A 57,671-nucleotide genomic window follows, 5' to 3' on the forward strand; every position below is an offset into this window, starting at 1 on the left:
CGTTATGATTTCCCGTAAAAAATAAGTGAACAAAAACTATCCGATCCCATAAGGGGCGGATAGTTTTTTTGCGTTCTTTTCGATAGCAATACTAAATGCAAAGAAACTATCCTCTTGATGAATAGGCGGATAGTTTCTTTGCATTTATCTCTATTTGATTCTGTTTCGACAAATTTCCGACAAATTCTCCAAGCTTTTTTCTTATGTAAACTACTAGTAAAATCCCGCGCAGAAACTAGGATCACGAAATTTAATGTCCTAGCTAGGTACTAAAATTCACATTTTTAGCTGTTTTTGTACACAATTTATCTATTGGTATTAGACTGGAAGGGAACTATAATTACATCCATAAAGTTCCTTTTGAAAAGCTTAGTAATCTTATCTAAGCTAAATTAATAGAGTGGAGAGGGTAATGACTTATGTCAATGAAAACAAAACTAGTAAAAATTGGAGTATGTTGTGCAATAGTAATCGTTCCAATTTCGCAAACTACTTTGCCGGTTTTTGCAGCAGAACAGACAGGTTTAAAAGCGAGTCAAGATAATGTAAATATCCCAGATGCTGTTTTTAAACAGTATTTAAATAGTCTTCTTGGACAAGCAAGTACAGCGAACATCACAGAAGCACAGATGGATTCCTTAACAAGCATTACGTTAAAGGATATCAATGTTACTGATTTAACAGGTATTGAATATGCCCATAACCTGAAATATCTAACTATCAACAATATTGAAGTAACAAATTTTAGCTCAATAAGTGGTCTCGATAAATTAGAACAATTAAGAATTTTGGGAGATACTATCACCTCAGATGAAATTCCTAATTTAAGCGGACTTACTGATTTAACTTTACTGGATCTTTCGCATAGTGCGCATGATGATTCTATTTTAACTAAAATAAATCAACTACCAAACGTTAAAAGGATTGATCTTAGTTATAATGGTGCAATAACAGACATCATGCCTCTTAAAAATATGCCAGAACTTACGAATTTAAATGTTCAATTTTGTGGTATACATGATTACCGTGGTATAGAAAATTTTCCGAAATTAACTCAATTATACGCATATGGACAAAATATTGGTGCGAAAAAATTAATTAACTCTGAAATCAAAAGTAGTGCTTTAACGTATAATGCGGATAATCAAACAATGTACGTTCCATTTACAATCATGACAGAACGAACTGTTAACTATGATGGTTACACGCCAGATTTTCTGAAGTCTACCTCTAGCAGCAATACCTTCTTTTCGATGAATGAACAAGAAATTAATGGTAGCCGACTAACTATTACAAGCGACGGCTTAACAGTAAGTAATGTTAGCAAAACAGATTTCGATAATCTTGAAAAAATGGAATTTAACGCACGAATTGATTTACCATACGACACATATAATTCACCAGACCAATTTAAAAATGGCGGTACTTACACTATTTCAGGTCCAGTCTATGATCATTATTTTACTGTAGATCACTCTTTGACTATTACAGCTGACAGCGATAAAACTTATGTAGAAAATAAAGCAGTTACAGAAGCAGCGTTTTTAGCAGATATTCATGCGCAATCAGATGATGGTTCGGCAGTTACAAGTGATTTTGCTGATAAAGTAGATTTCACAACACCTGGGACATACACAGTTACTTTACAATCAGAAAATAATGCCGGATTAAAAGCGGATCCAGTACAAGTAAATGTAACAATTAAAGCAACAACAACTATTACGGCAGATAATAGCATTACTTATAAAACCAATACATCGAAGACAGAAGCAGAATTTTTAAAAGATATTCAAGCGAAAACGAATGATGGTACAACGATTACAAGCGATTTTGCAACGATGGTAGATTTTTCTAAACCAGGAAAATATATCGTTACGCTAAACGCTGAAAATGATTTGCAAAAAGGAGCGCCCGTACAAGTGACGGTTATTGTGAAAGACGAAACACCGGTGCCGGATCCAACGCCTACACCTGATCCAACACCAGACCCAGACCCAACACCAAGCCCAACACCAGATCCTACACCAAATCCAGTGGTTGTTACACCAAGCGTCGATAAACCAGTGACACCAATTCCAAGCATCCCGTCGCTAACAGTTGATGAGAAGAAAGCGACAACAACAAGCGTAAAAACAGCAGCAAGTACAAATGCATTACCAAAAACAGGTGATTCCTTGCCTGTAGCAGGAGTGACTGTTGGCGCTTTATTAATTGGATTAAGCTGGATGGTTTCGAGAAGAAAATAAAAAACTATCCGCCCCGGTAAAGGGCGGATAGTTATTTTTTCATTACATTCATTAACATTGCTACATATGCTTGAGCACCAGTTTTAGTTAAATGGACGCCATCAGGAGCGAAGTACTGTGTTTGACCACTCGATTGTGAGTACCAATCAACGACAGTGACATTCGGTCTTGAAGCGGCGTTGGCGATACTCTTGTTAACATCGGATTGCCAACCACGAGGAACGCGTGTATTCACTAAATAAATGGTTGCTTTATCAAATTGCTCTAATAAGCTATCTAATTGATCTGCTGTGAAAGGACCATTCGTACCGAGTTCGAGAATAACCGAGCTACTTTCGGTATTAAATTTCTTATAGCCAGTAGCGGTTGTAATGGCATCTCGTAATTGTCGGCCAACAAGTCCATCAATTGTTACATTTGGAACAGCTTCTTTTAAGTAGGGTTCAATATCAAGCATTACCGAATCGCCAATTGCCACTGTTTGGGTAATTGTTGGTGTTGGAGCGACGGATTTATCTTTATTATCCGGTTCCTGCGTTTCGTCTTGTCCACTTGCTTTTTCTGTACTTGTTTCTGTATCTTTGGATGCTTCTTTTTCTTTTGCTGCTTTATCTTCTGTCTCTTTTTCTGTGTCTTTCTTCGTATCTGTCGTAGAAGTAGTTGTTTTAACGGAAGTCTGTTGTTTTTCAGCGTTTGTATTCACAGAAACGACATTGCTCATGCCAAGCGCGAATACGGCTAAAACAGCAACAAGGCCAGCAAGGCTTAACCATTTACCAACAGGTTTACTTTTCCAGACGAAGTAGTTTTTGTCTTTGAATCCTTTGAAATAGCTGATGAAACCATTTTTTCGGATTGGTGTTTCGATAAAACGAAATGATAATTCAGCAATAATAAATGTGGCAGCAACTTGTAGGATAGCTCGCCAAATATTAGGTTGTGTAAGTTCGACAACAGGTGTCGTTAATGTGATGATTGGATAGTGCCATAAGTAAATACCGTAAGAACGCGTCCCAATCCATCGAAGCGGTTTAAAACTGAAAATTTTGCTTAGATAGGAAGCGGGGTGAGAAATGGTCGCAATCATGATAACACCTAGAATTGCAACGAATAACAAGCCACCGCGGTATAAGAACGGTTGATATTCACTGACAAATGCTGTAAACAAGATAAAACCAAGAATACTAATTGTTCCAGCAATATTTAGAACTGCTTTACTTTTCTTTGGAACGACAGGGCTAAGACGAGTGAAAGGCCAAACGAATGCAAGTGCGCAACCTGCTAGCAAATCAAACGCTCTCGTATCAGTACCATAATAGACGCGGCTTGGATCCGTTCCTGGAACATACAAAATTGTCATCCAAATCGCGGAAAGAAGACCAAGTCCGATAACGATTTTTAAGAGAAGTTTCGGATTTTTGACCCATTTGAGAAAAACGAGTAAAAAAGCGGGCCAAATCATATAAAATTGTTCTTCAATGGCAAGTGACCATAAGTTTTTAAGTGGTGATGGAAGTCCAAATGAATCAAAGTAAGAAACATCGTGGAAAATAAACCACCAGTTACTAACGTAAAAGAATGAAGCAATTGCATCGCCGCGTAAGTTTTTTAAGATTTCCGGATGGAAGAAAACTGCGTAGATGACAACAACGACAATCATTACATAGACAGCAGGAATGAGTCGCCGAAAACGTCTAATCCAAAATTGTTTTAATTGAAGTGATTGTGTTTTTTCCCATTGTGTTAATAAAATGTTCGTAATTAAATAACCAGATAAGACGAAAAATATGTCTACGCCGATGAATCCACCTTTTGCCCAGCTGAAATTCAAATGGTAGGCGATTACAGCAATAACTGCGAGTGCTCGAAGTCCATCAATACTCGGAACATATTTTCTACTGTAGCGAGTAGTCCTTTTCAAAATAACATCTCCTATTTGTGATAAATAAATATGTGTGTAAACCTAGACAGAGATAGTAAAGAGATCTGTTTTTAGCTACATACTATAATACCATACATAAATCAAGAAGTAATTTAAAATGCTGAATTAATTGATAGTTTTTTTAAATTTGAGTATATTTACTTATTTTTGTTATAGTAAACATAAGTAAATAGTTTGGGGGGAAGCATTTTGACAGAAATATTTGCCCATCGTGGCAGTAGTGGAACGCATCCAGAAAATACATTGCCGGCTATAAAGGCGGCGATTTTAGCAGGAGCAGATGGAATTGAACTAGACGTCCATGTGCTTAAAAGTGGCGAATTAATCGTGATGCACGATGAACGTGTTGATAGAACAACAAATGGAACAGGTTTGCTGAAAGATTATACACATTATGAAGTGAAAAAATTGGTCATTGGTAAACGATTTTTCCGGAAGATTCGCGTGCCTACATTGGAAGAAGTGTTTAAGTTGGTCAATGGTACTGGGGTCACGCTTAATATTGAACTGAAAACAGACGTCTTTGAATATGCAGGAATTGAACAAAAAGTATTGAAGCTAGCTGGTAGATTTCCCGCGGTTAAATGTATGTATTCTTCTTTTAATCCGGATACGCTCATTCGTTTAAGAGAATTATCAAGCAAGGTTAAATTAGCGCTAATAACACATGAGAATTTGGACCGGGTATTATCATTACACGAAAAAATTCAACTAGATGCCGTACATCCACCACTCAAGGCAGCGAACAATCCAGTTCTTAGAGAAATCGCTGCACGTTATTGGACGGTTAACAAAGAAGAGGATATAACTCGCTTTTTAGAGCTAGGCGCTAAAGGAATGATGACAGACTTTCCTGAAAAAGCAGTAGCGCTAAGAAATAAGAAATAAAGCTCGTGAGCAAAACGCTTTCATTATAAAACGTTAAAAGCTATAATCATAGTAAGTTAATAAATATTATTGTCTGAGATTCGGAGAGACTGCAAAAGGCGAGCGCAATCGTCTTACTTTGCAGTCTCTTTTTTTGTTTTTAAAACTTAAAGCGTTTCAGTTAGATTGAAAAGTGGAAAAGTAATCAAGAAGGCATAATTCAGATGGTAAACAATTTGAAGGGGGCAAACAAAATGGTACAATTATTTTCAACATTTGACAGAGAAACAATCGAGAGAAATCTACAAGAAGAAAAATTTGATTTAGTTATCGTCGGTGGCGGGATTACAGGAGCAGGAATCGCTTTAGATGCAACTTCCAGAGGTATGAGCGTTGCACTTGTTGAAATGGGTGACTTTGCTAGCGGGACATCAAGTCGTTCTACAAAACTAGTCCACGGTGGTTTGAGATACTTGCAACAATTTGAAATTAAAGAAGTGGCAGATTTAGGAAAAGAGCGTGCCATTGTGTATGAAAATGGTCCACACGTAACGACTCCTGAATGGATGATGCTCCCATTTCATAAAGGTGGAAATATGGGTAAAACGACCGCTTCATTTGGTATTCGTTTATATGATTACTTAGCTGGTGTGAAGAAAAATGAACGCCGCAAAATTTTAAGTGCTAAAGAAACGTTAGCGAAAAATCCTTTCGTCAAAAAAGATGGCTTAAAAGGTTCAGGTTACTATGTTGAGTACCGGACGGATGATGCGCGCCTAACAATCGAAGTAATGAAAAAAGCAGTGGAACTTGGCGCAAATGCGATAAACTACACGAAAGCAGAACACTTCTTATATGATGATAACAAACAAGTAGTTGGCGTAACCGTAACCGACCGTTTATCTGGCAAAGCATACGATATCAAAGGGCACCGCGTTATCAATGCTGCAGGACCTTGGGTAGACAAAGTAAGAAAGTTAGATTATGCCACAAACAATAAACATTTACGCTTAACAAAAGGAATTCATTTAGTTATCGATAAACAAAAATTTCCGATGGAACAGGCCGTATACTTTGATACACCAGATGGTCGTATGGTCTTTGCAATCCCACGTGATAAAAAAGTCTATGTCGGAACTACAGATACTGTATATGATGAAGCAGTAATCAATCCAAAAGCGCTAGAATCCGACCATAATTATGTCATTAAAGCGATAAATTACATGTTCCCAGATGTGCATATCACTGAAAAAGATATCGAATCAAGCTGGGCTGGAGTTCGTCCACTTATCTATGAAGAAGGAAAAGACCCATCCGAAATTTCCCGTAAAGATGAAGTGTGGTTTTCCGAAAGTGGTTTAATTACAATGGCTGGCGGTAAACTAACTGGTTACAGAAAAATGGCCGAGAAATTATTAGATGACGTTTCCAAATCGCTTGCAAAAGAAACTGGTAAAAAATACAAAACAGTCCAAACTAAACATTTACCAATTTCCGGTGGGGATATCGGCGGCTCCGAACATTTAGAAGCATTCCTTTCCAAAAAAGCAAAAGAAGGAAACAATCGTTTTGGTTGGACACTAGAAGAAGGACGCGAAATAGCTAAACGCTTCGGTAGCAATATCGATCAATTATTTACTTACGCGCAAGAACACAAAGACCAACACGAAACCACATTACCAAACAGTTTGTATGCCGAACTTCGCTACTCAATCCAGCACGAAGCAGTAACAACACCTATCGATTTCTTGTTGCGCCGCACAGGATATTTACTATTCGATATGCCGTACTTGCTAGAATGGAAGGATGCTGTTATCGACGAAATGGCCAAACAATTCCACTGGCGCGACGAAGTAAAACAAACTTATATAGAAGAATTAAATATTCAAATTAACGACGCTAGAGAACCAGCTGATTGGCACGATAGATAATAATAATCGAAAAAGAGCGCACATTTTTCAAAGATGTGTGCTTTTTTATGAAAAAAATCATTTTCGCTATTTTCAAGAAACCTTTTTCATGGTACATTGATTACAGACGAAAAGGAGGTTTTTTTTTGAGCAAGATTCCTGTCATCGTCATCGTTGGCCCAACTGCTGTCGGTAAGACAAGTTTAAGTATTGAACTAGCGAAAAAGTTGGACGGGGAAATCATTAGTGGTGACTCTATGCAAGTTTACCAGGGCTTAGATATCGGTACCGCAAAAATCACACCGGAAGAGATGGATGGAATCAATCATTATCTCATTGATGTGACAGATCCTTCTGCGCCATTCACCGCAGCGAAATTCCAATCAGAAACGCGCAAGTGGATAGAGACCATACACCATGCTGGCAAAATGCCGATTATTGTTGGTGGAACTGGCCTTTATATTCAATCCGTTTTTTATGATTATGGTTTTGGGAACTCAAGCGAAGATAAGACTTACCGAGCACAATTAGAACCCTTAGACAAAACGGTTTTATGGCAAATGCTCGAACAACAAGATCCAGAAAGCGCGGCACAAATTCATGGAAACAATAAGCGCCGAGTGATTAGGGCATTAGAAGTGATGCATCTAACAGGAAAACCTTTCTCGGAATATCAAGTTCATAACGAACTAAATGCTACCTATAAACCGCTTTTCCTAGGACTTGATTTAGATAGAGAGCTGCTTTATGAGCGCATTAATCAACGCGTAGATCTCATGTTTGAACAAGGTTTAGTATCAGAAGCAAAAAAACTATATGATCAAAATTTAGTTGATGTTCCAGCGATTCGCGGCATTGGCTACAAAGAGCTATTTCCTTATTTTGAAGGGAATAGTACACTCGAAGAAGCAAAAGAATTGATTCAAAAAAACTCGCGGCATTTCGCGAAAAGGCAGTTAACATGGTTTAGGAATAGAATGGATATCGACTGGATTCCCGCGGGCGTTAAAGAGACTGAAACCGAAGCAATGAATAAAGTCAGAGCCTTTTTATCGGCTAAATAATGCTTTTCTGTTTGGTAGATAGAAATAAAGGGTATTTGAAATTAGCCAACCAATTGCACAATGGAACTTCATTGGGGTTTGGGAAATTTTTTAGTATAAGATAGAGATTGGAGAGGGAAATTATGAAACAAGGTGGACAAGGTTTACAGGACTATTACTTAAATCAATTGCGTAAGGAGAAAATTCTTGCAACCGTATTTTTAACAAACGGCTTTCAATTAAGAGGACGCGTTGTAAGTTTTGACAATTTTACCGTGCTACTAGATGTCGAAGGAAAACAACAACTTGTATTTAAACACGCAATTTCAACTTTCTCCCCGCAAAAGAATGTCGCTTTAAATCCTGATGCGGAATAAGTAACTTACTTAAAAGACAAGGAACTCGCTTTTTTGCGATGTTTCATGTCTTTTTTTTATGCGCAAAATATGCTACGATTAGTCTTGTCTGAAAAAGGGAGAAATGCTTGTGGAACGTGAAAAAATAATACTTGTAGGTGTCATTTTACCAAATAAAACAGAAGAAGCTTTTTGGAATTCTATGAATGAATTGCATAGCTTAGCGAAAACCGCAAATGGCGAAGTGGTCGATGAATTAATTCAAAAATTAGAACGTGTTAATCAAGCGTCATTCATTGGTTCCGGGAAATTGGAAGAGCTTGCTGCGCTAGTAGAAATGCATGAGGCAGATGTCGTTATTTTCAACAGCGAGCTCAGTGCTACGCAAGTGCGTAATATTTCAGGAGCAGTTGAAGCGCGAATTATCGACCGAACCCAATTAATTCTGGATATTTTTGCCATGCGAGCAAAATCCAAAGAAGGAAAGTTGCAAGTCGCCTACGCGCAGTATAAATACCTTTTACCACGGCTTAGCGGACAAGGCGTCTCGCTATCAAAACTCGGTGGAGGTATCGGATCAAGAGGTCCAGGTGAATCAAAATTAGAAATGGATAAGCGCCACATTCGTGAAAAAATGCATGATATAAAAGCGCAACTTACACATGTAGAGCAGCATCGTAAACGAATCATTGAACGCAGAAACACCCAATCGGTTTTTCGTTTTGGTTTAATTGGTTACACGAATGCGGGAAAATCAACCATTTTCAACCGCCTAACTAATGAAACAACTTTACAAGAAGATAAATTATTTGCAACATTGGATCCGACAACACGGAAAATCCGTTTTTCTGGCGGTTTTCAAGCACTTTTAACCGATACAGTAGGTTTTATTCAAGATTTACCAACAACACTCATCGCCGCATTTCGTTCTACTTTAGAAGAAACGGCAAATGTTGATGTATTGATTCATGTGGTCGATGCCTCGAATCCGGATTACTTACAACACGAAACAACTGTTATTTCTCTGCTAGAGGAATTGGAAATGAATCATCTGCCAACATTAGTTGTTTACAATAAAATGGATCAGGCGCCAGCTACTTTTGTGCCGGACCAACCAGAACATTTGCTGATTTCGGCGTTAGATTCATCGGCACCAGAAACAATCAAACAACGAATGATCGAATTAATCGAAAAAAATTGGACGTTCTTTACGCTGGAACTTTCAGAAGAAAAAGGAAAAGAGTTAGCGCAAATCAAACAACAGGCTTGGGTAACAAAACTTGAATATATCGAATCGAAACAATGTTACTATGTAGAGGGATACAAGCCAAGAAAGGAGTCCAGTAATGACTGATATACAAACAATCAGAAAAAAAGTCGAAGCGCAAATTGCTGACTTACAACATGAAACAGATGAAATTGCGGAATTTAATCAAGCGAAAGTATTGGACGCGTTTCAAGAAAATAAAGTAAGCGATTTTCATTTCCATCCATCAACAGGCTATGGTTATGATGATGAAGGTAGAGATACTTTAGAGCGCGTTTATGCAAGCGTGTTTAAAACAGAAGCAGCTCTTGTGCGGCCGCAAATTATTTCAGGAACACACGCGATTTCTACGGTATTATTTGGGATTCTTCGCCCGAAAGACGAATTACTCTATATTACAGGGCAACCATACGATACGTTAGAAGAAATTGTTGGAATGCGAAACCAAGGCCAAGGTTCTTTGAAAGATTTTCATATCGGCTATAATTCCGTACCGTTACAAGCAAATGGAGACGTGGATTTCCCGGCAGTGGCTGCAAAAATGACACCACATACGAAAATGATTGGCATTCAACGTTCCCGTGGTTACGCTAATAGACCTTCCTTTACCATTGAAAAAATAAAAGAAATGATTAGCTTCGTCAAAAATATTAATCCAGAAGTGGTCGTTTTTGTCGACAATTGTTATGGAGAATTTGCGGAATATTTGGAGCCTACTGAAGTTGGCGCTGACATTATCGCGGGTTCTTTAATCAAAAATCCTGGGGGCGGTTTAGCGAAAACGGGTGGTTACATTGCAGGAACAGAAGCATTGGTTGATTTATGCGGTTACCGTTTGACTACTCCGGGGATAGGGAGAGAAGCAGGCGCATCACTTTATAGTTTATTAGAAATGTATCAAGGTTTCTTTTTAGCGCCGCATGTTACTGCCCAAGCAATCAAGGGGGCGCGTTTTACAGCGGCTATGTTGGCAGAATTTGGCGTAGAAGCTGATCCAGTTTGGGATGCACCACGAACAGATTTAATCCAAAGCGTTTCCTTCCATGATAAAGAGAAAATGGTCGCTTTTGCTCAAGCTATCCAAGCAGCTTCCCCGGTAAATGCCCACGTTTTACCAATTGGGGCTTATATGCCAGGCTACGAAGATGACGTGATAATGGCAGCTGGGACATTTATTCAAGGTGCAAGCTTAGAACTAACAGCAGATGGTCCGATTAGAGAGCCTTATCAACTCTATGTACAAGGCGGTTTGACGTACGAACATATCAAAATCGCAGTCACTCGGGCAATCGAAAAAACATTATAAACAAGTAACATTAATATTCAAAAAATAATTTTAAATTTTTTACCGTGCTTTCATTAGTCACGGTTTTTTTATGTCGAAAAGCCTGGTATAGAAGGGATTATTCGTTATGTTAGATTATCTTACATAAATTTGACAAAACATCTGACGTACATTATAATGCAACTATCATCAAAAAAATAATTACATTTTGAGGGGGAATTGTCGTGAGTGAAAAGGAAATCCGGAGATCGATGCCGCTGTTTCCAATTGGGCCTGTGATGAAGCTAACCGATCTCACCGCTAGACAAATTCGCTACTATGAAGACCAAGGATTAATCCATCCGGCACGCAATCAAGGAAATCACCGTTTGTACTCACTTCAAGACATTGATGTTCTGCTAGAGATAAAAGATTATTTGAATGATGGTCTGAATATTGCGGGAATTAAGAAAATGTATCAAATGCAGCAAAAAGAATCCAAAGAACCTTTAACAGATGATGATGTCCGCAAAATACTTAGAAAAGAAATGCAGCAAGCCGGTCGCTTTGTAAAGCAAGATGCGACAGGGAAACAACAATTACCAAGGTTTTAAAAAGACAAGAAGAGGTATTTACTTTATTTAGAAGTTAATATAATTAGATTATTTAGGAGGAATTTAGATTATGGCAAAATATACAAAAGAAGACATTTTCCGCTTTGCAGATGAACAAAATGTAAAATTTATTCGTTTACAGTTCACGGATATTCTAGGAATAATTAAGAATGTGGAAATTCCTGTTAGCCAACTAAAGAAAGCACTAGATAACAAAATCATGTTTGATGGTTCCTCCATTGAAGGCTTTGTACGTATTGAAGAGTCGGATATGTATTTATTCCCAGATTTAGACACTTGGGTAGTATTCCCTTGGACAGCTGAAAAAGGAAAAGTTGCAAGAATGATTTGTGATATTTATAATCCTGATATGACACCTTTTGCAGGAGACCCGCGTGCTAACTTAAAACGTGTACTTAAAGAAATGGAAGAGCTAGGATTCACGGAGTTCAACTTAGGACCAGAGCCAGAATTCTTCCTATTCAAATTAGATGAAAATCGTCGTCCGACACTTGAATTAAATGATAGCGGTGGTTACTTCGATTTAGCACCAACAGATCTAGGCGAAAACTGTCGCCGTGATATCGTGCTTGAATTAGAAGAGATGGGCTTTGAAATCGAAGCATCTCACCATGAAGTAGCACCAGGGCAACACGAAATCGACTTTAAATATGAAGATGCGATTACAGCATGTGATAGCATCCAAACATTTAAATTAGTAGTTAAAACAATCGCTCGTAAACATGGTCTGCATGCGACATTTATGCCAAAACCACTATTTGGTGTGAATGGTTCTGGAATGCATTTCAATATGTCATTATTTAATGAAGACGGCAATGCTTTCTTCGATGAAAATGGCGAACTTGAATTAAGTCAAACAGCTTACCACTTCTTAGCTGGAATGTTAAAACATGCTCGTGGATATACGGCTGTTACAAACCCAACTATCAATTCATTCAAGCGTTTAGTTCCTGGATATGAAGCACCTTGTTACATTGCGTGGTCAGGTAAAAACCGTAGCCCGCTTGTACGTGTTCCAAGCTCCCGCGGACTAAGCACTCGTCTGGAATTACGTAGTGTTGATCCATCTGCTAATCCATATTTAGCAATGGCTGTCTTACTAAAAGCTGGTTTATCTGGAATTAAAGATGAATTAACTCCTCCAGCACCAGTTGACCGTAACATTTACGGCATGAACGAAGAAGAACGTGAAGCGACTGGTATTTATGACCTTCCAGAAAGCTTAGGCCACGCTTTAATCGAACTTGAAAAAGATGAGATTATTAAAGACGGTTTAGGTGAACACATTTTCGAACACTTTATTGAAGCGAAAACAATTGAGTGCGATATGTTCCGTACAGCGGTTCATCCGTGGGAACGCGAACAATATCTTGAAATCTATTAATTGTCAAAAGCTCGTTTCCTCATCGGAGGGAAACGAGCTTTTTTTGTGCGGAATCCAAAATCAAATGTTTGATGTTTGGTTGATTGAGGCATATATTTAAAAATGTGTTAGTAAAAGAAGGGAAAAGGGAAGAAATGCAAATTACTTTAGCTATTTTAGTTTTTGCAGTAACGCTTTTATTTGTTATTTGGCAGCCGAAAAACTTGTCGATTGGCTGGTCAGCTTGTGGTGGAGCGTTACTTGCTTTATTATTTGGCGTAGTTACTTTGCCAGATGTTGCAACGGTCACAGGGATTGTTTGGAATGCTACACTCGCGTTTATTGCTATTATTATTATTTCACTTATTTTGGATGAAATCGGATTTTTCGAGTGGGCTGCCCTGCATATGGCAAGGTTGGCAAATGGAAACGGCTTGTTGATGTTTGTGCTTATATCGATTTTGGGTGCTTTAGTTGCAGCGCTTTTTGCGAATGATGGTGCGGCTTTGATTTTAACACCAATTGTTTTAGCGATGGTGCGGGCGCTGAACTTTGATGAGAGAAAGGTATTTCCATTTATAATTGCTAGTGGATTTATTGCAGATACAACGTCATTGCCGTTAGTAGTTAGTAATTTAGTGAATATTGTTTCGGCCGATTTCTTTGGTATTAGTTTTTCACAGTATGCGCTTATTATGTGGATTCCAACGGTGTTTTCCTTGGTGGCGAGTATTGTTGTTTTATACATATATTTCCGAAAAGCGTTACCTAGAAAATATGATACGAGCGGAATTCGAGAGCCAGCATCTGCGCTTAAAGATAAGAAAATGTTTCGTATTTCATGGGGGATACTTGTTATCCTTGTAGCTGGCTATTTTTTGAGCAGTTTTTTAGGAATTCCAGTATCGTTTATTGCTTTGTTAGTTGCGTTTATCTTTTTATTAGTTGGTGCCAAGAGTCATGCAGTTTCCACCAAATCCATTTTAAAAGGGGCGCCTTGGAATATTGTGTTTTTCTCTGTGGGGATGTATGTGGTGGTGTATGGTTTGCAAAATGCAGGGATTACCAACTTATTAGCAGAAGTTATTTCTTATGTTGCCGATTTCGGATTATTTGCTGGTACTATCGGAATGGGTTTTATCGCCGCGCTACTTTCATCTGTTATGAACAACTTGCCTACCGTGATGATAAACGCGCTTGCTATTGATCACACTTCCTTTACTGGAGTGATGAAAGAAGCGTTAGTGTATGCCAACGTTATTGGATCCGACTTAGGCCCGAAAATAACGCCGATTGGTTCACTTGCGACCTTGCTTTGGCTACATGTGTTAGCTCAGAAAGGCATAAAAATAAGCTGGGGATCCTACTTTAAAATAGGAATTGTAATAACGATTCCAGTATTATTTATTACGCTCGTAGGTCTCTATATTTCATTGTTAATTTGGAACTAAAAAATCCCTGTGCACAACTTGCACAGGGATTTTTATTATGCCTTATAAAGAACGTGTGGTTTAAGCGGATCACCATTTACTAAAGCTGGGTGTTGGAAAGTAGCTATCTTAGTAAAATGGATTTTTTTCATCACTTGTTCTGAAGGCTTATTTAAGGTTGCTGTGAAACTATATATTTCGTCAAATGAGGTGTGTTCGTTCGCATATGCAAGTGCGCCGAGTGCGGCTTCTGTTGCATAGCCTTGATTCCACACGCTGCTCTTTAAACGCCAACCAATTTCGATGCAAGGTGTAAATTCTGCTTCGAACGTAGCCTCATGAAATCCGGTGAATCCAATAAATTCGCCAGTAGTTTTTTCTTCGATTGCAAAAAGGCCGTATCCGAGGGAAGTTAGTTCTTTTTGATTCCTATCTAGCAGTGCATTGCTTTCTTTTGTAGTTAATAGGGCTGGGAAGTATTTCATCACTTCTTCATCTGCGTTCATTTGACTAAAAGGAAGGTAATCACTTGCTACATAATCTCTTGCGATAAGTCGTTCAGTTTCAAAATAAATCAAGCTAACAACCACCTGTTCCTTAGCGGATATCTCGATAAAGTCCGATTACTTTTCCAAGAATCGTCACATTATTTAAAAGGATAGGTTCTAAAGCATCATTCTCGGGTTGTAATCTAAAATGATTTGCTTCTTTATAGAATCGTTTACAGGTTGCTTCGTTTTCGTCCGTCATTGCAACCACGATTTCGCCATTTATTGCGGAACTTTGTTGTCTAACAATTACTTTGTCGCCGTCAAGAATTCCGGCGTTAATCATGCTTTCGCCGTCAATTTCTAACATAAAGACGTTGGTTTCTCCAGCTGCCATGTATTCTGGTAGTGGGAAATATTCATCAATGTTTTCGATGGCTGTGATGGGCATTCCGGCAGTTACTTTCCCGATAATAGGAATATTTACTACATTTGGTGTTTCTGCTTCATCTTCTAAAGATAATATTTCAATTGCACGAGGCTTTGTTGGGTCACGTCTGATTAGGCCTTTACCTTCAAGGCGAGCAAGATGTCCATGAACAGTCGAGCTGGAAGCAAGACCGACAGCTTCACCGATTTCCCGTACGGAAGGTGGATAACCTTTTTCTTTTACTTCTGATTTAATAAATTCATATATATCTTGTTGGCGTTTAGATATTTTCATGGTTTCACCTCATTAAATTAATGGTTATTTTATAATTCAAGTATAGCAAAAGAAAACCCAATATGCAAACAAAGGTTCGTTTTTTATTGACATACACGAACAGTTGTTCTATAATATAGAAAAGCGAACATACATTCTTTTTGGAGGGATTATTAATGACTTTGAAATTAATTTGGGATAAATTTTATGTTTCTATCATATTTGTACTTACTTGCATCGTTCTGGGGATTATTTTAATGTGCACAGTAGTTGGCGGGGGAAAAGATTATTCAGAGGTAAATGTAAATGAAGGCGATTCGTTATGGGCTCTAGCAGACAAGTATGCTGGTAAGAGCGACATGGCCAAAGCAGATTTTGTTTCCTGGGTAGAAAAAGAAAATAATCTTTCGGATGGTCATGTAGAAGCTGGGGATTCTGTTGTAATTCCAGTCCACAAAACAAAGTTGTTAAAGAGTGACAGCACGATTCAATTAGCAAACCAGTAAGGTCGTTTTAGTGACCGTTTATGATACAATAGTAGAAAGTGGCATTTTGCTGCTTTCTTATTTTTATAATTTTGAAGAAAAGGATGAAGTGCTATGCTAGAAAAAGCTAAAATAGATCGTATTAATGAGCTTTCTAAAAAGAAAAAAGCGGGAACTCTTACTGCCGCAGAAAAAGTAGAGCAAGATAAATTACGCAAAGAGTATATCAAATCATTTCGTGCTCACATGAAAGGCACGATTGAGAATACAACAATTATTGACCCTAATGGAAAAGATGTAACGCCGCACAAAGTAAAACAACTCAGAAAAAACAAGAACCAATAATTAGTACCAAATAAACATTTTCGCGCAAATGAACAAAAATACCAATCAATTAAGCAATTTAAAGCAATTATTAGTTGTGTTAATTGTTTTTTAGGCTTATTATTAAAAGTAGTTAAAATTATATTGAAGAGAGGATGTTTCATTTGTTCGATAACACAGATAGTTTAGCAGTCAATACAATTCGTACTTTATCAATGGACGCAATTCAAAAAGCAAATTCTGGTCATCCAGGATTACCGATGGGAGCAGCACCAATGGCTTATGCACTTTGGTCGCGCGTTTTAAAAACAAATCCTAAGAATTCACATTGGTTCAATCGAGACCGTTTTGTACTTTCTGCAGGACATGGTTCGATGCTTTTATATAGTTTATTACATTTAAGTGGATTTAAATTAGAATTAGAAGATCTTAAAAACTTCCGTCAATGGGAAAGTAAAACGCCAGGTCACCCGGAATATCGTTATACGGATGGTGTTGACGCAACTACTGGTCCACTTGGTCAAGGTATTGCGATGGCTGTTGGTATGGCTATGGCAGAAAGACATTTGGAAGCAAAATATAATCAAGATGGTTTCCCGGTGGTAGACCATTATACTTATGCATTATGTGGAGATGGCGACTTAATGGAAGGTGTTGCTTCTGAAGCGGCTTCTTACGCAGGTCACCAACAATTGGGGAGATTAGTCGTTTTATATGATTCCAATGATATTTCTCTAGATGGTGATTTAGACAAATCTTTCTCTGAAAATGTAAAACAACGCTTTGAAGCTTATGGTTGGGAGCATTTATTAGTAAAAGATGGTAATGATACAGCTGAAATTCTAGCTGCAATTGAAAAAGCGAAACAAAATACTTCACAACCAACAATGATCGAAGTGAAAACAGTCATTGGTTTCGGTGCTCCTAATGAAGGTACTAGCAAAGTGCATGGTGCTCCGCTAGGTGATGAAGGCATTTTGGCAGCGAAAAAAGCTTACGGATGGAACTACGAAGAAAAATTCTTTGTTCCAGAAGAAGTTACTGCTCGTTTCAAAGAAACAATTGGCGAACGTGGCGAAAAAGCAGAAGCTGAGTGGAATGAATTATTTGCTTCTTATAAAGCAAAATACCCAGAACTTGCACAACAATTAGAAGATAGCTTAAACCATAAATTACCTGCTGATTGGGATGCCGATTTGCCAGTGTATGATGATTCCAAAGCACTTGCTAGCCGTGCTTCAAGTGGAGAAGTTATCAATGCATTAGCTGGAAAAATTCCAACTATTTTTGGTGGATCAGCTGACCTTGCTGGTTCTAATAATACAACAATCAAGACAGATGGTGAATTTACAAAAGCAACTCCAGGTGAAAGAAATATTTGGTTTGGTGTTCGTGAATTTGCAATGGGTGCAGCGTTAAATGGTATGGCACTTCATGGTGGTCTTCAAGTATACGGTGGAACATTCTTCGTATTCTCTGACTATGTGCGTGCAGCAATTCGTTTATCCGCTATCCAACATTTACCTGTAACATATGTTATGACACATGACAGTATTGCAGTAGGAGAAGATGGCCCGACACATGAGCCAGTCGAACAACTTGCAAGCTTACGTGCAATGCCAGGACTTTCTGTTATCCGTCCGGCTGATGGAAATGAAGTTGTGGAAGCTTGGAAACTAGCGATCACATCTACATCCACACCACACGTACTTGTGCTTACTCGTCAAGGTCTACCAACTTTACCAAATTCTGCTAAATTAACTGCAGAAGGCGTTAAAAAAGGTGCTTATGTTATCTCTCCGGCGAAAGGTGATGTACCAGAAGCAATCATCCTTGCAAGTGGTTCCGAAGTTAACTTAGCTGTGGAAGCGCAAAAAGAACTTCAAGCACAAGGAACAGATGTATCGGTTGTAAGTGTGCCATCATTTGATCTATTTGAACAACAATCTGCGGAGTACAAAGAAAGTGTTCTACCAAATGCTGTTAGAAAACGTGTAGCAGTAGAAATGGGCGCTAGCTTTGGATGGGAACGCTATGTTGGTTTAGATGGAAAAGTTATTGGAATCGACAAATTTGGTGCTTCTGCTCCAGGCGAAACAGTAATTAAGAATTATGGCTTTACTGTAGAAAACGTTGTTAATACAGTAAAATCACTTTAATTAAACAATCAGACCGTTGCTAGTTTTTCTAGCGCGGTCTGTTTTTTTATGCTTTTATAGATTGCGCAGTGGTGCCATTAATGTTATAATTACGAGGTTGTTTGCAGCTTTTATTGATAAATTGATCTAGATGATATGATTTCTTGAAAAGTATTGTCTGTTTAATATAAATCAAGTACAATAAAAGAGGATTTTGTTTCAAGGAGGAGAAAAGAGACTATGTGGATTTACATTCTTGTCGGCATTATTTGTTTACTAGCTGGTCTTGCGGGAGGATTCTTTATTGCAAGACGTTACATGATGAGCTATTTAAAAAACAATCCGCCAATTAACGAACAAATGTTACAAATGATGATGGCGCAAATGGGTCAAAAACCATCACAAAAGAAAATCAATCAAATGATGAGCGCAATGAACAAACAGCAAGAAAAAGAAAAACCAAAAAAAGCTAAGAAATAATCTTTTTAACAAAGTAAAGCCCCTTCTATCCAAGTAGAAGGGGCTTTTTTATTAGTTTTTAGTTGCAGATATAATTAACATCATCGGACGGCGGTATTCATCTTGCATTTCTGGCAAATCTTTTAACTCGGGAGCTGGTTCTGGTTCGATGACGCTGTTAATTTGGAAGCCGTTTTTTAGCAGTGTTTGGATATAGGTGGTGAGGGTGCGATGATATTTTTGGACATCTTCACCTAGAAAATGACTTGTGCGTATCGATTCGGTGAAATAACGGTCGACGGGCCAGTGTAATTTGTTGCCAGCTTCATCTGTATACCAATCTTGGCGACCATCCGCTGTAAATACCGGATGCTCTACAGAGAAAATAAAGGAGCCGCCCGTTTTTAAGTTAGTGTGAACTTTTTGACAGATGTCGTTAAAAGAAGCGACATAATGAAGCGCAAGGGAGCTAAGGATGATATCGTAAGTTTCTGGTTCGATGTCGATATCTTCCATTGCTTTTTGCTCATAATGGACTACGGATGAGGTTGTCTTTTGTTTTGCTTCGGCTAACATTCGTTCGGATAAATCGATGCCAAGAACTTTTTTTGCACCGTGCTCAGCTGCGTAAATGCAGTGCCAACCAAATCCGCAACCTAAATCAAGTACTACTTTTTGATGAAAATCAGGGAGTAGCTTTTTAAATTCATGCCATTCTCCGGCTGCTTTTAGCCCTTCTTTGGAACGGGGCATTTGGCTATATTGTTCGAAAAATTGTTTGTCATCATATTTATTTTCTTTCATGTTTGTTCCTCTTTTCTTAAATTAATCAGATGCTTGGCTGAATTCTTTATCTAAGAAGAGGTGAGCAAGGCCGCTCACTTGTTTTAAGCGTAAGATTTCATTGGCATCCATTCCAATATTTTTCATAATCCAACTATCGGACATGCCGCTATCTGTTAGTTCGCTAACTATATTCGACATTAATTCGACATTATGATATCCGCGTGCTCGATTATGGCGAATAGTCGATGCCATCCGGTTTACGGTATCTTTTTCTAAAATGACAACCGGAAGAAATTCATTTTCCCGTTCGCGTATCCGTTTTGAGGTAGTCATAATTGTGTACCGATGAAACCCGTCTATTATTTCATATTTATCTGTGTTTTCCAAGGGATAGCAGACAATTGGTTGGGTAAAACCGTCTTCCCAAATTGATTTTTCAAGTAGTTTTAATTCGACGGCGGGAACGGTATTGGGATTATAATTATTTGCTTGAAGTTTCGAGTAGTGAATGGGTGTGACACTATATACCGGGCTTTTATAATTCATTTTATCACCTCATAAAATATTATTATATTTCTCTAATGCGTTTTTTCGTTTCTCTAATTCTAATTTTGTTTGACCGAATCCCATATATTTGCAGGTATAATCATTTTTTAAAATGGCGATACACATTCGTTTATATGTAGGGACACTGGCGAATTCTTTGATTTTTAGGTCGTCAGGATATTCTTTAAAACGAACGATTTCCATTGGGTTTGTATAGACGCGATTGCTTTTTGGTGTGCCGAGGAAATCTGCTTGGACATCTAAATTTTTTAATTCTTCCACTGTTTCTACTTTTAAGGCACCACCTTTTTCGGTCCAGTAGGTGATGCTCGTTTTAAATTTTTTTAAATAACGTTCTCTTGTGTAGCTTGGTAGGGTGGTCAGTAGGAATTCTAAATATGATTTCCACGTGTGATTTTCCGGTAGTTTAATTTCTTTCCAAGCCATTGCGGAAGTACCGCCGTATATCGCAGTAAAATTAGCGCCATTTACTCTGCCGACGAGCTTGGACCAAAGATCTGGTTCAATAACGCGATATAGTTTAAGACTTTCTTTTGCGGAATCGTTAAAAGGGCTTGCAACACGCATATCGTGGACGGTTAGGCCGGCTTGGTAAAATAAGTCATAAATTTTATTGTAAGACCAATTGAATTTAGCATTTGCAACCCAAACATCTTCTACATGCCAGTCGTGGATGGGATAGGCATTAAAGATATTTTTGGAGATTTCGGTAGTCCAATTGTATGCTTGATACATGCGCTCTTTTTTATGAATAGCATTATAGCGATTTAGCGATTCTTGCTGACGAATGCCAATTAAAGCGATCGTTTTTTTGGCGTTGTTTTTAGTATGTAGCCATTGAATGATTTTTTTATTAAATTCGTAATCCCAAAGATTTTCAAAATCAAAATCGAATGGGGCGTTATCTTCATTAATCACGTGCGGAAAAGTAGGCATTTCTCTTACCCAAATAGCTTGCTTGGACTTTTCCCATGGTTTCCAGTGATCCGTGAACATCGATACAGCTGATTGTGCTGCGATAGGGAGGCAACACCAAAGTGGTTCGATAATATCTAAATTAGAAGTTAGCATTTCTGTAACAAAATCAGTCGTGGCAGAGTACTGGCCTTCATAATCCAAATGGTAAACATAAACTTTCCTGCGAATATTATTTTTACGCATATAATCAATCAAAAGGTGGAGCATGACCCCGCTATCTTTACCACCTGAAAAGGAGACGATGATATTATCAAACTCGGAAAAAATTACTTCCATTCTTTCTTGGGAAGCATCAAAGACTGTCTTAGAAAGCATCCATTATCACCTCAAAAGAATTTTTTTGTGAGAGCTCTTTTTTGAATTCTTGCAATAGGTTCGTTTTTTTAGAAATATTTGTGTCGATAAGGGAGTCGAGGCCGACGTTTCCGCTTAAATCATGGTAGTAGCAGTCTTGCGTTTGGCCTGTTCGGTAAATACGTCTTTCGGATTGGTCGCGCTGTGAATAATCAAATGTTTTATCGAAGTAAATAATTTGGTTATAAAATTGTAAATTGAGTCCATAAGAAGATTTGGCGAAAGTAGTAATTTTGACATTAGGAAATGCTTTTTGTAAGGCTTCTTCTGAACGTTTATATTTACAAAAAATAATGGTTGTTTCTTCTTTTCCGGCTACTAGAGATTCGGTAATAGTGAACTTTTCAGAGGAGAGGCAATAACAATGTTGCATTACTTGGGACATTTCTAAAAAGTTAATATTTATGGTGTATGCCGCTGCTTTTTGGAGATAATCATCTTTAATTTCGTAATATTGCTTTAAAAACGCTTCATCGATGGAAAAATCATGGCGAATATAATGCCATTTGATTGCTAATTCATGTGAAGAACTAAAAATAAAAGGGGAGATTAATTCATAGAGATAATCTAAATTATGATATTTTTTAATGATGTCCATCGATTGCTGCTTCGTTTGCGTTAGTTGTGTAATTGTTACATATTCACAAAATGTCTTTTTGAACTGCGAAAAACTTAGATTTAATATTTTGGGGGATAAAAATTCTAGTTGAGACCATAAATCTAAAATATTTCGACTGAGTGGAGTTCCATTCATAATTAACTTGTACTTTGCAAAGCGGGAAAGTTTGATGGCTCGCTGTGTTCGAAGCGCATGGATATTTTTAATTTTTAAACTTTCATCCATTATAATGTAGCTATTAGTTGATTTTTTGAGTTTTTCTCGACAATAGAGATATAAACGATCTGAGTTTGAGAGGGATTCGATACCGATAATTTCTTGCGGAAAATCATAACCCCATTTGCGTATTTCGGCTGCGAGGTTCTCTTTGGTTTGGAAGGGGGTAATCCATAAAACATAATCTGGTTTCACATCACTGATTAATTCGCAAGCTACACGCGTTTTCCCACTGCCGGGTCGCATAAATAATGCGCCAACTTTATATTTTTTAAGTTTTTGTAGAGCTTGTTTTTGATTATCTAATAAGGTCATGTTGAATTATCACATCTTTTTCTATTTTTTTAGGGATATGTGTGCGAACTTTAATAATGCTTTCATTTACTTTTTTTGTTTGGAAAAATTGCATTATCGCTTCGCTTTCTTGCTTGAAAAGGAGTAACATTTTCGCGGCACTAATTTCTTTTTTTTCGGTATGTTTTTTTAGAAAGAAGTTCCACGTGTCTGGAAAATAGAAATAACTGTACTCAGGTGAAATAGAAAATACCATTTTTTTCGGGAGCAAGAAAAAATAACCTTGAAATTCACTTTTTGAAGGCATTTCAATAATGGTTTGTTTGTCCCATTGTTCTACACGTTCGCTATATATATAAATTTTGTGCCATTTTACCATTTAAATCGAATACTCCTATGTATTTTGTCATTTTAGTTTATTTTTATCTATTTATGCGTTTATTTTATCACAAATTATGTTGGTGTATAAGGTAATATCCTTTAAATAGCGGGAGAAAAATTTGAAATTGGGGTAGTTTTATTTATATTTTTAAATGTTTTTTTATTTTTTGGTAGAAAACACTTTTGTAATAGCCAGCTTTTTAGTAGAATAGATAATGGTGGATGGAAAACTCTTCTATCTATGAATAGAATATGAAATTGGAGGCTATTATGGATACCCCAGATTATAAACGAGTTGTATTAAAATTAAGCGGTGAAGCACTTGCCGGAAATGATGGCTTTGGAATTAACCCGAGCGTGGTCAATTTGATTTCTGCTCAAATCAAAGAAGTAGTAGAATTAGGAGTAGAGGTAGCTATCGTTGTTGGCGGCGGAAATATCTGGCGCGGTAAACTTGGTAGTGAAATGGGAATGGACCGTGCAGCAGCTGACCAAATGGGTATGCTTGCGACTATCATGAATTCCTTGTCTTTACAAGATTCCCTTGAAAATATCGGAGTAGCAACACGTGTGCAAACTTCCATTGATATGCGTCAAATTGCGGAACCGTACATTCGTCGTAAAGCGATTCGTCATCTTGAAAAAGGTCGCGTCGTTATCTTTGCAGGTGGAACAGGTAACCCGTACTTCTCCACAGATACAGCGGCAGCACTTAGAGCAGCCGAAATCGAAGCTGATGTTATCTTAATGGCGAAAAACAATGTGGATGGTGTCTACAATGCCGATCCAAAACTAGATGAAAATGCGAAAAAATACGAAGAACTATCTTACCTTGATGTGATTAAAGAAGGTTTAGAAGTTATGGATACAACTGCATCGTCTCTAAGCATGGACAATGACATTCCATTAATCGTCTTCTCATTTACAGAACAAGGCAACAATATTAAACGCGTTATTTTAGGTGAAAAAATCGGAACTACTGTTAGGGGGAAAAAATAATGAGTAAAGAAGTATTATCGAAATCCAAAGAAAAAATGGAAAAAGCAGAACAAGCGTTAACAAGACAATTAGGTACAATCCGCGCTGGACGTGCGAATGCATCACTTCTTGACCGTTTATCTGTAGATTATTACGGAGCTGCTACACCAGTTAACCAAATGGCTTCTATCAGCGTTCCAGAAGCTAGAATGTTACTTATTACACCTTATGATAAAACTATTTTAGGTGAAATCGAAAAAGCAATTTTGAAATCAGACTTAGGTTTGACTCCAAATAACGATGGATCTGTGCTACGTTTAACAATTCCACAATTAACGGAAGAACGTCGTAAAGAGTTAGTTAAAGAAGTGAAAAAAGAAGCGGAGGAAGCGAAAGTTGCTGTCCGTAACATTCGTCGTGAAGCTAATGAAGAACTGAAAAAATTAGAAAAAAGTGGCGATATAACAGAAGACGATTTGCGTTCTTATGGTGAAGACGTTCAAAAATTAACGGACGAAAGCATCAAGAATATCGATAACATCACGAAAGACAAAGAAGCGGAAATCTTAGAAGTTTAATTGATACTTTTCAAATAGTAACAAATAGGGTTAAACACCTTTTAAGTTGAAGTGACATTCCTAATTCTTTCCATATGTGTTGGGTTAGGAATGTTTTTTAATGGGCAATTCCATCTCTCTCATGAAAATCTCATCTGTTCACATGGAATTTTTAGTACATTAATTGATTCTTTTTTGTTATTATAGGTATAGACATGCTCTAAGAAGTGTATCAATTGGAGGATTTATGATGTTTAAAAAGCTATTTCGACAAGATGAAAATATATTAAATAGTGAACTTGCAGAAGATTTACCAATTCCGCGCCATGTTGCGATTATCATGGACGGGAATGGAAGATGGGCAAAAAAACGTTTCTTACCGAGAATTGCCGGGCATAAAGAAGGTATGGATGTCGTGAAGCGCGTGACACGTTATGCGAATGCAATTGGTATTGATGTGCTAACGCTCTATGCATTTTCAACTGAAAACTGGAAACGACCTACAGATGAAGTGGATTTTTTAATGAAACTACCTGTAGAATTTTTTGACTCTTTTGTACCAGAGTTGATTGAAGAAAATGTTCGTGTTAATGTGATGGGGTACCGGGAAAATCTACCTGATCATACGATGCGTGCTGTTGAGAAAGCTATTGCTGATACAGCGCATTGTACTGGGCTTACGCTTAATTTTGCGCTTAACTATGGTGGACGTTCCGAAATCATCACCGCTGCAAAAGAAGCAATGAAAGAGTTAGTTCGAGAAGGGAAGTCATCAGAAGACTTAACGGAAGACTTGTTGAATGATCATTTGATGAGTAGTGGATTAGGCGATCCTGATTTGTTAATTCGTACTAGTGGTGAGTTACGATTAAGTAATTTTATGCTTTGGCAACTTGCGTATAGCGAGTTTTATTTTACAGAAACACATTGGCCTGATTTTTCCAAAGAAGATTTTTTACAGGCGATTATTGAATATCAAAACCGGTCGCGTCGTTTCGGAGGGCTCTAGGGAGGAAAAAAGATTGAAAACGAGAATTATTACTGCAGTTGTTGCGCTTATATTTTTTATTCCATTCGTTGTCTACGGGGGAATTCCATTTGAATTATTAAGTATTTTACTTGCAACAATCGCTTTATATGAAGTACTTGTAATGACAAAGCAACGAATTTTTTCGATGAATGGAATAATTACATTACTATTGATGTGGTTAGTTGTCGTGCCAGATAGATATTTGGCCTTTTTAGGTACACTTCATATTACAGAAATGGAAGTTATTTTTATTTTAATGGCGCTCTTACTTGCGAATACAGTGTTTTCGCGAAACAAATTCCATTTTGATCAAGTAGGGATTTGTATGGTTGCGGCTTTTTATACAGGATTTGGTTTCCATTACTTGGCGCTTACTCGTGAAGCTGGATTAATGTATGTGCTCTTTGCTTTACTTATTGTTTGGTCAACCGATACGGGGGCTTATTTTATTGGAAGAGCAATTGGAAAACACAAATTAGCTCCGAATGTTAGCCCAAATAAGACGGTTGAAGGTTTCGTTGGCGGGATTATTTGTGCGCTTGTATTTGCAGGTGGTTTTTATTATTTTGCAGAACTACCAGGAAATATCGCGCTAGTTTTAGCACTTTTAGTATTTCTATCTATTTTTGGACAGCTTGGAGATTTGGTCGAATCAGCTTTGAAACGCTTCTATGGTGTAAAAGATTCTGGGAAAATCTTGCCTGGACACGGTGGTATTTTAGACCGTTTTGACAGCTTGTTATTCGTTTTACCTCTGCTACATATACTTCAAATTATTTAATTGGAGATGGGATAATGAAGAAAATTATTTTACTAGGTGCAACTGGTTCTATTGGAACACAAACGCTAGCAATTATTCGTGAAAACCCGGAAAAATTTCAACTTGTTGCGCTTAGTTTTGGGCGTAATATGGAACGGGGGAGAGCGATTATCCAAGAATTCAAGCCGAAAATGGTTGCTGTTTGGCATACGCGAGATCGTGTGGCGCTAGAAGCAGAATTTCCAAATGTGAAGTTTTATAACGGTTTGGAAGGGCTTAGGGAAGTGGCAACCTATTTAGACGGTGATGTGCTGTTAAACGCGGTGATGGGTAGCGTTGGATTACTACCTACTTTAGATGCGATTGAAGCGGGCAAAGCGATTGCGATTGCAAATAAGGAAACACTTGTCACTGCTGGTCATTTAGTGATGCGTGCGGCGAAAGAAAAAAACGTTTCGCTATTACCTGTTGATAGTGAACATTCTGCTATTTTACAAGCATTAAACGGAGAAAATCCAGAAAGAATAGAGAAATTAGTTTTGACAGCGAGCGGTGGGAGTTTCCGTGATAAAACGCGGGAACAACTAAGCGAAGTTACAGTGAAAGAGGCTTTAAAACATCCGAATTGGAACATGGGAAACAAATTAACGATTGATTCCGCAACGATGTTCAATAAAGGCTTAGAAGTAATGGAAGCGCACTGGCTGTTTGGGGTAAGTTATGATGATATTGAAGTAGTTATTCAGCGCGAAAGTATTATTCATTCGATGGTACAGTTTGTGGATGGAAGTTTCATTGCGCAACTTGGTACGCCAGACATGCGGATGCCGATTCAATATGCTTTAACCTATCCTGATAGACTCTTTATACCGTATGAAAAAGAATTCCGGATTACCGATTTTTCCGCACTTCATTTTGAAAAAGTGGATTATGAAAGATTTCCGGCATTGAAACTCGCGTATAATGCTGGTAAAATAGGTGGAACAATGCCGACAGTTTTAAATGCGGCAAATGAAATTGCTGTTGCTGGCTTTTTAAATGGACAGGTGGCTTTTTATAATATCGAAGCGCTTGTTGAAAACGCAATGAACCGTCATACTAGCATTTCTGACCCTGACTTGGACACCATTCTACAAGTTGATCAAGAAACACGCGCGTATGTAAAGACACTTTTATAGAGGTGAAGCTATTTTGACAACTATTATTGCTTTTATTTTCGTATTCGGACTGATTGTATTTTTCCATGAACTAGGACATTTCCTTTTTGCGAAACGTGCTGGCATTATGGTAAAAGATTTTTCAATTGGGTTTGGACCGAAAATTTTTGCTTATCGTAAAAAAGAAACACAATATACGATTCGCTTGCTGCCGATTGGTGGTTATGTTCGGATGGCTGGGGAAGATGGCGAAGAAATTGAGCTAAAACCTGGTTACCGAGTAGGGCTTGAATTAACTCCAGAAGAAACAGTTAGCAAAATTATCGTTAATGGTAAAGATCAATACGTCAACGCGCAACCTATCGAAGTATCGCTCTGTGATTTAGAGAAAGAGCTTTTCATCGAAGGTTACGAAGACTACGACGATACGAAAAAAGTCCGTTATCAAGTAGAGCGTGACGCGCTTGTTATTGATGGTAAGATTGAAACAATGATTACGCCGTTTGACCGTTCTTTTAATGCAAAATCATTAGGGAATCGGGCAATGACTATTTTTGCTGGACCACTTTTTAACTTTATTCTAGCTATTTTAATTTTTACTGCATTAGCTTTTGTTCAAGGAGGCGTTCCGAGCTCGGACAATACGCTTGGAAATGTTCTGCCGGACGGGGCTGCTGCAGAAGCTGGTCTGAAAAAAGGGGACGAGGTTCTTTCTATCAACGGAAAAGACATGAAATCTTGGACAGATATTGTGCAAAGCGTTTCAGAAAACCCGGGAAAAACACTTGATTTCAAAGTGGACCGCGATGGAAAAACGCAAGATATTGATGTAAAACCAGCAACACAAGAAGAAAATGGTAAAAAAGTGGGGAAAATCGGGGTAGAAACGCCGATGGATACTTCATTTACTGCTAAAATAACCAACGGATTTACGCAAACATGGAATTGGATCGTTCAAATATTTACGATTCTTGGAAATATGTTTACAGGTGGATTTTCACTTGATATGCTAAATGGCCCAGTGGGGATTTACACAAGTACACAACAAGTCGTTCAATATGGCTTTATGACTGTACTGAACTGGACAGCTGTTTTAAGTATTAACCTAGGAATTGTTAACTTGCTACCGTTACCAGCACTTGATGGTGGACGTTTGATGTTCTTCTTATATGAACTCGTTCGTGGTAAACCAATCGATCCTAAAAAAGAAGGCATTATCCATTTTGCTGGATTTGCACTTTTGATGGTTCTGATGATTCTTGTGACATGGAACGATATTCAACGAGCATTTTTCTAAAAAGAGAAAGACTAATAAAGGGAAAAAGGGGTGTTTTAAATGCGTCAAACGATGACATTTATACCAACATTAAAAGAAGTTCCAGCTGATGCAGAAGTAAAGAGTCACCAATTACTTCTTCGCGCTGGTTTTATAAGACAAACGGCTAGTGGGATTTATAGTTATTTACCACTTGCAACATTAATGTTACGAAAAATCGAAACAATTATCCGTGAAGAATTAGAAGCAATTGGTGCGGCAGAATTATTAATGCCTGCACTTCAACCTGCGGAGCTTTGGCAAGAATCTGGTCGTTGGAATGATTACGGCCCAGAATTGATGCGTCTAAAAGACCGTGCTTCTCGTGACTTTGCGCTTGGACCAACACATGAGGAAGTTATTACGGCACTTTTACGTGATGAAGTTAAATCATATAAACGCTTGCCACTTACTTTATACCAAATTCAAACGAAATTCCGCGATGAAAAACGCCCACGCTTTGGTTTATTACGCGGTCGCGAATTCATTATGAAAGATGCTTATTCTTTCCATGCAACAAGTGAAAGTTTGGATGAAGTGTATAACCTGATGCACCAAGCTTATTCGAATATCTTTACTCGTTGTGGTCTTGAATTCCGTTCTGTTATTGCGGATTCTGGTTCTATTGGCGGAAATGAATCAAAAGAATTTATGGCGTTATCTGATATTGGTGAAGATACGATTGCTTATAGTGATGCTTCCGATTATGCAGCTAACACAGAAATGGCTCCAGTTTTATATATGGAGAAAAAATCGCATGAGTTAGAGAAAGACTTAGAAAAAGTTGCCACTCCTGATCAAAAATCAATTGGAGATATTGTTGAGTTTTTAGAAGTTCCAATTGAAAAAACGATGAAGTCGATGCTTTATCAAGTAGATGAAGAAGTCATTATGGTACTCGTTCGCGGTGACCATGAAGTAAATGATATTAAAATCAAAAATGCATTAGATGCAACCAATGTAGAATTAGTAGACCCAGCTGTTGCAGTCGAACTACTAGGAGCAAACTTTGGTTCACTAGGGCCAATCGGCGTTCCTGAAAATACACGTGTATTTGCGGATAATGCTGTTAAAGATATCGTCAACGCGGTAGCTGGCGCAAACGAAGATGGTTTCCACTATATCAATGTGAATCCGGATCGTGATTTTACTGTAACTAGCTATTTTGATTTACGTATGATCCAAGTAGGCGATTTATCTCCTGATGGTCAAGGCGTAATCAAATTTGCAGAAGGTATTGAAGTTGGTCATATTTTCAAACTTGGAACGAAATATAGCCAAGCGATGAATGCGACAATTTTGGATGAAAACGGCCGTGCGCAACCAATTATTATGGGTTGTTATGGAATCGGCGTATCTCGTATTCTATCTGCCATCGCGGAACAATCGAATGATGAAAATGGTTTTGTATGGGATAAACAAATTAGCCCATTTGATTTACATTTAATTCCTGTTAACATGAAGAGTGAAGAGCAAGTTGCCTTTGCAGAAACGCTTTATACGTCACTACAAGGTGCTGGCTTTAGCGTGTTAATCGATGATCGTGCTGAACGTGCGGGCGTTAAATTTGCGGACGCAGATTTAATTGGCTTACCAATCCGTATTACAGTAGGGAAAAAAGCAGCGGAAGGTGTCGTTGAAGTGAAAATCAGAAAAACTGGCGAAATGATTGAAGTTCGCCAAGATGAACTTCTAAACACGCTACCTATTCTCTTTGGAGATAAATAATTTATTGAGCAATTTGTGCCAGATGAAACTCCACTCGTTCCTATAAAAACGGGCTATGAGGGACATCTGGCTTTTATAAATTTGAATGAAGGGGTGTTATTCGGAATGACTGCAAAAGAGGAAGAAAAACAAGAACGATTTCAGCTGTTAATGACACAAATCGGTTTACAAGATGTAACGACTTACGAAGAATTTACAAAAGAAGCTAAAATCGAAAAGCTCATTGCCGACAAGAAAAATAAAACATGGCAATTTTATTTACACGTTCCACAAATTTTCCCAGCAGCACTTTTCCATATGATGGACGTTGGGATGAAGCGCGCATTTAGCCAAATTGCGGAAACGGAAATGCAAATAGTTCCAGAAAATCAAACAATCAACGAAACACTCATTCAAGATTATTGGAATTTAATCGTAGAGCCAATTGGCAAGCAGTCACCGATGATTGGAAAACTTCTAATGGAGCAAAAGCCTACGTTTAAAGAGCCGCATTTTATTGAATTAGCTGTTCATAACGATATGGAAGAAGCAACTATTCAACAACGATTCCAAGCGAAAATTATTGAAAGCTACGGAAAAGCTGGTTTTCCCCGTCTAGCAATGAAAATGCATATGCTCGATCAGTCAGAAACAGAAGAATATAAAGCTTTTGCGCAGGCTAAACAAGAAGAAGATCAGAAAAAAGCGGCAGAAGCTGTTCAAGTTATGCAAAAACGCCAAGCTGAAGGACAAAGCGGCGGCGGGGCAGCTCCACTTACTGGCCCATTCCAAATTGGTTATAAAATTAAAGATGACGAAGAAGTCAAACGTCTTGGCGATATTTATGATGAAGAACGTCGTATTACCGTCCAAGGTTTAATCTTCGCAACGGAAATTAGAGAGCTTCGCAGCGGTCGTAGCTTGTTACAATTTAAAATTACCGACTATACAAGTTCGATGATTATAAAAATGTTTTCTCGCGATAACGAAGATGCCGCGATGTTCCAGAATTTGAAAAAAGGCATGTGGGTTAAAGTACGAGGAAGCGTTCAAAATGATACTTTCGTGCGTGATCTTATTATGATGGCGCAAGATGTTAATGAAATCGCTGGCGTGAAGCGACTTGATACAGCCGAAGAAAAACGGGCAGAACTACACCTTCATTCTCCAATGAGTCAAATGGATGCGACTTCATCCGTTGATGCGCTATTCAAACAAGCAGCTGATTGGGGCCATAAAGCGATTGCGATTACTGATCACTCTGTCGCACAATCATTCCCAGAAGCATATGGCGCCGGTCAAAAATACGGCTTAAAAGTTATTTTTGGTATCGAAGCCAATTTGATAGATGATGGTGTTCCGATTGCTTATAACGATCAACACATCGCCTTACAAGATGCAACTTACTGCGTATTTGATGTAGAGACTACTGGTTTATCAGCCGTTTATGATACGATTATCGAGCTTGCGGGCGTAAAAATGAAAAATGGCGAGATTATTGATAAATTTGAAGCTTTTATTGATCCAGGGCATCCACTTTCCGCAACTACCATTAATTTAACAGGTATTACGGACGACATGGTCAAAGGTTCTGATCCAATCGATGTAGTGTTAAAACGATTCAAGGAATGGAGTGCTGACGATATTCTTGTAGCCCACAATGCTTCTTTTGATATGGGCTTTATTAACACTGCCTACGAAAAAGTTGGTTTAGAAAAAGCAGAAAATGCAGTTGTCGATACGTTAGAATTGGCACGTTTTCTTTATCCGCATTTCAAAAATCACCGCTTAAATACTTTAACGAAAAAATTCAATATTATTCTTGAGCAACATCACCGAGCTGTTTTTGATGCCGAAGCTACGGCATATTTAGCTTGGAAATTGATTAAAGATGCGAAAGAGATGCATGATATCGATTTCCACGATTCGTTAAATGACTACATGGGAGAAGGCGACGCATACAAACGTGCGCGACCATTCCATGCTACAATTTATGCGCAAACAGCTGTTGGCTTAAAAAACTTATTTAAATTAATTACAATGTCTAATATCAATTACTTTTATCGTGTGCCACGAATTCCGCGCTCACAATTAAAGAAATTACGCGAAGGCTTAATTATCGGAACGGCATGTAGCCAAGGGGAATTGTTTGAAGCAATGATGCAAAAAGGGATGCAAGCTGCGGAAAAAGTAGCGGAATTCTATGATTTCATTGAAGTTCAACCAAAACCAGTATACGCGCCGCTTATTGAGCGTGAACTCGTTCGTGATGAAAAAGCATTAGAAGAAATTTTGAAAAATATTGTCCGCGTTGGTGAAAAAACAGGCAAACCAGTTGTAGCGACCGGTAATGTGCACTACAAAGATCCTGTAGATAAAATTTATCGTAAAATCTTAATTCATTCACAAGGTGGGGCAAATCCGCTGAATCGCGCTGAATTACCAGATGTCCATTTCCGCACAACAGATGAAATGTTAAAAGAATTTGCTTTCCTTGGTGAAGAAAAAGCGAAAGAAATTGTTGTAACGAATCCTAATGTTGTAGTGGATTGGATGGAAGATTTAAAGCCAATTAAAGACGAGCTATACACACCAAAAATCGACGGTGCCGAAGATGAAGTTCGTGATATGAGTTATGCAATGGCGCACCAATTATACGGTGAAAATTTGCCAGAAATCGTAGAAGCTCGACTAGAAAAAGAACTGAAAAGTATTATCGGACACGGGTTCGCGGTTATTTATCTCATCTCGCATAAACTTGTTAAGAAGTCACTTGTGGACGGCTATTTGGTTGGTTCGCGGGGATCGGTTGGTTCTTCCTTCGTTGCGACAATGACGGAAATTACCGAGGTGAATCCACTTCCACCGCATTATCTTTGCCCGAATTGTAAGGATTCTGAGTTCTTTGATGATGGTTCGGTTGGTTCTGGTTTTGACTTACCTGACAAAGATTGCCCTCATTGTGGTACAGCCTATCAAAAAGAAGGACAAGATATTCCGTTTGAAACTTTCTTAGGATTTAAAGGGGATAAAGTACCCGATATCGACTTAAACTTCTCGGGAGACTATCAACCCGTAGCCCATGCGTATACGAAAGAAATTTTTGGAGAAGATTACGTTTTCCGAGCTGGTACGATTGGTACGGTAGCCGAGAAAACTGCTTTTGGTTATGTTCGAAACTATGAACGTGATATGAATATGACTATTCGCGGCGCTGAAATTGATCGCCTTGTTGCAGGATGTACAGGCGTTAAACGAACTACCGGACAGCATCCAGGCGGTATTATCGTTATTCCAGATTATATGGACGTTTATGATTTTACACCAGTACAATTTCCGGCAGATGCGACGGATTCGGAATGGAAAACAACCCATTTTGACTTCCACTCGATTCATGATAACGTATTAAAACTCGATATACTTGGACACGATGATCCGACCGCTATCCGGATGTTACAGGATTTGAGCGGTATCGATCCAAAAACAATCCCAACCGATGATCCGGATGTGATGAAACTATTCGGTTCCACAGAGTCACTTGGTGTGAAACCAGCAGATATCGACTCCAAAACCGGAACACTGGGAATTCCAGAGTTTGGAACACGTTTCGTACGACAAATGTTAGAACAAACGAAACCAACAACATTTTCTGAGCTAGTGCAAATTTCTGGTCTTTCCCACGGGACGGACGTTTGGCTTGGAAATGCCGAAGAATTAATCAAAAATAAAACATGCGAACTACCAGACGTAATTGGTTGTCGTGATGATATTATGGTATTCCTCATTTATCAAGGATTAGAAAGCTCGTTAGCCTTTAAAATTATGGAATCAGTACGTAAAGGGAAAGGCTTAACAGACGAAATGGAAGAAGCGATGATGGCAAATAAAGTGCCGCTTTGGTACATTGAATCTTGTAAAAAAATCAAGTACATGTTCCCGAAAGCCCATGCTGCAGCTTACGTTTTAATGGCAGTGCGGATTGCTTATTTCAAAGTACATCATCCACTATTTTTCTACGCAACTTATTTCACTGTTCGTGCCGATGATTTCGATTTAACATCGATGGTAAACGGAAAAGAAGCTGTGAAAGCAACCATGAAAGAAGTGAATGACAAAGGATTAGAAGCTTCAACTAAAGAGAAAAACTTATTAACTGTTTTAGAAATTGCGAACGAAATGCTTGCTCGTGGATACCATTTCCAAAAAGTCGATTTATACAAATCGTCTGCGGATGAATTTTTAATTGATGGCGACTCGCTTATCCCGCCATTCAACGCGATTCCGAGTCTTGGAACAAACGTAGCGAAGCAAATTGTTGCTGCTCGTGAAAACGGGGAATTCTTATCCAAAGAAGACTTACAACAACGCGGAAAAGTATCGAAAACGATTATTCAGTACATGGATGATCAAGGATGCTTGGAAGGTTTGCCTGATCAAAATCAGCTATCACTGTTCTAAAAATGGGCAAAACTTGCTTGTAGTCACAATTTGTGATAAACTTATTTAAGAAATACTACGATAACTCAGCCAAGCGTGGGCCAATGCCCACGCTTTCGTTTTGCAAATCTGTCAAAGAGTCACCTGTGGCAGAAGTAGGGGACGAATTAGCTGGAAAAGCGTATCTCTTAAGGAGGCTGAAATGAGTAAAGTACTAGAACAAGTAGAAGCAATTGTTGCGCCAATCACGGATGAACTTCAATTGGAACTCGTAGACATTGCCTTTGAAAAAGAAGGGCCGAATTGGTTTTTACGAATTTTTATTGATAAAGATGGTGGCGTAGATATTGATGAATGCGCAGCCGTGAGCGAAAAAGTTAGTGGAAAAATGGACGAAAATGATCCGATTACACAAAACTACTTTTTAGAAGTATCATCACCAGGGGCTGAACGTCCACTGAAGAAAGAGCAAGATTTTGAAAATGCGGTAAGTAAATATGTCCACATAACTTCTTATGAGCCAATTGATGGCCGTAAAATGTGGGAAGGAACGCTCGTTAGTTATGACGGGACAACACTTGTCATTACTATCACGGACAAGACACGCAAAATCACTTGTGAAATTCCTAAAGACAAAGTAGCCAAAGCAAGACTTGCAATTCAATTTTAAAAAGCAAAGAATAAGGAGCTGAATAAAAAATGAGCACAGAATTATTAGATGCTCTTCATGTGTTAGAACATGATAAAGGTATTTCAAGAGAGGTTTTAGTAGAAGCAATCGAAGCTGCTCTTACTTCCGCATATAAAAGAAACTTCAAAGATGCACAAAACGTACGCGTAGATTTAAATATGGAAAACGGTTCTATCCGTGTTTTAGCTAGAAAAGAAGCGGTAGAACAAGTATTTGACTCTCGCCTTGAAATTTCGATGGAAGAAGCACACAAACTGAACCCTGTATATCAACCTGGTGACGTTGTTGAGCTTGAAGTAACGCCAAAAGATTTCGGACGTATTGCTGCTCAAACAGCGAAACAAGTTGTAACTCAACGTGTTCGTGAAGCGGAACGTGGCATCATTTATGATGAATTTATCGACCGCGAAGATGACATTATGACTGGTATCGTGGAACGTCAAGATTCTCGTTTTATCTATGTAAACCTTGGTAAAATCGAAGCAATTTTGTCCCAAAACGAGCAAATGCCAAACGAAACTTACCATGCACATGACCGCATCAAAGTGTATTTAACAAAAGTAGAGAAGACGACTAAAGGGCCGCAAATCTTTGTATCCCGTACACATCCTGGTTTACTGAAACGTCTTTTTGAAATGGAAGTACCGGAAATTTATGACGGTGTTGTAGAAATTAAATCCGTTGCACGTGAAGCAGGAGACCGTTCGAAAATCTCTGTTTACACAGCAAATGAAGAAGTTGACCCAGTTGGCGCATGTGTTGGACCAAAAGGCGCACGTGTACAAACTATCGTTAATGAGCTTAAAGGCGAAAAAATCGATATCGTTGAATGGTCAGATGATCCTTTCACATTCGTAGCCAATGCACTTAGCCCGTCTAAAGTGTTAGATGTTATTGTGAACGAAGCGGACCAAGCAACAACGGTAATCGTACCAGATTATCAGTTATCATTAGCAATTGGTAAACGCGGTCAAAATGCCCGTTTAGCAGCGAAATTAACTGGTTGGAAAATTGATATTAAAAGTGAAACAGTTGCAACTGAACTAGGCATCTATCCTCGTAACGGTGTAGAAGCGCCTGAAGTAGAAGAAGCAGAGAGTGAAACTTATACAGAAGATGAAGAGTAAAAAGGAGAATTATCATGCGTAATAAAAAAATCCCCCTTCGAAAATGTATTATTACCGGTGAACGCTTGCCAAAAGGCGAACTTCTTCGTATTGCGTATTCGAAAGACGGAGCGCTTACGATAGATCCTACAGGTAAAGCACCTGGACGTGGTTTTTACATTGTTAAAAGTGTCGAAGCCTGTGAAAAAGCGAAAAAGAAAAACGCTATTTTTCATCAACTAAAAATGCCAGAACAAGAGTCCTTTTATGATGAGCTAATCGCTTATGTGAAGTCTCTCGAGGAACCAACGAATGGATAAAAAAGCACTTTCCTTATTAGGCCTCGCGAACCGAGCACGTAAAATTACTACTGGTGAAGAATTAGTATTAAAAGCAGTTAGAAATGGGAAAGCAAAAATGGTTCTCATTTCAGAAGATATATCCGAAAAAACCGAGAAAACAATCCGCAACAAGTGTGAATACTATAATGTTGTCGTGAAAAAAGCCGGTACCCGGGAAATGATAGGGGGTGCAATCGGCAAAGATACACGTGCAATCGTTGCAATACTTGATAAAGGATTTGCTGTTAAATTAGCAGAATTACTCGGTTGAATCTTATACGGAGGTGTACGACATGAGTAAAGTTCGTGTATATGAATACGCAAAAGAACATCAAGTATCAAGCAAAAAAGTCATTGAAGCATTAAAAGACTTAGGTATTGAAGTGGCCAATCATATGTCCACTATTAATGAAAATGCATTAAGACAATTAGATAATGCCGTTGATGGCACAAATAAAAAAGCCGAAGCACCAAAGAAAGAAACTACTAGCAACGAAAATGGAAATAGTAAGGGGCCAAACAAACCGAATATGACAAATAGTAATGAAAAGTCGAATAAACCAAATAAACCAGCAGGGCAAGCTAATAAACCAGCCACTGCAAACAAAAGCCAAGGTGCAAAACCAGCAACAAACAAACCAGCAAACACAGGAAACCAAACACAATCAAACGGTAACCAACAACAAGCTGGCGGACAAAAACGTAACAACAATAACAACAGCAATCGTCCAGGTGGCGGCAACTCAAACCGTCCAGGCGGAAACAATCGTCCGAATCGCGGCGGCAATTTTAACAATAAAGGCCGTAATACGAAGAAAAAAGGTAAGTTAAACCACAGTACGGTTCCGCCAACTCCGCCAAAACCAAAAGAACTTCCTGAAAAAATCGTTTTCAGCGAATCTTTAACAGTAGCGGAATTAGCGAAAAAATTATACAGAGAACCATCTGAACTTATCAAAAAATTATTTATGCTTGGCGTTGTTGCGACAATCAACCAATCATTAGATAAAGATGCGATCGAACTAATTTGTGACGACTACGGTGTGCAAGTAGAAGAAGAAATTAAAGTCGATGTAACTGACTTAGATGTGTACTTTGAAAATGAACTAAATGAAGCAGTTGACGAGTCTAAACTTGTTGAACGCCCACCAGTTGTTACTATCATGGGACACGTTGACCATGGTAAAACAACATTACTAGATTCTCTTCGTAATACAAAAGTTACTTTAGGAGAAGCTGGTGGTATCACGCAACATATCGGTGCTTACCAACTAGAAATTCATGACAAAAAAATCACTTTCCTTGATACACCGGGACATGCTGCCTTTACAGCGATGCGTGCTCGTGGTGCGCAAATCACGGATATTACGATTTTAGTTGTTGCAGCAGATGATGGCGTTATGCCACAAACAATTGAAGCAATCAACCATGCGAAAGCTGCGGGAATGCCGATTATTGTTGCTGTCAACAAAATTGATAAACCACAAGCGAACCCAGACCGCGTAATGCAAGAATTAACTGAGTATGAATTAGTTCCAGAAGCATGGGGCGGCGATACAATTTTCGCACCAATCTCAGCTAAATTCGGTGAAGGTCTTGAAAACTTGTTAGATATGATTTTACTTGTTTCTGAAGTAGAAGAATTAAAAGCAAATCCAGACCGTCGCGCAATCGGTTCTGTCATCGAAGCAGAACTTGATAAAGGTCGTGGTCCAGTTGCGACTTTACTAGTACAAGACGGAACACTTAATATCGGAGACCCAATTGTTGTTGGTAACACGTTCGGTCGTGTCCGTGCAATGGTCAATGATTTAGGCCGTCGCGTGAAAAAAGTAGGTCCAAGCACACCAGTTGAAATCACTGGATTAAATGATGTACCTCAAGCTGGCGATCGCTTCGTTGTTTTTGAAGATGAAAAAACAGCAAGAAATATCGGAGAAACTCGTGCAAGCCGTGCGTTAGTAGCACAGCGTTCCGCAACAAACCGCGTAAGTTTAGACAACTTATTTGAACATATGAAGGCTGGCGAAATGAAAGAAGTTAACGTTATTATTAAAGCAGACGTTCAAGGTTCTGTAGAGGCTCTTGCTGCATCTCTTCGCAAAATTGATGTAGAAGGCGTTAACGTAAAAATCATTCATACTGCCGTTGGTGCAATCAATGAATCAGATATTACTTTAGCAGCAGCTTCAAATGCGATTATTATTGGATTTAACGTTCGTCCAACAACACAAGCGCGTGAAGCAGCAGAAAACGAAAGTGTAGATATTCGTTTACACCGTGTTATCTATAAAGCAATTGATGAAATCGAAGCAGCGATGAAAGGGATGCTTGATCCAGAATTCCAAGAAAAAATTATTGGTCAAGCGCAAGTTCGTCAAACAATCAACGTTTCTAAAGTGGGTACAATTGCCGGCTGTTACGTAACAGATGGTAAAATTACTCGTGATAGCGGCGTTCGTATTATCCGTGACGGAATTGTAGTCTTTGAAGGCGAAATTGCTACACTTAAACGCTTTAAAGATGATGCGAAAGAAGTTGCAAAAGGTTACGAATGTGGTATCACAGTACAAAACTTCAACGATATTAAAGAAGATGATGTCATTGAAGCGTACGTTATGGAAGAAATTGAAAGAAAATGATTCAATCAGTCGTTAGTGAATTTTTCATGCAGGAACCACAAAACCTCAAAGAAAAACGCGCTATCCTGAAACGAATTGTAACAAGAGCAAAACAAAAATTCAATATCTCTATAGCTGAAACGGATTATCAGGATTTATGGCAGCGGGCGGAAATAAGCTTTGCTGTCGTATCTTCCTCGCATATTCAAGCAGAAAAAGAAGCCAGAGAAGTACTTGCTTTTCTCGATTCTTTTCCTGAGTGGGAACGCGCCGAGACAGTTATGGAGAAGTTATAAAAAGAGGTGAATACACTTGAACGTACGAGCAAATCGTGTCAGTGAGCAAATGAAAAAAGAATTGGGCGATATTTTAAATCGTAAAATTAAAGACCCGCGCTTAGGTTTTGTAACCGTAACTGGAGTAGATGTTACTGGTGACTTACAAGAAGCTAAGGTGTTCATTTCCATTCTTGGTACCGATAAGGAAAAAGAAAATACGTTACTCGCACTTGCGAAAGCGCATGGCTTTATCCGCTCTGAAATCGGTCGCCGTATTCGACTTCGTAAAGTTCCAGAAATGTCTTTTGAAATAGATAATTCCATCGCTTACGGAAATCGAATCGATGAATTGCTTCGTGACTTAAATAACGATCAATAATAAATAAAAGTTTAAGGCAATCCCTTTATCTTCTCAGTCAAACGGGATGTAAGTGGGTCATTGTCTTAAACTTTTTTTCTTAGAAGGAGGAGCTTGATGAACGGTATTATCCCACTGTGGAAAGAACGCGGGATGACAAGTCATGATTGCGTTTTTAAATTAAGAAAAATTTTACATACGAAAAAAGTGGGGCATACAGGTACACTTGATCCAGAAGTAGAAGGTGTGCTGCCAATTTGCATCGGACGTGCCACAAAACTCGCGGAATATGTAACTGATGAAGGTAAAGTCTATGTAGCAGAAATAACACTAGGTAAATCGACTACGACAGAAGATGCGACTGGTGAAACGGTTATGACCAAAGAACTAGCTGAAATTTCGGCAACAGAACTTCAAGCCGCACTCACGAAACTAACGGGAAAAATTACCCAGATTCCACCAATGTTTTCCGCTGTAAAAGTCAACGGCAAGAAATTGTATGAATATGCAAGAGCTGGAATAGAGGTAGAACGCCCATCCAGACAAGTGGATATTTATTCGTTAACCCGTTTAGATGGCGATACAGAGCTAAATGCAACGAATCCAACATTCCAATTAGAAATTGCTTGCGGAAAAGGAACCTATATCCGCACACTGGCAGTCATGATTGGCGAGTTACTAGGCTACCCGGCACATATGTCCAAACTAGAACGGACGCGCAGTGGTTTTTTCCAAAAAGAAGATTGCTTAACGCTCGCAGAAATTGACGAAATGATGCAAGCGAATGATAACGGCTTTTTATATCCACTTGAAAAAGGCATCGAATCGATGGCAAAACTTGTCATTGATGAAGAAACCCACGCAAAAGTACTAAATGGCGGACTTTTACCCAAATCAGTCTTTGCTGTAGTGGAAAATGAACCTCGTGCAGCGCTCATTTTTAACGATAAATTAACAGCAATATATAAACCACATCCAGAGAAAAAAGACCTTTGGAAACCAGAGAAGGTCATCGAGTTACATCAAGCATAGTTATTGCGACTGCAACTTTCTTATATTATGATATGAGAGGAATTCGAATTTAGAGGAGAAGTGGCAAAAAAATGAAGACGATATACTTACATCATCCGATTACAACGGACGAGTGGACAGACGTGAAAAAAGTAATGGCGCTTGGCTTTTTCGATGGCGTGCATTTAGGTCATCAAGCAGTTATTAAACAAGCGAAACAAATTGCTGAACAAAAAGGCCTTCAAACCGCAGTACTAACTTTTGATCCGCATCCATCTGTCGTTTTAAGCAACATCCGCAAACAAGTAAAATATCTAACTCCACTGGAAGATAAAGCTGAAAAAATGGCGGAACTTGGCGTAGATATTATGTATGTAGTTCGCTTTACAACGCAGTTTTCAGAAATATCCCCGCAAGACTTTGTCGATAACTACTTAGTCGCTTTAAATGTAGAACACGTCGTAGCAGGTTTTGACTATTCTTACGGCAAAAAAGGTGAAGGCAAAATGAACGATTTGGCCGACTTTGCCAAGGGTCGTTTTGAGGTGACTGTTGTTGATAAGCAAACAGCTGCTAGTGATAAAATTAGCTCGACCAACATTAGACGCGCCATTACAGAAGGCGAACTAGAAGAAGCAAATCAATTACTAGGCTATCCTTACACAACAAAAGGAACTGTCATTCACGGCGATAAGCGTGGGAGAACAATTGGTTTTCCGACAGCGAACATCCGCGTAAATGAAGATTATTTGATTCCGAAGCTTGGTGTCTATGCAGTGAAATTCCGTGTAAATGGAGAAACTCACTTGGGAATGGCAAGCATTGGTTATAACATCACGTTTAAAGATGACCAAGCATTATCCATTGAAGTATACATTCTAGATTTCCACCGCGAAATTTACGGCGAAGAAGCAGAGATTGAATGGTATCAATTTTTCCGTCCAGAACTTAAATTTAATGGTGTAGAAGGTCTGATTGCCCAGTTAGAAAAAGACGAACAAGATACAAGAGCTTTTTTTGCTAATTTAGAAGATTAAACGACTATTTCTGCTTGCTTTTAGAGGCTAAATAGTGTATCTTTAAATCTGTACGAACAGAACCATTACTTGGCTTTTGCGACTCACCGACGCTTGGCTCAGTAATTGGGGATATTTTAGAAGGAGGTGGAAAGAAATGGCTTTAACTCAAGAACGCAAAAATGAAATTATTGCAGAGTACCGTGTCCATGATACAGATACTGGTTCACCAGAAGTACAAATCGCTGTATTAACTGCTGAAATCAATAGCTTAAATGAACACGTTCGCGTACACAAAAAAGATCATCACTCTTACCGTGGATTAATGAAAATGGTAGGTCACCGTCGTAACCTATTAACTTACCTACGTAAAAAAGATGTTCAACGTTACCGCGAACTTATCAAACGTTTAGGTTTACGTCGATAAAAACCAGACGAAAGCGGGATACCAAAAGTTCCCGCTTTTTTTTGAGTATTAACTATACTAAATTTTGGAAAGCACGACGAAGAAATGAAACTTTATCGCATGAATCCAAAAACGTGCTTCAGAAAATCGCTATTCGTAGTAGGTTTTTGGATTCATGTGTGCTTTAGACAATCTAAAGTGTGCGTGAACATTCTTATGCATGGTAAAGTTTCTGGTTCGTGTTTCCTAATAAAAGGAGATTAAAATATGTCTGAAAAACAAGTGTTTTCAACAGAATGGGCAGGTAAAACATTATCTGTTGAAGTAGGTCAATTAGCAAAACAAGCAAGTGGGGCAGCATTAATTCGTTACGGTGATACAGTCGTTTTAACAGCAGCAGTAGGTTCTAAAAAACCACGTCCAGGCGACTTTTTCCCATTAACTGTTAACTATGAAGAAAAAATGTATTCCGTTGGTAAAGTTCCCGGTGGATTCTTAAAACGTGAAGGACGTCCAAGTGACCGTGCGACATTAACTGCGCGCCTAATCGACCGTCCAATCCGTCCATTATTTGCAGAAGGTTTCCGTAATGAAGTTCAAATTACTTCTACTGTTTTCAGTGTGGATCAAGATTGTTCTCCAGAAATGGCAGCAATGCTTGGATCTTCTGTAGCGTTAGTAATTTCTGATATCCCATTTGAAGGGCCAATCGCAGGTGTAGATGTTGGTCGTATTGATGGAAAATACGTTATTAACCCAACAATCGAGCAAGCAGAAAAAAGCGATATTAGCTTAACTGTTGCAGGAACTTATGATGCAATCAACATGGTAGAAGCTGGAGCGAAAGAAGTTTCAGAAGAAGCAATGCTTGAAGCAATTATGTTTGGTCATGAAGAAATTAAACGTCTTTGTGAATTCCAACAACAAATTATCGCTGCCGTTGGTAAAGAAAAACGCGAAATCGAACTTTTCGTAAGCGATCCTGAACTTGAAGCAGAAGTAAAAGCAGCAAGCGAAGGCAAAATGAAAACTGCTATTAAAACAGAAGAGAAAAAAGCGCGTGAAGCAGCAATTGAAGATGTAAAAGAAGAAATCTTAGAAAGCTATAAAGCGAAAGAATTAGAAAATGAAGCTGAAATTCTTAGCGAAGTAGCTCATATTCTTGAAATGATTGAAAAAGACGAAATGCGTCGTCTTATTTCGCAAGATAAAATCCGTCCAGATGGCCGTAAAGTAAACGAAATTCGTCCACTTTCTTCTGAAGTTGGCATGCTTCCTCGTGTCCATGGTTCTGGTTTATTCACTCGTGGCCAAACACAAGCTCTAAGCGTATGTACATTAGCACCGCTTCGTGAACACCAAATCATTGATGGTCTAGGAACAGAAGAATACAAACGCTTTATGCATCATTATAATTTCCCGCAATTCAGTGTTGGGGAAACTGGTCCTCGTCGTGCTCCGGGTCGTCGTGAAATCGGTCACGGTGCATTAGGCGAACGAGCACTTCAATATGTTATTCCTTCCGAAGAGGAATTCCCATACACAATCCGTTTAGTATCAGAAGTTCTTGAATCTAACGGATCTAGCTCTCAAGCAAGTATTTGTGGTTCTACACTTGCAATGCTTGACGCTGGTGTTCCAATTAAAGCGCCAGTTGCAGGTATCGCGATGGGTCTTGTAAAACTTGGTGATGACTACACAATCCTTTCTGATATCCAAGGTATGGAAGATCACTTTGGTGATATGGACTTTAAAGTTGCTGGGACAAAAGACGGTATTACAGCACTTCAAATGGACATCAAAATCGATGGCTTAAGCCGTCAAATTTTGGACGAAGCATTAACGCAAGCAAAAGAAGGTCGCTTACACATTCTAGAACACTTAACTAGTACAATTAGCGCACCTCGTGAAGAACTTTCTGCTTATGCTCCAAAAATTATTACACTTAATATCAAACCAGAGAAAATTAAAGATGTTATCGGACCTGGTGGAAAACAAATCAATGCTATCATTGAAGAAACTGGCGTAAAAATTGATATCGAACAAGATGGCACAGTTTATATTGCTTCCCAAGATCAAGCAATGAACCGTAAAGCAATTGCTATCATTGAAGACATCGTTCGTGAAGTAGTAGTGGGAGAAGTTTACACTGGTAAAGTTCGTCGTATCGAAAAATTTGGCGCATTTGTTGAATTATTCAAAGGTACAGACGGTTTAGTTCATATCTCTGAATTAGCGCATGAACGTGTTGGTAAAGTAGAAGATATTCTAAAACTTGGCGATGAAGTTACAGTGAAAGTTATCGAAGTAGACCAACAAGGTCGTGTTAACTTATCGCGTAAAGCTTTGCTTGAGAAAAAAGAACAACCAGAAGGCGACAAAAAACCACAAGCAGAGAAGAAATTCTACCCAAAAACGAAAAAACCAGAATCTAAATAATACAAAAAGCAAGTAGCCTGAGCTACTTGCTTTTTTTTACTATTTTTTCGGACGTGTTTTTAAATGTGTCCGAAGTGATTTTTGAATAACTTTCCAGCGATCACGTTCCTGTCTTGCTAGAGCAGGACTATTTTTTCGTGCATGGTAAGCCATTTCACGCTGTAATTTCAACCAATTCTCGTAGTGTTGCATGGATAAACTACCATCTTCTAGAGCAGCTTGTACAGCGCAACCAGGTTCTTGTGTATGGGAACAATCATGGAAACGACAGCCTTCAGCAAGCTCCTCCACATCTGAAAAAGTAGTCTCCAATCCAGCTTGATTTAAACCAATTCCGAATTCGCGCATTCCTGGTGTATCAATCACAATCCAACCATTATCTAGCAAATGCATTTCTCGGTGTGTCGTAGTATGTTTCCCTTTACTATCATCTTCGCGAATACCAGCAGTTTTCATCAAATCAGTACCTGCAAGCGAATTAATAAAAGAAGATTTACCAACACCAGAAGAACCGAGTAAAACAAGAGTGCTATTCGGCTTCAAATCGCGTTCTAGCGCTTCAAAACCATTGTGAGACAAATTATCCACATAATACGCTGGGACGCCATATGCGACAGTTTCGAGCTGCTGAGCATAGGAAGTTAAATCCTCGGCTAAATCTGCTTTCGTCAAAATAATAATCGGCGTAGCGCCACTATCCCAAGCAACCGTTAAATAACGTTCTAGGCGATTTAAATTAAAGTCGTGATTCAAACTCATCACAATAAGCGCATAGTCAAAATTCGCCGCAATCAATTGTTCCTCAGAATCTTTATTCATTCGGGAAAAGACCGTTTTCCGTTCTAAAACAGACAGAATTTGTGCTTCACTGCTCACCTCGACAAAATCGCCAACAGCAGGCAGTGCAGTAGTGGATAATTCATAAAAATTCCCACGTTTAAGGGACGTTAAAAATTCCCCATTTTCAGTAACTACTCGGTAATAATCTCTAAATACCGCAGTAACTCTGCCGTAAGAAGAAGTAGTAGCTATTTTTTGTTCATTAAAAAAATGTGTAAAACCATATTTTTCTAGTATCAATTTTTCCGCTCCTTTGTTGTTGGGAGCATCCTATAGGTAAAATACCCCCGTTTTAATAATGAGGTTATTCATTTTTACATTTTCCATAATTCATCATCCTTTCTTTCTTAAATAATAACATAAAAAAGGAAACAAGCTCTATACTTGTTTCCTTTTTTTTGGATTAATTTTTATGTGCTAAAATTTTAGCGATTGTTTCATAGCTCATATCGCTTTTGATAGTGTAGCTACCATCACGAATGTACTTTTCATAATTATTATCGCGTAAGTATTTATCAAAATCGGAAGAACTCTTAACAATACCATTTGCTTGAAGTTCGTCACCAGCTTTAGAAGAAGGATCACCGCTAGAAATAGTTAAAGTATAACTTTTAACTTTTTTAGCTTCTTCTGCTTTCTTCTTAGCAGCTTCATCCGCTTTTTTCTTCGCTTCAGTTTCTTTTGCTTTCGCTACTTCTTGCTCTGCTAATAATTTTTCGTATTTTGTTTTCCATGTGCTTGAATTTTCATCAGAACCAGCTTTTGTTGATGCGGCTTTTGTTTCATCTGCTTTAGTCTGAGTTGAGAAAAACTGATTGTATACCAGTAAGACAACGGCAGATATTAAGAAACCTAACGCCAACATCCGTAAGTTTTTCTTCACAGATAGGCTCCTCCTTTAAAATTTAAATCAATGTTTTAAATATTCTTCAATGATTTGTTCCACTTCTTCTTTAGGCAATGATGACTGTTCAGCAATCTCTGATGTTACGATTCCAGAAGTATAAAGTGTAATCACTTGTTTTTTCATCAATTCGCGAACTTTCGGGCTATCAGGTACTTGTTCAGCCTCAACGATGGGAGTATCCATTTTCATTGCTTTTTCTAGTTCAGTGACGCGTTGTTTTAGTTCAAAGTTTTCTTGCATCCACTGAGCAGCAACATCTTCCAGTTCTTTTTCTAATTGTTTATTGTCGCCTTTTTGAAGAAATGAGATAACAAACAGCGCAATAGCAGCAATTAGTAAGATAATTATGACTGTGGTCATGGGTTTTATACACACCTCTCTTCCATAAACTCTACTACTAGTTATAGCATAATTTATCTTAAAACACCATCCGAAATAAGGTTTTGTAAAGAAAATAAAAAGAAAATGCATAGAGTCCTTGCAACAACTCTTTAAAAATGATATTATTATACAGGTTTAGTAAATAAATTCGTCAGTCGGAGTTGGAGGGAAAAATAATGCGCGTTAATATTACTTTAGAATGCACTGAATGCGGTGATCGTAATTATATCACTACTAAAAATAAGCGTGAAAATCCGGAACGTATTGAATTAAAAAAATATTGTCCAAGATTGCGCCGTGTAACTTTACACCGCGAAACTAAGTAAGCAGCAGGATCTCCATTCTGTTGCTTTTTTTATTAGACAAAGGGGGAAGTCAAGATGGAAGACAAACGCCTAATTCGAGAAAAGATTTTACGGAATTTAAATAGCATCGATAAAGTAGAACATCGCGAACGTTCTATTAAATTAGCAGAAAAATTATTCTTATTACCAGAATGGAGAAACGCACAGGTTATTGGTATAACTTTGGCAAGACATCCTGAAATCGAAACAGAAACAATCATTCTACAAGCAAAAAAAGAAGGCAAGACCGTTTTAATTCCAAAAACATATTATCCAAGCAGAAAAATGGAATTTAAAAAGATGGATTCCGTACATCCGCTTGTAAAAACTAAATTTGGCATTTTGGAGCCTAACGAACTAGCGGAAACGGTTGAGAAGGAAGCAATAGATTTATTAATTGTGCCTGGAGTTGCTTTTAATGAAGAGCATTATCGAATCGGTTTTGGCGGTGGTTTTTATGATAGGTTCTTAGTGGATTTCCAAGGCCCAACAGTATCTTTATACTTGTATGAACAAAAAATGGATTTTGCGCCGGAAAGCCATGATAAACCAGTTTCTATTCTAATTGAAGGATAACGAAAAATAATTCTATAGAAAATAGGGTGGATTGTTTACAACACCCTTTTTTTTGCGTATAGTAGTAAATATAATTTGTAATGAAAGCAGGGATTTTTTGAGCTTCCAAGAACAATATGTCTTCTGGCGCCTAACCAATTATTTCTTGGGTGTTGAAAAATACCGTTTAATCCATCTTCATGAGGAAAAACAAGAACTTTGGTTGGAAAATATAAGCCAGAAAAAAAGACCAGTCATTCGTATCCAAATGAAAGAACTAAGTTGGGCTAATGTAGTGGAACGCGATGTGACACATACTTTACATGTTACTGAAAATCTTCGTAAGCAAATGGGGCGCTTAAAACTGCCCCTTGTGAATATTTATATAGCACCATTTGAACCAATGGGTGATATTTCGCCTTTTTTTGGACAAGCAATTGCATCTCCAAACGAAAAAGTGAAACTAGAAAATATTTTACTAGCGAACGAACAGATGAGAGAGCATCTAGATATACTTATAGAAACTTTAGAATTACCCGAAGAAGCTTTTGTTCTTCCAGATGAAATAACAAAAGAGCTAGTGGCAAAAGAGCGCGAGCAAGTAATCACGTACATTACGACGAAAGTGAATGAAGAACAAAAAGTTGCCAGAAATTCCAAACCAATTGTTACGTATACGTTCATCGGTCTTTTAATTGCAGCGTATTTATGGCTTGCTTTTCAAGGCGGAACAACGAATTCATTTAACTTAATTAAATGGGGCGGGAAGTTCAATCCACTTATTTATGCCGGTGAATGGTGGCGCTTTATTTCGCCAATCTTTCTCCACGGTGGATTAATGCACTTAGCCTCCAATGCGGTTATGTTATACATTGTTGGGGCATGGGCAGAACGTATTTATGGGAAATGGCGTTATATCCTGATTCTACTGCTAGGTGGAATTTGCGGAAATATAGCCAGTTTTGCACTAAATATGAATTTATCTGTTGGTGCTAGTACTGCTGTGTTCGCAGTCATGGGCGCGTTACTTTATTTAGTAGTATTGAAACCAAATCTTTATGCAAAAACGATTGGAGTTAGTATTGCATCACTTGTTGCAATCAATTTGCTTATTGATGTGTTTTCTACGCAAATTGACATTGCTGGACATATCGGTGGATTAGTTGGTGGTTTCTTACTTGCAGGAGCTTTATCACTACCAAAACAATTTTTCCATTGGCGCCGACTTGCATATGGAATTTCTTTATTGGCGGTAGCTATTTTATTTCTGTATTTTGGCTATCAAAAAGGAGAGAAACCATACGATCCAATGCAAGCTAACGTAGCTGTACAACAATATCTACAAGAACAAAATGAAAAAGAAGCAACGAAAATTACCGATACTTTAATTGCAAGCGGAAGTGCTGATGGCTATTCTTATACGTATGCTGCATCTATGGCTTTGCAAAACAAGCAAGTAGATAAAGCAGAAGCAATGGCTAAAGAAGCAATTAGTATGGATAAAGACATCCCAGAGGCTCATTATTATTTATCCGTCTGCTATAGAATAAAGGGTGATATACCTAATGCAATCAAAGAAGCAAACAGCGCCAGACAATTATCAAGCAATCCATTTTTTGATTCTTATTACGATGAGTTAGAAAAAATCAAAGAATAAGAGGTTTTTAATGTGAAAACAGTTTATGATGTTGCCCAATTACTAAGAAAGCATGGCATTATTGTTTATTTAGGAAAGCGACAATACGACATCGAAATGATGGAATATGAGATTACAGAACTTTTTAAACATAATATTTTAGATAGAGAAGTTTTTGCTAGAGCTAGAAGTATATTGAAGGAAGAATTAATCAAAGAACAACGTAAAAATAGTAGTTTAAATTAAATTGATTATAAGGAGAACAGCAGAATGAACAAAAAATTAATTGGTGTAGATTTAGGCGGGACAACGGCAAAATTAGCTATTTTAACAAAAGAAGGCGACATTGAAGAAAAATGGACTATTGATACTGACATTGCAGACAAAGGTGCTCATATCGTAAAAAATATTGGAGACTCTATCAACCAAAAGCTAACAGATTTACAACTAGATAATGATACTTTTTATGGTATTGGCATGGGAACACCTGGAACAGTTAATTATGAAACAGGCACGGTTAAAGGTGCATACAATTTGGGCTGGGCAGAAGAACAAAACGTTAGCGAAGATTTAGAAAATATTACTGGCTTAAAAATAATATTAGATAATGATGCAAATGTTGCTGCACTTGGCGAACGCTGGAAAGGTGCAGGAGAAGGCGGTGCGAATGTTGTTTTTGTAACACTTGGAACCGGTGTTGGCGGCGGAATTTTTGCAGAAGGTAAAATTTTACACGGCGTCCGCGGAGCAGCTGGTGAAATCGGCCACGTAACGGTAGTTCCAGAAAATGGTTACGATTGTACTTGTGGTAAAACGGGTTGCCTAGAAACGGTGGCTTCTGCGACTGGTATTGTTCGAGTAGCAAAAGATTTAGCGAAAGAATTCACTGGCAAATCTGCACTTAAAGAGGCGATTGATAAAAACGAAACAATCACTTCTAAATTAATTTTTGAGTTAGGTGCGGAAGAAGATGCTCTAGCGAATGAAACGATTGATAAAATCTCTTTCTATTTAGCTTTAGCGCTTAGTCACATTGGAAACATGTTAAACCCTGAGAAAATCATTATTGGTGGTGGGGTTTCAGCGGCAGGTGCCCAACTATTAACACCAGTTAAAAATTATTTTGAAACAATGGTTTTCCCAGCAGTAAAAGAATCTACTAAATTATCCATCGCGACAAAAGGGAATGACGCAGGGATAATTGGAGCTGCATGGTTAGCATTACCGAATGAAGATTAATATTCATTATTATAAGCTACAATAATACTCCATTATTGTAGCTTGATTTATCAAGAAATCTTTCTATAACGCATTGTTTTAGCTTCCTATGAAAAGGGTAAAATTTTAGCATAGAGAGATTGGAGGCCAGAGATGAAAAAATCAAATGCTTTTTTGCTAATTACCTTATTGATGGGATTGGTTTTTATCTCTTTTGGTTGCTCAGAGGAAAAAGAAACGCCAAAAAAGACTACAAAAGAAGTACAAGGTGTTCAAATTAAAACAAAAGAATTCCAGCGAGTTGTCGGTTGGCTATCAAAAGATTCTGTTTTGTTGCAAACGAAAAAGTCTGGAATTACCTATTTTGATGAACTTAATATTTATAACAAGAAGAAACGCACTATCTTTAATACAAAAGAGTCTATTTCAGAAGTTCAAATTAGCCCGGATTATCGGAATGTTTTACTTTATTCTGCAGAATCCGACAAAAAAGCGACGATGCGAATAATTGCTTTAAATGATGGATCAACGGTTGCATCTCGAGCAACAAAGCCATTAACGACCACGTTCTATTGGAACGACGAATCCCCTGAAAAAATAATGTTTGTAACATATAGTCCAGAATGGGATTTTCAAATAGAGAATTGGGATTATACGTTAAACAAAGTAGATAAAATTGATTTAGCTTCTCCTTTTATTTCGTGGTACGGCGATAATTTGGTGTTATCAAACAACAAAGATAAGCGAGATGATGAAGTAGGCAATCTTTATTTACAAGATATTAGAGACAACGCAACTAAAAATTTAATTGTGGCTAATATTATGCAATTTGCTGTACACGATAATGTGCTCTTAACGATTGAGAAATCATCTGATGAAAAATTATTGTACGATTTTAGAACGATTGGATTCCAGAATTTCTATTCTTACAATGCCGCGCGTGAGTATGACGAGTTAGGCACGTTTGTTCCGTATTTTGATATGAATTTTGATAAGAATACTTTTTTGACATTTGTTCCATATAAAAGTGCCAAAATTAGCGGCGGACCAAAAGAATATAAATTAGTAAAAATTGATCCAACGAATAGCAAAGAATCGACAGTGTTAGACTTGATGGATAATCAACCTATTTTATCGTATGAAACAGGAGATTTAGTTCTTTATGGTTATTTATTTGATCAAGTTATCGATACAAAAACAGGTAAAATGTATAATTTAATTAACACCCCAACTAAATCTTTTTAAAACAACGAATTCCTGCATTTTAGGGATTCGTTGTTTTTGTTAATGTGTAACCGTTTTGCAAGATAACCTTACAGTCGAACGTAGCTGAATTACTACCTGTAACCTGACAACCAATAGTGGCATCATCATATTTAATTTCAAACTGCTGGGAAAGTTGTGATGTTTCTTTGGCTTCTAGCAATGCTAGATTTAATTTGGTGGAAGCTAAATAATAATTTTGAATCATCTTTTCGTATTGGATTTGTGTTCTGAAAATAGAAGCACTTCCAGTAACGATTAAAATGGTAATGAACGCAATGAAAATTGTAAACGGTAGTGTGAATGCATTGGTCTTCATGGTAATTGTTTCGCTTCCGGTAATGGGAATACAGCGGTGTATGTTTTTGTTTGAACGTCTTGGATTTTTAGGTGTAATTGATGTTCTTTTTTTGTTAGCTGGTAGTCTTTTACTTTAGTGAGTAGCGGCTCGTGGCCTTTCCCATTTACTTGGCGACGAACCAAATCATTGTATTTGGAGTAGGTAATTAAGTCTTTGCCATTGTGAAAAGAAAGTGTATTACCATTTACTTGGATGTTGCTCGCTTTCTCTAATTCTAATCGAGTTTGAATGAGAAAAAGTTGCCATTCGGTTGTTTGATCGATATTACTAAGTTGAATCGTTTTGTTGTAGCATTCGAAAAATAAAGGAATGAGTGAACTAATGCTTAAAATAATCGTGATAGATAATATTGTTTCCAAAAGAGTAAATGCCGAGGAGCCATTTCTATAAGACGCATTTTTCTGTTGATTCATTCTTAGCACAGATTTGAATACCTCCTTGGTAATGAAAACTTTTAATATAATCTTCCTCATAGTTAATGGGAATACTTTTGTAACGAAGAAGTTCGCTATGTTCGAAAATTTGTTGATACAGTCTACTTGTTTCTTTTTGTTGGTCTAGTTTTTCAAAAATAGTCAAAGCGGTAGGTAGCAAAAAACTACAGACCATGGAAAATAATAGCAATGAAACCAAGCTCTCCACTAAAGAGAATCCATTAATTTTGTTCAATTCTAAAACGCCCCTTTCCAATTTGGAAGATTAGTTTGTAGTTATTGGTCGAACTTGCTAGGCGAATAGTTGAGAAACGGTTAATGGATCCGTCTGAGCTTGAGAAACGAAAATTTTCTGTTTTAGAATGCGTTAATTTTAAGTGTCTGCAAATGGAATAGTGCTAAGTGATTGCGAGTTAGTTGAAGCGGTAAGCTGATTTGTAAGTGGATCAAACGAAATGGTAGTATCTTGCTTCGTTGTGACTGCATTTATTTGTGCCAAATAGATGGTCGCTTTAACTTCTTCTAAGAGTTGTTTTTCTGTAAGTGTTGAGAGGCTGTTGGCGATAGGGAAGATGGTTAGGGTGATAAGCGTGAAGCTAATAGATAGCACGAGTAACATTTCTAGTAAAGTGAATCCGTTCGTTTTCATTTTTTCTCGGAAACATTTCCAGAACTATCTATTTTAATGCTATTTCCATTGGGGCATGACTTTTGATTTGCTTTTAAATAACCACCGCTTACTAAGTCGCTGACAGAAGGAATCGTATTTTTGTCTAATTGATAAGACTGAACTTGTCCCTGTACCATCGAAATAAATGCCTCACAGCCTTTGTTATTAATGGATTTGCTTTGCGTTACAATATTGGGAATGGTTAAAAGTAGTAAAACACTAACAACTAACAATACAATTAACATTTCCACTAAAGTAAAGCCGCTTTCATCTCGCCAATCTATTTTTAATTTAAACATTCAAACTCCTCCTCTAAATTTGATTTACCATTGAAAACATTGGATATAAAATTGATAGGTAAATGGATACTATTAAGATGCCAATAATGATAAAAACTATCGGCTGAATAAATGAGAATAATTTTTCTGTCTTTTGAAGTGATTTTTGATGGCATAGATTATAATAAAATAAAAATTCTTCTGCTAAATTACCATTTTTCTCCCCATGAATCGCAATATAATAAAGCTCTTTTTCAAATATAGGCATTTTTTCAAGGGCTTTTGTAAGCGATAGGCCTTGTTCCAATGTGGGAAGTATTCGCTGAGCAATTGCCTGAAAGAATGCGGGTGATTCTTCTTGCGCGAATAGTTGCATAATGTGCGTTATTGATAGTCCACTTTTGAGTAGATAACCTAGTTCACGTGAAAAGGATTGCGAGTAATGAATTCTTAAAAATTGTCTAATATATGGAATACGACAATAAAAGTAAGCTCGATCGTAAGCATTTTTTTGATTTTGCTTTCTGATAATAAGGCTAACAAGGAGAAAAAGACTGAGTAAAAATAAACCTAGTAAAATTGGCACTTTTTCTAGTAAGAAATAAGTGAAAGTAGTTCCTAGTGAGCCATTACTTGAGAGCTGAGAAAATAAAAGTTCAAATTTGGGCAAGAGGAAAATTCGAAGCAAGAAGAATACGACGATAACGGTAGAAAATAAGACTAAAGGATACTGAAAAGTTTTCATTAAAGCACTTTTTTCTTCGGATTTTCTTTTCATATGAATACCAGTTTCATGGATTGTTTGCGTAAAGTAACCATGGCTAGAAGCATAATGAAGCTGTGAACAAATAAATTCAGGAAAGCCGTTTTGCGAAAGGGCGAAGGAAAAAGAATTGCCAAGCGCAAGCGAACGTATAATTTGTTCATATCGTTTGCTATATTTTGGCGAAGTAATACTTAAATAGCTAATGGATGCATCTAACGAGAAACCTTTTTCAAGCAAACTAGCAATTCTAATTAAAAATTCGCCATCGTCTTTCCAGTTAATGCGCTGAAAAAAAGCCATAAGCAACTCCTTTCTGATAGACAGATGCTATAGGGGATATTGGTTCAATAGGCTGCTTGTTTGTACGGAAATAGCTGGTTATCTCATGTTTAGTCAACACTTCATACAGCGCCGTTCTTTTTTGCTTCAAATGTGTGCAAAGAGGGTGGCATTTTGCGCCACAAAAAGCGCAATGAAGATGAACGAGTCGTTGAAAGCTAATGCCAAGTAAGCATTGCGCTAATTCTTCAGAGCTAATACCAAATTCAAGCAATCTTAATAAAACGCCATAAGCGTTTCCAGCATGGACTGTACTCAAAACTAAGTGGCCAGTTAAAGCTGCGCGAATAACTATTTTGGCAGTTTCTGCATCGCGGATTTCTCCAATAATAAGAATATCAGGATCATGGCGCAACACAGAACGAATGAGAGGTGCATAAGTGATATTTGCTTTTTCGTTGATTTCAATTTGAAGGAAACCAGGTGAGTAATGTTCTACAGGGTCTTCAATAGTAATGATTTGCATTTCGTCTTTATTTTCTATGGAGGAAACTAAACTATACATCGAACTTGATTTTCCGCTGCCAGTGCTACCTGAAAAGAGAAATAAACCAGTTTGATTTTTACACTGTTGCACGATTTGTTTCACAGCTATGGGAAATACGCTGGATTTTAAAAACGGAATAGGAAACTTATAACGAAAAATACGAATGACCATACTCTCATGGAAATCTTTGGCAGGCATAGTTGAAAGTCGTAAAGCGATTTTTTCAGAAACAGTGTCTTTTTCAAAACTGCCGGATTGAGGCCTTCTTTTCTCGCTTATATCTAGGGCTGCTTGGAATTTAAGAAAAGATATTAATTTACCACCCGCATCTAATGGAAGATAGAGAAGGGGAATCAAAGTTCCGTTTACTCTAAGACGAAGTAAATAGCGGTTTGGTAATGGATGAATATGAATATCACTTGCATTGGCACGGAGCGCTTGAGCTATAATATGGTCTGTTAATTTTTGTGGCATATGAACCTCCTTACAAGTCATATTCTACATAACTTCAAAAAAACCTTCACACTGTATAATTTCACAAAAATGAAAACAGAATTTTGCCAGAAAAAAGAGGCATAACTAACCTATATTTGTATCGAAAAAATGATTTTTAGTTATGGGAGTCCTTGAAAAAACTTTTTTCGGATCCCTTCATTTTTCACAATTTATGTGCATTTAGTAACAAACGTATAATCGAACGTAAATATTTCGTTAAAGCCCTTACATTCCGAACCAATATTATAAATAGCGAAAATTTCAGCTTTAAAACTAATTATTTGCCGAACAATACAACTCATGATAAGCTATAGAAAAGGCAAATACATAAAAGAATTAGCGGGTGAATGTAAACAGAGAGACTGCGAAAAGCAGCGCCGACGGGGAAAGCATGTAGTATGTGAAACTCTCAGGCAAAAGGATGTTTACGGGACGCAACTCTGGAGTCATTTTTGTGTTACGACAGGGCTTATGAATCAAATAAGCCTTTTTGTTATGTGAAAAAAGGAGGATATAATGATGACAGAATTACTAAAAACGCCGATTCATCCACTTTATGCAAAATATGGTGCGAAAACCATTGATTTTGGTGGATGGGATTTACCAGTACAATTTGCTGGAATAAAAGCAGAACATGAAGCCGTGCGAACGGATGCAGGGTTATTTGATGTGTCTCATATGGGAGAAATTTTGGTGGAAGGTCCTGATAGTACTTCCTATTTACAGTATTTGTTATCTAACGACATAGAGAAAATCAAAGTGGGTAAAGCGCAATATAATATTATGTGCTATGAAACCGGCGGAACTGTGGACGATTTAGTGGTTTATAAGAAATCAGAAACGGAATACATACTTGTCGTTAACGCGGCAAACACGGAAAAAGATTTTGAATGGATAGTAAAAAATATTCGCGGAGATGTGACAGTTACCAATGCATCTTCGGAATTCGGCCAATTAGCTCTTCAAGGGCCAAATGCAGAAAAAGTTCTTTCTAAGTTAACAGATGTAGATTTGAGTGCGATAAGTTTCTTCGGATTTGTGGAAGATGCCGATGTAGCTGGAGTGAAAACAATCATTTCGAGAAGTGGTTATACCGGAGAAGATGGTTTTGAAATTTATATGCCAAGTGCTGATGCTGGCAAAGTTTTTGAAGCAATTTTAGCTGAAGGTGTCGCACCAATTGGTCTAGGTGCCCGCGATACGTTGCGTTTAGAAGCGGTACTTGCACTTTATGGACAAGAATTAAGTAAAGATATTACGCCACTTGAAGCAGGATTGAATTTTGCAGTGAAATTAAAAAAAGAAGCAGATTTTATTGGTAAAAAAGCACTTATTAAGCAAAAAGAAGTAGGTTTAACAAGAAAATTAGTTGGT

Annotated in this window: 58 protein-coding genes, 1 pseudogene and 1 riboswitch (2 of these 60 cut by a window edge); of the genes and pseudogenes, 41 read left to right on the forward strand and 18 right to left on the reverse strand. The window is 37.9% G+C overall.

Translation table 11 applies throughout. From position 1 onward, the window contains the following. Nucleotides 1-25, forward strand: the end of a protein-coding gene (locus HCB49_RS05000; protein WP_185604276.1) for a LapB repeat-containing protein. 1,706 nt of this gene lie to the left of the window's left edge; the window shows 25 of its 1,731 coding nt (coding positions 1,707-1,731); its start codon lies off the left edge, out of view; it ends in the stop codon at nucleotides 23-25. Nucleotides 26-419: 394 nt separating this feature from the next. After that, nucleotides 420-2,246, forward strand: coding sequence for a class 1 internalin InlK (inlK, locus tag HCB49_RS05005; RefSeq protein WP_185604277.1), 1,827 nt, complete (start codon nucleotides 420-422; stop codon nucleotides 2,244-2,246). Nucleotides 2,247-2,277: 31 nt separating this feature from the next. On the opposite strand, the gene HCB49_RS05010 is transcribed toward inlK, so the two are convergent. After that, nucleotides 2,278-4,167: an acyltransferase family protein gene (locus HCB49_RS05010; RefSeq protein ID WP_185604278.1), complete on the reverse strand. Its 1,890-nt coding sequence runs from the start codon at nucleotides 4,165-4,167 to the stop codon at nucleotides 2,278-2,280. Nucleotides 4,168-4,377: 210 nt separating this feature from the next. On the opposite strand from HCB49_RS05010, the gene HCB49_RS05015 reads away from it, so the two are divergent. The 9 genes from HCB49_RS05015 (at nucleotide 4,378) to HCB49_RS05055 (ending at nucleotide 14,344) form a co-directional block, all read left to right on the forward strand. Continuing rightward, complete coding sequence (locus HCB49_RS05015; RefSeq protein ID WP_185604279.1) at nucleotides 4,378-5,076, forward strand: glycerophosphodiester phosphodiesterase; 699 nt, start codon at nucleotides 4,378-4,380, stop codon at nucleotides 5,074-5,076. 233 nt (nucleotides 5,077-5,309) lie between these two features. Continuing rightward, nucleotides 5,310-6,986 carry a glycerol-3-phosphate dehydrogenase/oxidase gene (locus HCB49_RS05020; RefSeq protein WP_185604280.1) on the forward strand — a complete coding sequence of 559 codons (1,677 nt, stop codon included), beginning with the start codon at nucleotides 5,310-5,312 and terminating at the stop codon, nucleotides 6,984-6,986. Between the two features lie 125 nt (nucleotides 6,987-7,111). Next, nucleotides 7,112-8,029, forward strand: coding sequence for a tRNA (adenosine(37)-N6)-dimethylallyltransferase MiaA (miaA, locus tag HCB49_RS05025; protein WP_185604281.1), 918 nt, complete (start codon nucleotides 7,112-7,114; stop codon nucleotides 8,027-8,029). A gap of 122 nt (nucleotides 8,030-8,151) precedes the next feature. Continuing rightward, nucleotides 8,152-8,385, forward strand: coding sequence for an RNA chaperone Hfq (gene hfq / locus HCB49_RS05030; RefSeq protein WP_003719566.1), 234 nt, complete (start codon nucleotides 8,152-8,154; stop codon nucleotides 8,383-8,385). A 109-nt stretch (nucleotides 8,386-8,494) separates the two neighbouring features. Beyond that, complete coding sequence (hflX, locus tag HCB49_RS05035) at nucleotides 8,495-9,718, forward strand: GTPase HflX (protein WP_185604282.1); 1,224 nt, start codon at nucleotides 8,495-8,497, stop codon at nucleotides 9,716-9,718. Next, nucleotides 9,711-10,937 (forward strand): methionine gamma-lyase family protein, encoded by a 1,227-nt coding sequence (locus HCB49_RS05040; protein ID WP_185604283.1) that lies wholly within the window; start codon nucleotides 9,711-9,713, stop codon nucleotides 10,935-10,937. The genes hflX and HCB49_RS05040 overlap by 8 nt, the downstream gene beginning before the upstream one ends. A gap of 203 nt (nucleotides 10,938-11,140) precedes the next feature. Then, nucleotides 11,141-11,509, forward strand: a complete 369-nt coding sequence (locus tag HCB49_RS05045; protein ID WP_003719570.1) for a MerR family transcriptional regulator — start codon at nucleotides 11,141-11,143, stop codon at nucleotides 11,507-11,509. Between the two features lie 70 nt (nucleotides 11,510-11,579). Next, nucleotides 11,580-12,914 carry a type I glutamate--ammonia ligase gene (glnA, locus tag HCB49_RS05050; RefSeq protein WP_185395973.1) on the forward strand — a complete coding sequence of 445 codons (1,335 nt, stop codon included), beginning with the start codon at nucleotides 11,580-11,582 and terminating at the stop codon, nucleotides 12,912-12,914. Nucleotides 12,915-13,048: 134 nt separating this feature from the next. Then, entirely contained in the window at nucleotides 13,049-14,344 is a 1,296-nt protein-coding gene (locus HCB49_RS05055; protein ID WP_185604284.1) for an arsenic transporter, read from the forward strand. 35 nt (nucleotides 14,345-14,379) lie between these two features. On the opposite strand, the gene HCB49_RS05060 is transcribed toward HCB49_RS05055, so the two are convergent. Together HCB49_RS05060 and lexA are read right to left on the reverse strand one after the other, a co-directional pair. Further along, nucleotides 14,380-14,901 carry a GNAT family N-acetyltransferase gene (locus HCB49_RS05060; protein ID WP_185604285.1) on the reverse strand — a complete coding sequence of 174 codons (522 nt, stop codon included), beginning with the start codon at nucleotides 14,899-14,901 and terminating at the stop codon, nucleotides 14,380-14,382. 19 nt (nucleotides 14,902-14,920) lie between these two features. Next, the gene (lexA, locus tag HCB49_RS05065) at nucleotides 14,921-15,535 is read right to left on the reverse strand and encodes a transcriptional repressor LexA (RefSeq protein WP_003723438.1); all 615 of its coding nucleotides are present in this window, start codon (nucleotides 15,533-15,535) and stop codon (nucleotides 14,921-14,923) included. Between the two features lie 155 nt (nucleotides 15,536-15,690). Here lexA and yneA point away from each other — a divergent pair, with 155 nt between their 5' ends. The 4 genes from yneA (at nucleotide 15,691) to HCB49_RS05085 (ending at nucleotide 18,941) form a co-directional block, all read left to right on the forward strand. Beyond that, nucleotides 15,691-16,020, forward strand: a complete 330-nt coding sequence (gene yneA / locus HCB49_RS05070; protein WP_185395970.1) for a cell division suppressor protein YneA — start codon at nucleotides 15,691-15,693, stop codon at nucleotides 16,018-16,020. A 93-nt stretch (nucleotides 16,021-16,113) separates the two neighbouring features. Next, nucleotides 16,114-16,344, forward strand: a complete 231-nt coding sequence (locus tag HCB49_RS05075; protein ID WP_185604286.1) for a DUF896 domain-containing protein — start codon at nucleotides 16,114-16,116, stop codon at nucleotides 16,342-16,344. A gap of 143 nt (nucleotides 16,345-16,487) precedes the next feature. Next, nucleotides 16,488-18,482, forward strand: coding sequence for a transketolase (gene tkt, locus HCB49_RS05080; RefSeq protein ID WP_185479985.1), 1,995 nt, complete (start codon nucleotides 16,488-16,490; stop codon nucleotides 18,480-18,482). A gap of 219 nt (nucleotides 18,483-18,701) precedes the next feature. Beyond that, a complete protein-coding gene (locus tag HCB49_RS05085) occupies nucleotides 18,702-18,941 on the forward strand; it encodes a YneF family protein (RefSeq protein ID WP_003723442.1) in 240 nt (79 codons plus the stop codon). A gap of 51 nt (nucleotides 18,942-18,992) precedes the next feature. Here HCB49_RS05085 and HCB49_RS05090 read toward each other — a convergent pair whose 3' ends face one another. From HCB49_RS05090 to HCB49_RS05110, 5 genes are read right to left on the reverse strand one after another with little or no spacing between them, the layout of a single operon-like run. Further along, on the reverse strand, nucleotides 18,993-19,724 hold the full coding sequence (locus tag HCB49_RS05090) for a class I SAM-dependent methyltransferase (protein ID WP_185604287.1): 732 nt from the start codon (nucleotides 19,722-19,724) through the stop codon (nucleotides 18,993-18,995). Nucleotides 19,725-19,745: 21 nt separating this feature from the next. Then, nucleotides 19,746-20,252: an IbrB-like domain-containing protein gene (locus HCB49_RS05095; protein ID WP_185604288.1), complete on the reverse strand. Its 507-nt coding sequence runs from the start codon at nucleotides 20,250-20,252 to the stop codon at nucleotides 19,746-19,748. A gap of 9 nt (nucleotides 20,253-20,261) precedes the next feature. Continuing rightward, nucleotides 20,262-21,566, reverse strand: a complete 1,305-nt coding sequence (locus tag HCB49_RS05100; RefSeq protein ID WP_185604289.1) for a phosphoadenosine phosphosulfate reductase — start codon at nucleotides 21,564-21,566, stop codon at nucleotides 20,262-20,264. Continuing rightward, complete coding sequence (locus HCB49_RS05105; protein WP_185604290.1) at nucleotides 21,556-22,755, reverse strand: SNF2-related protein; 1,200 nt, start codon at nucleotides 22,753-22,755, stop codon at nucleotides 21,556-21,558. Before HCB49_RS05105 ends, HCB49_RS05100 begins: the two co-directional genes overlap by 11 nt. Beyond that, nucleotides 22,739-23,113, reverse strand: coding sequence for a hypothetical protein (locus tag HCB49_RS05110; protein WP_185479980.1), 375 nt, complete (start codon nucleotides 23,111-23,113; stop codon nucleotides 22,739-22,741). The genes HCB49_RS05105 and HCB49_RS05110 overlap by 17 nt, the downstream gene beginning before the upstream one ends. A gap of 272 nt (nucleotides 23,114-23,385) precedes the next feature. Between HCB49_RS05110 and pyrH the strand changes: the two genes are divergently transcribed. The 19 genes from pyrH (at nucleotide 23,386) to pnp (ending at nucleotide 45,323) form a co-directional block, all read left to right on the forward strand. Continuing rightward, nucleotides 23,386-24,114 carry a UMP kinase gene (gene pyrH / locus HCB49_RS05115; protein WP_003723449.1) on the forward strand — a complete coding sequence of 243 codons (729 nt, stop codon included), beginning with the start codon at nucleotides 23,386-23,388 and terminating at the stop codon, nucleotides 24,112-24,114. Then, nucleotides 24,114-24,671 carry a ribosome recycling factor gene (frr, locus tag HCB49_RS05120; protein ID WP_185391270.1) on the forward strand — a complete coding sequence of 186 codons (558 nt, stop codon included), beginning with the start codon at nucleotides 24,114-24,116 and terminating at the stop codon, nucleotides 24,669-24,671. The genes pyrH and frr overlap by 1 nt, the downstream gene beginning before the upstream one ends. Nucleotides 24,672-24,900: 229 nt before the next feature. Further along, a complete protein-coding gene (gene uppS, locus HCB49_RS05125; protein WP_185399068.1) occupies nucleotides 24,901-25,659 on the forward strand; it encodes an undecaprenyl pyrophosphate synthase in 759 nt (252 codons plus the stop codon). Nucleotides 25,660-25,672: 13 nt separating this feature from the next. Further along, nucleotides 25,673-26,461, forward strand: a complete 789-nt coding sequence (locus tag HCB49_RS05130; RefSeq protein WP_185479979.1) for a phosphatidate cytidylyltransferase — start codon at nucleotides 25,673-25,675, stop codon at nucleotides 26,459-26,461. A 14-nt stretch (nucleotides 26,462-26,475) separates the two neighbouring features. Then, the gene (locus HCB49_RS05135; RefSeq protein ID WP_185604291.1) at nucleotides 26,476-27,618 is read left to right on the forward strand and encodes a 1-deoxy-D-xylulose-5-phosphate reductoisomerase; all 1,143 of its coding nucleotides are present in this window, start codon (nucleotides 26,476-26,478) and stop codon (nucleotides 27,616-27,618) included. Nucleotides 27,619-27,631: 13 nt separating this feature from the next. Continuing rightward, nucleotides 27,632-28,894 (forward strand): RIP metalloprotease RseP, encoded by a 1,263-nt coding sequence (rseP, locus tag HCB49_RS05140; protein WP_185502162.1) that lies wholly within the window; start codon nucleotides 27,632-27,634, stop codon nucleotides 28,892-28,894. Nucleotides 28,895-28,933: 39 nt separating this feature from the next. Continuing rightward, a complete protein-coding gene (locus tag HCB49_RS05145; protein WP_185391275.1) occupies nucleotides 28,934-30,640 on the forward strand; it encodes a proline--tRNA ligase in 1,707 nt (568 codons plus the stop codon). Between the two features lie 105 nt (nucleotides 30,641-30,745). Beyond that, entirely contained in the window at nucleotides 30,746-35,077 is a 4,332-nt protein-coding gene (locus tag HCB49_RS05150; protein ID WP_185604292.1) for a PolC-type DNA polymerase III, read from the forward strand. A 181-nt stretch (nucleotides 35,078-35,258) separates the two neighbouring features. Then, nucleotides 35,259-35,726, forward strand: a complete 468-nt coding sequence (gene rimP, locus HCB49_RS05155; protein ID WP_185604293.1) for a ribosome maturation factor RimP — start codon at nucleotides 35,259-35,261, stop codon at nucleotides 35,724-35,726. A gap of 29 nt (nucleotides 35,727-35,755) precedes the next feature. Further along, nucleotides 35,756-36,874, forward strand: coding sequence for a transcription termination factor NusA (gene nusA, locus HCB49_RS05160; protein ID WP_185479975.1), 1,119 nt, complete (start codon nucleotides 35,756-35,758; stop codon nucleotides 36,872-36,874). 14 nt (nucleotides 36,875-36,888) lie between these two features. Beyond that, entirely contained in the window at nucleotides 36,889-37,173 is a 285-nt protein-coding gene (rnpM, locus tag HCB49_RS05165) for an RNase P modulator RnpM (protein ID WP_003722454.1), read from the forward strand. Next, nucleotides 37,166-37,465 carry a YlxQ family RNA-binding protein gene (locus tag HCB49_RS05170; RefSeq protein ID WP_003722455.1) on the forward strand — a complete coding sequence of 100 codons (300 nt, stop codon included), beginning with the start codon at nucleotides 37,166-37,168 and terminating at the stop codon, nucleotides 37,463-37,465. Before rnpM ends, HCB49_RS05170 begins: the two co-directional genes overlap by 8 nt. A 22-nt stretch (nucleotides 37,466-37,487) precedes the next feature. After that, nucleotides 37,488-39,836, forward strand: a complete 2,349-nt coding sequence (gene infB, locus HCB49_RS05175; protein ID WP_185604294.1) for a translation initiation factor IF-2 — start codon at nucleotides 37,488-37,490, stop codon at nucleotides 39,834-39,836. Then, nucleotides 39,833-40,111 carry a DUF503 domain-containing protein gene (locus tag HCB49_RS05180; RefSeq protein WP_149056196.1) on the forward strand — a complete coding sequence of 93 codons (279 nt, stop codon included), beginning with the start codon at nucleotides 39,833-39,835 and terminating at the stop codon, nucleotides 40,109-40,111. Before infB ends, HCB49_RS05180 begins: the two co-directional genes overlap by 4 nt. Before the next feature lie 16 nt (nucleotides 40,112-40,127). Continuing rightward, nucleotides 40,128-40,472 (forward strand): 30S ribosome-binding factor RbfA, encoded by a 345-nt coding sequence (rbfA, locus tag HCB49_RS05185; protein ID WP_003719600.1) that lies wholly within the window; start codon nucleotides 40,128-40,130, stop codon nucleotides 40,470-40,472. A gap of 96 nt (nucleotides 40,473-40,568) precedes the next feature. Next, complete coding sequence (truB, locus tag HCB49_RS05190; protein ID WP_185604295.1) at nucleotides 40,569-41,483, forward strand: tRNA pseudouridine(55) synthase TruB; 915 nt, start codon at nucleotides 40,569-40,571, stop codon at nucleotides 41,481-41,483. Nucleotides 41,484-41,554: 71 nt separating this feature from the next. Next, entirely contained in the window at nucleotides 41,555-42,499 is a 945-nt protein-coding gene (locus HCB49_RS05195) for a bifunctional riboflavin kinase/FAD synthetase (RefSeq protein WP_185604296.1), read from the forward strand. A gap of 136 nt (nucleotides 42,500-42,635) precedes the next feature. Then, complete coding sequence (gene rpsO, locus HCB49_RS05200; protein WP_003719603.1) at nucleotides 42,636-42,905, forward strand: 30S ribosomal protein S15; 270 nt, start codon at nucleotides 42,636-42,638, stop codon at nucleotides 42,903-42,905. A 246-nt stretch (nucleotides 42,906-43,151) separates the two neighbouring features. Continuing rightward, nucleotides 43,152-45,323 (forward strand): polyribonucleotide nucleotidyltransferase, encoded by a 2,172-nt coding sequence (pnp, locus tag HCB49_RS05205; protein WP_185604297.1) that lies wholly within the window; start codon nucleotides 43,152-43,154, stop codon nucleotides 45,321-45,323. Between the two features lie 39 nt (nucleotides 45,324-45,362). Here pnp and rsgA read toward each other — a convergent pair whose 3' ends face one another. The 3 genes from rsgA to HCB49_RS05220 all read right to left on the reverse strand — a co-directional run bounded on the left by rsgA (nucleotide 45,363) and on the right by HCB49_RS05220 (nucleotide 47,430). Next, the gene (gene rsgA / locus HCB49_RS05210; RefSeq protein ID WP_185604298.1) at nucleotides 45,363-46,403 is read right to left on the reverse strand and encodes a ribosome small subunit-dependent GTPase A; all 1,041 of its coding nucleotides are present in this window, start codon (nucleotides 46,401-46,403) and stop codon (nucleotides 45,363-45,365) included. Nucleotides 46,404-46,566: 163 nt separating this feature from the next. Next, nucleotides 46,567-47,046, reverse strand: a complete 480-nt coding sequence (locus tag HCB49_RS05215) for an MltG/YceG/YrrL family protein (RefSeq protein WP_185391282.1) — start codon at nucleotides 47,044-47,046, stop codon at nucleotides 46,567-46,569. A gap of 27 nt (nucleotides 47,047-47,073) precedes the next feature. Next, nucleotides 47,074-47,430, reverse strand: coding sequence for a hypothetical protein (locus HCB49_RS05220; protein ID WP_008947711.1), 357 nt, complete (start codon nucleotides 47,428-47,430; stop codon nucleotides 47,074-47,076). Between the two features lie 197 nt (nucleotides 47,431-47,627). Between HCB49_RS05220 and rpmG the strand changes: the two genes are divergently transcribed. The 6 genes from rpmG (at nucleotide 47,628) to HCB49_RS05250 (ending at nucleotide 52,449) form a co-directional block, all read left to right on the forward strand. Next, nucleotides 47,628-47,777, forward strand: coding sequence for a 50S ribosomal protein L33 (gene rpmG, locus HCB49_RS05225; protein ID WP_003719608.1), 150 nt, complete (start codon nucleotides 47,628-47,630; stop codon nucleotides 47,775-47,777). Nucleotides 47,778-47,831: 54 nt separating this feature from the next. Beyond that, entirely contained in the window at nucleotides 47,832-48,371 is a 540-nt protein-coding gene (locus tag HCB49_RS05230; protein ID WP_185395954.1) for a 5-formyltetrahydrofolate cyclo-ligase, read from the forward strand. A 97-nt stretch (nucleotides 48,372-48,468) separates the two neighbouring features. After that, nucleotides 48,469-50,007 (forward strand): rhomboid family protein, encoded by a 1,539-nt coding sequence (locus tag HCB49_RS05235; protein WP_185479969.1) that lies wholly within the window; start codon nucleotides 48,469-48,471, stop codon nucleotides 50,005-50,007. Between the two features lie 12 nt (nucleotides 50,008-50,019). Further along, nucleotides 50,020-50,232, forward strand: a complete 213-nt coding sequence (locus HCB49_RS05240; RefSeq protein ID WP_008947715.1) for a YqgQ family protein — start codon at nucleotides 50,020-50,022, stop codon at nucleotides 50,230-50,232. Between the two features lie 24 nt (nucleotides 50,233-50,256). Next, the gene (locus tag HCB49_RS05245; RefSeq protein WP_185604299.1) at nucleotides 50,257-51,225 is read left to right on the forward strand and encodes an ROK family glucokinase; all 969 of its coding nucleotides are present in this window, start codon (nucleotides 50,257-50,259) and stop codon (nucleotides 51,223-51,225) included. A gap of 132 nt (nucleotides 51,226-51,357) precedes the next feature. Further along, nucleotides 51,358-52,449 (forward strand): YqgU-like beta propeller domain-containing protein, encoded by a 1,092-nt coding sequence (locus HCB49_RS05250; protein ID WP_185604300.1) that lies wholly within the window; start codon nucleotides 51,358-51,360, stop codon nucleotides 52,447-52,449. Nucleotides 52,450-52,468: 19 nt separating this feature from the next. On the opposite strand, the gene HCB49_RS05255 is transcribed toward HCB49_RS05250, so the two are convergent. The 7 genes and pseudogenes from HCB49_RS05255 to comGA form a co-directional block, all read right to left on the reverse strand. Further along, nucleotides 52,469-52,786, reverse strand: coding sequence for a competence protein ComG (locus tag HCB49_RS05255; protein ID WP_185604301.1), 318 nt, complete (start codon nucleotides 52,784-52,786; stop codon nucleotides 52,469-52,471). Continuing rightward, a complete protein-coding gene (gene comGF / locus HCB49_RS05260; RefSeq protein WP_260479517.1) occupies nucleotides 52,783-53,241 on the reverse strand; it encodes a competence type IV pilus minor pilin ComGF in 459 nt (152 codons plus the stop codon). Before comGF ends, HCB49_RS05255 begins: the two co-directional genes overlap by 4 nt. After that, nucleotides 53,213-53,497, reverse strand: a complete 285-nt coding sequence (comGE, locus tag HCB49_RS05265) for a competence type IV pilus minor pilin ComGE (RefSeq protein ID WP_185604302.1) — start codon at nucleotides 53,495-53,497, stop codon at nucleotides 53,213-53,215. Before comGE ends, comGF begins: the two co-directional genes overlap by 29 nt. After that, a pseudogene (gene comGD / locus HCB49_RS05270) lies at nucleotides 53,484-53,911 on the reverse strand (competence type IV pilus minor pilin ComGD). The gene comGE and the pseudogene comGD overlap by 14 nt, the downstream one beginning before the upstream one ends. After that, on the reverse strand, nucleotides 53,908-54,231 hold the full coding sequence (gene comGC / locus HCB49_RS05275; protein WP_185479962.1) for a competence type IV pilus major pilin ComGC: 324 nt from the start codon (nucleotides 54,229-54,231) through the stop codon (nucleotides 53,908-53,910). The pseudogene comGD and the gene comGC overlap by 4 nt, the downstream one beginning before the upstream one ends. A gap of 13 nt (nucleotides 54,232-54,244) precedes the next feature. Continuing rightward, nucleotides 54,245-55,276, reverse strand: a complete 1,032-nt coding sequence (comGB, locus tag HCB49_RS05280) for a competence type IV pilus assembly protein ComGB (RefSeq protein ID WP_185604303.1) — start codon at nucleotides 55,274-55,276, stop codon at nucleotides 54,245-54,247. Beyond that, nucleotides 55,254-56,276, reverse strand: a complete 1,023-nt coding sequence (comGA, locus tag HCB49_RS05285) for a competence type IV pilus ATPase ComGA (RefSeq protein WP_185604304.1) — start codon at nucleotides 56,274-56,276, stop codon at nucleotides 55,254-55,256. The genes comGB and comGA overlap by 23 nt, the downstream gene beginning before the upstream one ends. 364 nt (nucleotides 56,277-56,640) lie before the next feature. Further along, a riboswitch (glycine riboswitch) is annotated at nucleotides 56,641-56,732 on the forward strand. 84 nt (nucleotides 56,733-56,816) lie between these two features. Between comGA and gcvT the strand changes: the two genes are divergently transcribed. Next, a protein-coding gene (gene gcvT / locus HCB49_RS05290) for a glycine cleavage system aminomethyltransferase GcvT (RefSeq protein WP_185604513.1) crosses the window boundary here: on the forward strand, nucleotides 56,817-57,671 show its 5' portion. 234 nt of this gene lie beyond the right edge of the window; the window shows 855 of its 1,089 coding nt (coding positions 1-855); it begins with the start codon at nucleotides 56,817-56,819; its stop codon lies off the right edge, out of view.

This window comes from Listeria cossartiae subsp. cayugensis, assembly GCF_014229095.1.
Taxonomy (GTDB): domain Bacteria; phylum Bacillota; class Bacilli; order Lactobacillales; family Listeriaceae; genus Listeria; species Listeria cayugensis.

Bases quoted from the DNA above. Each gene is read 5' to 3' on its own strand.
- lexA (WP_003723438.1), bottom strand. From the start codon at position 15,535: ATGAAAATATCTAAACGCCAACAAGATATATATGAATTTATTAAATCA.
- hfq (WP_003719566.1), top strand. From the start codon at position 8,152: ATGAAACAAGGTGGACAAGGTTTACAGGACTATTACTTAAATCAATTG.
- HCB49_RS05075 (WP_185604286.1), top strand. From the start codon at position 16,114: ATGCTAGAAAAAGCTAAAATAGATCGTATTAATGAGCTTTCTAAAAAG.
- HCB49_RS05220 (WP_008947711.1), bottom strand. From the start codon at position 47,430: ATGACCACAGTCATAATTATCTTACTAATTGCTGCTATTGCGCTGTTT.
- rnpM (WP_003722454.1), top strand. From the start codon at position 36,889: ATGCGTAATAAAAAAATCCCCCTTCGAAAATGTATTATTACCGGTGAA.
- comGA (WP_185604304.1), bottom strand. From the start codon at position 56,276: ATGCCACAAAAATTAACAGACCATATTATAGCTCAAGCGCTCCGTGCC.
- HCB49_RS05195 (WP_185604296.1), top strand. From the start codon at position 41,555: ATGAAGACGATATACTTACATCATCCGATTACAACGGACGAGTGGACA.
- comGC (WP_185479962.1), bottom strand. From the start codon at position 54,231: ATGTTTAAATTAAAAATAGATTGGCGAGATGAAAGCGGCTTTACTTTA.
- HCB49_RS05180 (WP_149056196.1), top strand. From the start codon at position 39,833: ATGATTCAATCAGTCGTTAGTGAATTTTTCATGCAGGAACCACAAAAC.
- HCB49_RS05150 (WP_185604292.1), top strand. From the start codon at position 30,746: ATGACTGCAAAAGAGGAAGAAAAACAAGAACGATTTCAGCTGTTAATG.
- nusA (WP_185479975.1), top strand. From the start codon at position 35,756: ATGAGCACAGAATTATTAGATGCTCTTCATGTGTTAGAACATGATAAA.
- HCB49_RS05085 (WP_003723442.1), top strand. From the start codon at position 18,702: ATGTGGATTTACATTCTTGTCGGCATTATTTGTTTACTAGCTGGTCTT.
- HCB49_RS05135 (WP_185604291.1), top strand. From the start codon at position 26,476: ATGAAGAAAATTATTTTACTAGGTGCAACTGGTTCTATTGGAACACAA.
- HCB49_RS05020 (WP_185604280.1), top strand. From the start codon at position 5,310: ATGGTACAATTATTTTCAACATTTGACAGAGAAACAATCGAGAGAAAT.
- HCB49_RS05230 (WP_185395954.1), top strand. From the start codon at position 47,832: ATGGAAGACAAACGCCTAATTCGAGAAAAGATTTTACGGAATTTAAAT.
- inlK (WP_185604277.1), top strand. From the start codon at position 420: ATGTCAATGAAAACAAAACTAGTAAAAATTGGAGTATGTTGTGCAATA.
- comGF (WP_260479517.1), bottom strand. From the start codon at position 53,241: ATGAATCAACAGAAAAATGCGTCTTATAGAAATGGCTCCTCGGCATTT.
- rpsO (WP_003719603.1), top strand. From the start codon at position 42,636: ATGGCTTTAACTCAAGAACGCAAAAATGAAATTATTGCAGAGTACCGT.
- glnA (WP_185395973.1), top strand. From the start codon at position 11,580: ATGGCAAAATATACAAAAGAAGACATTTTCCGCTTTGCAGATGAACAA.
- rimP (WP_185604293.1), top strand. From the start codon at position 35,259: ATGAGTAAAGTACTAGAACAAGTAGAAGCAATTGTTGCGCCAATCACG.
- infB (WP_185604294.1), top strand. From the start codon at position 37,488: ATGAGTAAAGTTCGTGTATATGAATACGCAAAAGAACATCAAGTATCA.
- HCB49_RS05040 (WP_185604283.1), top strand. From the start codon at position 9,711: ATGACTGATATACAAACAATCAGAAAAAAAGTCGAAGCGCAAATTGCT.
- HCB49_RS05105 (WP_185604290.1), bottom strand. From the start codon at position 22,755: ATGACCTTATTAGATAATCAAAAACAAGCTCTACAAAAACTTAAAAAA.
- HCB49_RS05245 (WP_185604299.1), top strand. From the start codon at position 50,257: ATGAACAAAAAATTAATTGGTGTAGATTTAGGCGGGACAACGGCAAAA.
- HCB49_RS05170 (WP_003722455.1), top strand. From the start codon at position 37,166: ATGGATAAAAAAGCACTTTCCTTATTAGGCCTCGCGAACCGAGCACGT.
- rpmG (WP_003719608.1), top strand. From the start codon at position 47,628: ATGCGCGTTAATATTACTTTAGAATGCACTGAATGCGGTGATCGTAAT.
- comGB (WP_185604303.1), bottom strand. From the start codon at position 55,276: ATGGCTTTTTTTCAGCGCATTAACTGGAAAGACGATGGCGAATTTTTA.
- HCB49_RS05145 (WP_185391275.1), top strand. From the start codon at position 28,934: ATGCGTCAAACGATGACATTTATACCAACATTAAAAGAAGTTCCAGCT.
- HCB49_RS05055 (WP_185604284.1), top strand. From the start codon at position 13,049: ATGCAAATTACTTTAGCTATTTTAGTTTTTGCAGTAACGCTTTTATTT.
- pyrH (WP_003723449.1), top strand. From the start codon at position 23,386: ATGGATACCCCAGATTATAAACGAGTTGTATTAAAATTAAGCGGTGAA.
- HCB49_RS05095 (WP_185604288.1), bottom strand. From the start codon at position 20,252: ATGAATTATAAAAGCCCGGTATATAGTGTCACACCCATTCACTACTCG.
- frr (WP_185391270.1), top strand. From the start codon at position 24,114: ATGAGTAAAGAAGTATTATCGAAATCCAAAGAAAAAATGGAAAAAGCA.
- yneA (WP_185395970.1), top strand. From the start codon at position 15,691: ATGACTTTGAAATTAATTTGGGATAAATTTTATGTTTCTATCATATTT.
- uppS (WP_185399068.1), top strand. From the start codon at position 24,901: ATGTTTAAAAAGCTATTTCGACAAGATGAAAATATATTAAATAGTGAA.
- pnp (WP_185604297.1), top strand. From the start codon at position 43,152: ATGTCTGAAAAACAAGTGTTTTCAACAGAATGGGCAGGTAAAACATTA.
- HCB49_RS05100 (WP_185604289.1), bottom strand. From the start codon at position 21,566: ATGCTTTCTAAGACAGTCTTTGATGCTTCCCAAGAAAGAATGGAAGTA.
- HCB49_RS05255 (WP_185604301.1), bottom strand. From the start codon at position 52,786: ATGAAGACCAATGCATTCACACTACCGTTTACAATTTTCATTGCGTTC.
- HCB49_RS05110 (WP_185479980.1), bottom strand. From the start codon at position 23,113: ATGGTAAAATGGCACAAAATTTATATATATAGCGAACGTGTAGAACAA.
- HCB49_RS05090 (WP_185604287.1), bottom strand. From the start codon at position 19,724: ATGAAAGAAAATAAATATGATGACAAACAATTTTTCGAACAATATAGC.
- HCB49_RS05250 (WP_185604300.1), top strand. From the start codon at position 51,358: ATGAAAAAATCAAATGCTTTTTTGCTAATTACCTTATTGATGGGATTG.
- truB (WP_185604295.1), top strand. From the start codon at position 40,569: ATGAACGGTATTATCCCACTGTGGAAAGAACGCGGGATGACAAGTCAT.